Origin of the sequence: Maribacter stanieri, assembly GCF_900112245.1 — a bacterium.
GTDB lineage: Bacteria > Bacteroidota > Bacteroidia > Flavobacteriales > Flavobacteriaceae > Maribacter > Maribacter stanieri.
Genome location: NZ_FOYX01000001.1, coordinates 115,343 through 173,013 on the forward strand (window position 1 = coordinate 115,343; position 57,671 = coordinate 173,013).

Annotated in this window: 55 protein-coding genes and 1 tRNA gene (2 of these 56 running past the window's edge); 38 read left to right on the plus strand and 18 right to left on the minus strand. The window is 35.2% G+C overall.

The window, feature by feature from the left end; translation table 11 throughout:
• Together BM296_RS00475 and BM296_RS00480 are read left to right on the plus strand one after the other, a co-directional pair.
• Positions 1–409, plus strand: the end of a protein-coding gene (locus BM296_RS00475) for an MFS transporter (protein WP_027066120.1). Its footprint begins 869 nt before the window's first position; only the last 409 of its 1,278 coding nucleotides appear in the window; its start codon lies off the left edge, out of view; it ends in the stop codon at positions 407–409.
• 13 nt (positions 410–422) lie between these two features.
• Entirely contained in the window at positions 423–1,184 is a 762-nt protein-coding gene (locus tag BM296_RS00480) for an SDR family NAD(P)-dependent oxidoreductase (protein ID WP_027066119.1), read from the plus strand.
• Between the two features lie 58 nt (positions 1,185–1,242).
• Here the strand turns inward: BM296_RS00480 and BM296_RS00485 are convergent, their stop codons facing one another.
• The gene (locus BM296_RS00485) at positions 1,243–2,259 is read right to left on the minus strand and encodes a LacI family DNA-binding transcriptional regulator (protein ID WP_091900594.1); all 1,017 of its coding nucleotides are present in this window, start codon (positions 2,257–2,259) and stop codon (positions 1,243–1,245) included.
• Between the two features lie 149 nt (positions 2,260–2,408).
• Between BM296_RS00485 and BM296_RS00490 the strand changes: the two genes are divergently transcribed.
• The 8 genes from BM296_RS00490 (at position 2,409) to madM (ending at position 11,050) form a co-directional block, all read left to right on the plus strand.
• Entirely contained in the window at positions 2,409–3,455 is a 1,047-nt protein-coding gene (locus BM296_RS00490; RefSeq protein ID WP_091900596.1) for a sugar kinase, read from the plus strand.
• Between the two features lie 44 nt (positions 3,456–3,499).
• Positions 3,500–4,720, plus strand: coding sequence for a 6-phosphofructokinase (locus BM296_RS00495; protein WP_091900598.1), 1,221 nt, complete (start codon positions 3,500–3,502; stop codon positions 4,718–4,720).
• 8 nt (positions 4,721–4,728) lie between these two features.
• Positions 4,729–5,397, plus strand: coding sequence for a bifunctional 4-hydroxy-2-oxoglutarate aldolase/2-dehydro-3-deoxy-phosphogluconate aldolase (locus tag BM296_RS00500; protein WP_027066115.1), 669 nt, complete (start codon positions 4,729–4,731; stop codon positions 5,395–5,397).
• Positions 5,398–5,688: 291 nt separating this feature from the next.
• On the plus strand, positions 5,689–7,353 hold the full coding sequence (locus tag BM296_RS00505; protein WP_091900600.1) for a tetratricopeptide repeat-containing sensor histidine kinase: 1,665 nt from the start codon (positions 5,689–5,691) through the stop codon (positions 7,351–7,353).
• Positions 7,354–7,356: 3 nt separating this feature from the next.
• On the plus strand, positions 7,357–8,022 hold the full coding sequence (locus tag BM296_RS00510) for a response regulator (protein ID WP_091900602.1): 666 nt from the start codon (positions 7,357–7,359) through the stop codon (positions 8,020–8,022).
• Between the two features lie 414 nt (positions 8,023–8,436).
• Positions 8,437–9,915: an acyl-CoA synthetase gene (locus BM296_RS00515; protein ID WP_091900605.1), complete on the plus strand. Its 1,479-nt coding sequence runs from the start codon at positions 8,437–8,439 to the stop codon at positions 9,913–9,915.
• A gap of 11 nt (positions 9,916–9,926) precedes the next feature.
• On the plus strand, positions 9,927–10,301 hold the full coding sequence (gene madL, locus BM296_RS00520; RefSeq protein WP_091900607.1) for a malonate transporter subunit MadL: 375 nt from the start codon (positions 9,927–9,929) through the stop codon (positions 10,299–10,301).
• Between the two features lie 2 nt (positions 10,302–10,303).
• Entirely contained in the window at positions 10,304–11,050 is a 747-nt protein-coding gene (gene madM, locus BM296_RS00525) for a malonate transporter subunit MadM (RefSeq protein ID WP_091900609.1), read from the plus strand.
• A 32-nt stretch (positions 11,051–11,082) separates the two neighbouring features.
• Here the strand turns inward: madM and BM296_RS00530 are convergent, their stop codons facing one another.
• From BM296_RS00530 to BM296_RS00540, 3 genes are read right to left on the minus strand one after another with little or no spacing between them, the layout of a single operon-like run.
• A complete protein-coding gene (locus tag BM296_RS00530) occupies positions 11,083–11,970 on the minus strand; it encodes a transglutaminase family protein (RefSeq protein ID WP_091900611.1) in 888 nt (295 codons plus the stop codon).
• Between the two features lie 2 nt (positions 11,971–11,972).
• The gene (locus BM296_RS00535) at positions 11,973–14,534 is read right to left on the minus strand and encodes a circularly permuted type 2 ATP-grasp protein (protein ID WP_091900613.1); all 2,562 of its coding nucleotides are present in this window, start codon (positions 14,532–14,534) and stop codon (positions 11,973–11,975) included.
• Positions 14,534–17,860, minus strand: coding sequence for a transglutaminase family protein (locus tag BM296_RS00540; protein WP_091900615.1), 3,327 nt, complete (start codon positions 17,858–17,860; stop codon positions 14,534–14,536). Before BM296_RS00540 ends, BM296_RS00535 begins: the two co-directional genes overlap by 1 nt.
• A 240-nt stretch (positions 17,861–18,100) precedes the next feature.
• On the opposite strand from BM296_RS00540, the gene BM296_RS00545 reads away from it, so the two are divergent.
• From BM296_RS00545 to BM296_RS00560, 4 genes are all read left to right on the plus strand, one after another.
• Entirely contained in the window at positions 18,101–18,502 is a 402-nt protein-coding gene (locus tag BM296_RS00545; RefSeq protein WP_091900617.1) for an OsmC family protein, read from the plus strand.
• A 111-nt stretch (positions 18,503–18,613) separates the two neighbouring features.
• A complete protein-coding gene (locus tag BM296_RS00550) occupies positions 18,614–19,156 on the plus strand; it encodes a DUF4287 domain-containing protein (RefSeq protein WP_091900620.1) in 543 nt (180 codons plus the stop codon).
• Positions 19,157–19,235: 79 nt separating this feature from the next.
• The gene (locus BM296_RS00555) at positions 19,236–20,126 is read left to right on the plus strand and encodes a cation diffusion facilitator family transporter (RefSeq protein WP_091900622.1); all 891 of its coding nucleotides are present in this window, start codon (positions 19,236–19,238) and stop codon (positions 20,124–20,126) included.
• Between the two features lie 202 nt (positions 20,127–20,328).
• A complete protein-coding gene (locus BM296_RS00560; protein WP_091900624.1) occupies positions 20,329–20,802 on the plus strand; it encodes a DUF305 domain-containing protein in 474 nt (157 codons plus the stop codon).
• Positions 20,803–20,831: 29 nt separating this feature from the next.
• Here BM296_RS00560 and BM296_RS00565 read toward each other — a convergent pair whose 3' ends face one another.
• From BM296_RS00565 to BM296_RS00585, 5 genes are all read right to left on the minus strand, one after another.
• A complete protein-coding gene (locus BM296_RS00565) occupies positions 20,832–21,722 on the minus strand; it encodes a flavin reductase family protein (RefSeq protein ID WP_091900626.1) in 891 nt (296 codons plus the stop codon).
• A 31-nt stretch (positions 21,723–21,753) separates the two neighbouring features.
• Positions 21,754–22,989 (minus strand): fumarylacetoacetase, encoded by a 1,236-nt coding sequence (gene fahA / locus BM296_RS00570; protein WP_091902911.1) that lies wholly within the window; start codon positions 22,987–22,989, stop codon positions 21,754–21,756.
• 17 nt (positions 22,990–23,006) lie between these two features.
• A complete protein-coding gene (locus tag BM296_RS00575) occupies positions 23,007–24,161 on the minus strand; it encodes a homogentisate 1,2-dioxygenase (RefSeq protein WP_091900628.1) in 1,155 nt (384 codons plus the stop codon).
• A 162-nt stretch (positions 24,162–24,323) separates the two neighbouring features.
• Positions 24,324–25,454 carry a 4-hydroxyphenylpyruvate dioxygenase gene (gene hppD / locus BM296_RS00580; protein WP_091900630.1) on the minus strand — a complete coding sequence of 377 codons (1,131 nt, stop codon included), beginning with the start codon at positions 25,452–25,454 and terminating at the stop codon, positions 24,324–24,326.
• 62 nt (positions 25,455–25,516) lie between these two features.
• Entirely contained in the window at positions 25,517–26,623 is a 1,107-nt protein-coding gene (locus BM296_RS00585; protein ID WP_091900632.1) for a pyridoxal phosphate-dependent aminotransferase, read from the minus strand.
• A 119-nt stretch (positions 26,624–26,742) separates the two neighbouring features.
• Here BM296_RS00585 and BM296_RS00590 point away from each other — a divergent pair, with 119 nt between their 5' ends.
• From BM296_RS00590 to BM296_RS00600, 3 genes are all read left to right on the plus strand, one after another.
• Positions 26,743–27,189 (plus strand): MarR family winged helix-turn-helix transcriptional regulator, encoded by a 447-nt coding sequence (locus BM296_RS00590; RefSeq protein ID WP_027066097.1) that lies wholly within the window; start codon positions 26,743–26,745, stop codon positions 27,187–27,189.
• Between the two features lie 104 nt (positions 27,190–27,293).
• Positions 27,294–27,367, plus strand: a tRNA-Arg gene (locus tag BM296_RS00595).
• 136 nt (positions 27,368–27,503) lie between these two features.
• Positions 27,504–27,935: a BLUF domain-containing protein gene (locus tag BM296_RS00600; RefSeq protein WP_051638226.1), complete on the plus strand. Its 432-nt coding sequence runs from the start codon at positions 27,504–27,506 to the stop codon at positions 27,933–27,935.
• Between the two features lie 34 nt (positions 27,936–27,969).
• Here the strand turns inward: BM296_RS00600 and BM296_RS00605 are convergent, their stop codons facing one another.
• Positions 27,970–28,506: a hypothetical protein gene (locus BM296_RS00605; protein ID WP_036146020.1), complete on the minus strand. Its 537-nt coding sequence runs from the start codon at positions 28,504–28,506 to the stop codon at positions 27,970–27,972.
• Positions 28,507–28,550: 44 nt separating this feature from the next.
• On the minus strand, positions 28,551–29,000 hold the full coding sequence (locus BM296_RS00610; protein ID WP_091900634.1) for a DUF6789 family protein: 450 nt from the start codon (positions 28,998–29,000) through the stop codon (positions 28,551–28,553).
• Between the two features lie 220 nt (positions 29,001–29,220).
• Here BM296_RS00610 and BM296_RS00615 point away from each other — a divergent pair, with 220 nt between their 5' ends.
• From BM296_RS00615 to BM296_RS00640, 5 genes are all read left to right on the plus strand, one after another.
• Positions 29,221–29,475, plus strand: a complete 255-nt coding sequence (locus BM296_RS00615) for an SWEET family sugar transporter (protein WP_027066094.1) — start codon at positions 29,221–29,223, stop codon at positions 29,473–29,475.
• A gap of 131 nt (positions 29,476–29,606) precedes the next feature.
• Positions 29,607–30,128 carry a DUF421 domain-containing protein gene (locus BM296_RS00620; RefSeq protein ID WP_027066093.1) on the plus strand — a complete coding sequence of 174 codons (522 nt, stop codon included), beginning with the start codon at positions 29,607–29,609 and terminating at the stop codon, positions 30,126–30,128.
• 522 nt (positions 30,129–30,650) lie between these two features.
• Positions 30,651–31,508 (plus strand): SDR family oxidoreductase, encoded by an 858-nt coding sequence (locus tag BM296_RS00630; protein ID WP_091900636.1) that lies wholly within the window; start codon positions 30,651–30,653, stop codon positions 31,506–31,508.
• Positions 31,509–31,524: 16 nt separating this feature from the next.
• On the plus strand, positions 31,525–31,965 hold the full coding sequence (locus BM296_RS00635) for a response regulator (protein WP_091900638.1): 441 nt from the start codon (positions 31,525–31,527) through the stop codon (positions 31,963–31,965).
• 220 nt (positions 31,966–32,185) lie between these two features.
• Positions 32,186–32,629: a response regulator gene (locus BM296_RS00640; protein ID WP_091900640.1), complete on the plus strand. Its 444-nt coding sequence runs from the start codon at positions 32,186–32,188 to the stop codon at positions 32,627–32,629.
• Positions 32,630–32,904: 275 nt separating this feature from the next.
• Here the strand turns inward: BM296_RS00640 and BM296_RS00645 are convergent, their stop codons facing one another.
• The 7 genes from BM296_RS00645 to BM296_RS00670 form a co-directional block, all read right to left on the minus strand.
• Positions 32,905–33,900: a helix-turn-helix transcriptional regulator gene (locus BM296_RS00645; RefSeq protein ID WP_091900642.1), complete on the minus strand. Its 996-nt coding sequence runs from the start codon at positions 33,898–33,900 to the stop codon at positions 32,905–32,907.
• A complete protein-coding gene (locus BM296_RS19345; RefSeq protein WP_177214900.1) occupies positions 33,891–34,052 on the minus strand; it encodes a hypothetical protein in 162 nt (53 codons plus the stop codon). The genes BM296_RS00645 and BM296_RS19345 overlap by 10 nt, the downstream gene beginning before the upstream one ends.
• Positions 34,053–34,176: 124 nt before the next feature.
• Entirely contained in the window at positions 34,177–36,108 is a 1,932-nt protein-coding gene (locus BM296_RS00650; protein ID WP_091900644.1) for a sensor histidine kinase, read from the minus strand.
• 135 nt (positions 36,109–36,243) lie between these two features.
• Positions 36,244–36,684 carry a response regulator gene (locus tag BM296_RS00655; RefSeq protein WP_091900646.1) on the minus strand — a complete coding sequence of 147 codons (441 nt, stop codon included), beginning with the start codon at positions 36,682–36,684 and terminating at the stop codon, positions 36,244–36,246.
• A 37-nt stretch (positions 36,685–36,721) separates the two neighbouring features.
• A complete protein-coding gene (locus BM296_RS00660) occupies positions 36,722–37,255 on the minus strand; it encodes a helix-turn-helix domain-containing protein (RefSeq protein ID WP_051638222.1) in 534 nt (177 codons plus the stop codon).
• Positions 37,256–37,434: 179 nt separating this feature from the next.
• Positions 37,435–39,231, minus strand: a complete 1,797-nt coding sequence (locus BM296_RS00665; protein ID WP_091900648.1) for an alpha-amylase family glycosyl hydrolase — start codon at positions 39,229–39,231, stop codon at positions 37,435–37,437.
• Between the two features lie 210 nt (positions 39,232–39,441).
• Positions 39,442–41,094: a PAS domain-containing sensor histidine kinase gene (locus BM296_RS00670; RefSeq protein WP_091900650.1), complete on the minus strand. Its 1,653-nt coding sequence runs from the start codon at positions 41,092–41,094 to the stop codon at positions 39,442–39,444.
• A 341-nt stretch (positions 41,095–41,435) separates the two neighbouring features.
• Between BM296_RS00670 and BM296_RS00675 the strand changes: the two genes are divergently transcribed.
• The 16 genes from BM296_RS00675 to BM296_RS00750 form a co-directional block, all read left to right on the plus strand.
• On the plus strand, positions 41,436–42,296 hold the full coding sequence (locus tag BM296_RS00675; protein ID WP_091900652.1) for a sigma-70 family RNA polymerase sigma factor: 861 nt from the start codon (positions 41,436–41,438) through the stop codon (positions 42,294–42,296).
• A 140-nt stretch (positions 42,297–42,436) separates the two neighbouring features.
• Complete coding sequence (locus BM296_RS00680) at positions 42,437–42,628, plus strand: hypothetical protein (protein ID WP_091900654.1); 192 nt, start codon at positions 42,437–42,439, stop codon at positions 42,626–42,628.
• Between the two features lie 44 nt (positions 42,629–42,672).
• The gene (gene proC, locus BM296_RS00685; protein ID WP_091900656.1) at positions 42,673–43,488 is read left to right on the plus strand and encodes a pyrroline-5-carboxylate reductase; all 816 of its coding nucleotides are present in this window, start codon (positions 42,673–42,675) and stop codon (positions 43,486–43,488) included.
• The gene (proB, locus tag BM296_RS00690; protein WP_091900658.1) at positions 43,481–44,272 is read left to right on the plus strand and encodes a glutamate 5-kinase; all 792 of its coding nucleotides are present in this window, start codon (positions 43,481–43,483) and stop codon (positions 44,270–44,272) included. Before proC ends, proB begins: the two co-directional genes overlap by 8 nt.
• Complete coding sequence (locus BM296_RS00695) at positions 44,269–45,468, plus strand: glutamate-5-semialdehyde dehydrogenase (RefSeq protein WP_091900660.1); 1,200 nt, start codon at positions 44,269–44,271, stop codon at positions 45,466–45,468. The genes proB and BM296_RS00695 overlap by 4 nt, the downstream gene beginning before the upstream one ends.
• Before the next feature lie 33 nt (positions 45,469–45,501).
• Positions 45,502–46,356 carry a putative beta-lysine N-acetyltransferase gene (gene ablB / locus BM296_RS00700; RefSeq protein WP_091900662.1) on the plus strand — a complete coding sequence of 285 codons (855 nt, stop codon included), beginning with the start codon at positions 45,502–45,504 and terminating at the stop codon, positions 46,354–46,356.
• 167 nt (positions 46,357–46,523) lie between these two features.
• The gene (locus tag BM296_RS00705; protein ID WP_027066080.1) at positions 46,524–47,222 is read left to right on the plus strand and encodes an NUDIX hydrolase; all 699 of its coding nucleotides are present in this window, start codon (positions 46,524–46,526) and stop codon (positions 47,220–47,222) included.
• Positions 47,223–47,259: 37 nt separating this feature from the next.
• Positions 47,260–48,138, plus strand: a complete 879-nt coding sequence (locus BM296_RS00710; RefSeq protein WP_091900663.1) for a sugar phosphate isomerase/epimerase family protein — start codon at positions 47,260–47,262, stop codon at positions 48,136–48,138.
• A 24-nt stretch (positions 48,139–48,162) separates the two neighbouring features.
• Entirely contained in the window at positions 48,163–49,779 is a 1,617-nt protein-coding gene (locus BM296_RS00715; RefSeq protein WP_091900665.1) for a carboxylesterase/lipase family protein, read from the plus strand.
• Between the two features lie 134 nt (positions 49,780–49,913).
• On the plus strand, positions 49,914–52,208 hold the full coding sequence (locus tag BM296_RS00720) for a glycoside hydrolase family 3 protein (protein WP_091900667.1): 2,295 nt from the start codon (positions 49,914–49,916) through the stop codon (positions 52,206–52,208).
• 207 nt (positions 52,209–52,415) lie between these two features.
• Positions 52,416–52,922, plus strand: coding sequence for a hypothetical protein (locus tag BM296_RS00725; protein WP_245786947.1), 507 nt, complete (start codon positions 52,416–52,418; stop codon positions 52,920–52,922).
• A gap of 288 nt (positions 52,923–53,210) precedes the next feature.
• Positions 53,211–54,017, plus strand: coding sequence for a class I SAM-dependent methyltransferase (locus BM296_RS00730; RefSeq protein WP_091900671.1), 807 nt, complete (start codon positions 53,211–53,213; stop codon positions 54,015–54,017).
• Positions 54,018–54,032: 15 nt separating this feature from the next.
• The gene (locus tag BM296_RS00735; protein WP_091900673.1) at positions 54,033–54,842 is read left to right on the plus strand and encodes a DUF6090 family protein; all 810 of its coding nucleotides are present in this window, start codon (positions 54,033–54,035) and stop codon (positions 54,840–54,842) included.
• A 32-nt stretch (positions 54,843–54,874) separates the two neighbouring features.
• The gene (locus BM296_RS00740) at positions 54,875–55,729 is read left to right on the plus strand and encodes a CE1 family esterase (protein ID WP_091900675.1); all 855 of its coding nucleotides are present in this window, start codon (positions 54,875–54,877) and stop codon (positions 55,727–55,729) included.
• A gap of 72 nt (positions 55,730–55,801) precedes the next feature.
• Complete coding sequence (locus tag BM296_RS00745) at positions 55,802–56,482, plus strand: NAD(P)H-binding protein (protein ID WP_091900677.1); 681 nt, start codon at positions 55,802–55,804, stop codon at positions 56,480–56,482.
• Between the two features lie 318 nt (positions 56,483–56,800).
• Positions 56,801–57,671 carry the 5' portion of a metal-dependent hydrolase family protein gene (locus tag BM296_RS00750; RefSeq protein ID WP_091900678.1) on the plus strand. The gene runs 404 nt beyond the window's last position, so 871 of the gene's 1,275 nt are visible here — the first part of the coding sequence; its start codon is at positions 56,801–56,803; its stop codon lies off the right edge, out of view.

Genomic DNA, 57,671 nt, shown 5'->3' on the forward strand with positions numbered 1-57,671 from the left:
ATTAATGGAAACCAAATCTGTAGATGCCGCTAGAAAAATTACTATAACTATTGGCGGTGTCTTAATATTCCTAGGTCTACTCGGAATCATTTTCTTAGTTAATGAAAATAACCCAATGACATTTATTTATATAGTTGCTGTTGTTCTTTTTGGCTTTCAATTTGCCATTGGTAACATACAAACTATATCAAGTGACCTCTTTAGAGGCCCATCTGTAGGAACCCTTGCAGGTTTAGCAGGCACGGTTGCCGCTGTATCGGTAATCATTATGAACTCTTTAATTCCAATGATTGCGCAGGTATCGTACACTCCGGCATTTATTGTAATAGCAGTATTAGCCCCAATGGCTGTGCTGTCCATTTATGTATTGATTAAAAAAATTAGACCAGTAGAAGTTGAATCAGAATAACAATTAAATAATTATGAGTACAGAAGGAAAAGTAGCAGTAATTACAGGAGCAACTGGAGGAATCGGTTTTGAAGTTGCTAAAAGATTAGGACAAGACGGTTTTACAGTTATCTTAAATGGTATAGATGACGAAGCTGGCGCCAAAAGAGTAAAAGAATTGACCGCAGAAGGTATTACTGCAGAATATTTAGGTTTTGACGTTACTAATGAAGAAGCTGTAACCAAAAACATCAAAGCAATTGGTGATAAATACGGTAAAATTGATACGCTAGTGAACAATGCTGGTGGATTAGGAGGTAGATCAAGATTCGAAGAGATGACTACTGAATTTTACAGATCGGTAATGGCATTAAACCTTGATTCTACATTCTTTGCATCAAGAGCAGCGATCCCTTACCTTAAAAAAGGTGAACACCCATCTATAATCAATTATACATCTAATGCAGCATGGACCGCAGGTGGACCAGGTGCAGGTATATATGGTACATCTAAAGCAGGTGTTAATGCTATAACTAGAGCTTTAGCTAAAGATCTTGCAGAATATGGTATTAGAGTTAATGCAGTATCTCCTGGTACAATTGATACTCCATTCCATGCACAGATTAAAGCTACTAAACCAGAAGTTTTCGCTTCTTGGGCAAATAACATTATGTTAGGTAGATTAGGACAACCTAGTGATGTTGCTGGTGTTGTTTCTTTTCTTGCAGGTAAAGATGCTGCTTTCATTACAGCAGAAACTATCCAAATTGGTGGTGGTCAAGCTTTAGGAATCTAGATTAAATTCTTTATATACATACTAAAAAAGCGTTATTGTAATTACAATAACGCTTTTTTTATTCAGATGAACTTCTAACTATTAATTCTGAATCTAGTATTATTTTATTCAAAGATTGTACAACAACATCCCTTTCTAAATAACCCAAAAAAGTTTCAGCGGCCAGCTTACCTATTTGCTCACTATGTTGATTAATACTAGTAATTGAAGGAGTAACTAAAGAAGTGAACGGCTCATTTCCAAACCCCACCAATTTTATTTCTTCGGGTACTTTTATTCCTTTTTCCTTTAAAACCTGTAGAGAACCCAAAGCGGCATAATCACTTGCTACATAAACCGCATCTGGTCTATTTTTTAACGCCAACAATTTTTCTATTTGTTGCCTTCCATCTTCTAAAGTCAAACTACTTTCTATCAATAACTCATCATCATGTGGCAAGTCGTGCTTTTTTATCGCATCGATATAACCCCGTATTCTGTTATTAAAAATTCGCGTTCTTCTATATCCGCCAATATGTGCTATACGCTTACAACCTTGTGATACTAGATGATCAACAATCATATGACTACTCTTATAATCATCGATACCAACATAATCCACATTTAAATCATTCTCCCCCCTATCAAAAAGAATTAGCGGAATTCCATAAGATTTTATTTTTTCATAATAAGATAAATCGACCGTCTCATTCGCCATAGATGCAATAATTCCATCTACCTGAGTATACAATAGGGCATCAATATTCTTACATTCCTTTTCAAAAGATTCGTTAGATTGTGTTATAATAATATTATACCCGGCTTTATTGAGTACCTCCTCCATGTTTTCAACCACCGATGAGAAAAAACTACTATTAGTCCTAGGCACTATTACCCCTACTAAATTGCTTTTTCCTTTCCTAAGAGCACTTGCTAAATGATTAGGTTGATAATTTAATTCTTTGGCTACTTGCTTAACTGCTTTTTTGGTTTTTACGCTAATGCGCGCATCATCGTTTAAAGCTTTGGAAACAGCTGCGGTAGAAATACTTAAAACATTAGCAATGTCTTTTAAAGTTGTTCTTTTTTTATTCAACTTCTTTATATATATTTGTTTAATCGATTAACCAAAAGTAAGACTTTAATTAACTTAATCAAAAAATGTCTTTTTTGGTTATTTTTTACCCTAATTGGTTAATCGATTAAACAAGCAATAAATTATTACATATTTAACTAATAGTCAACATGAAAAAAGTAGTAACATTCGGGGAGATAATGCTTCGCTTAGCACCTCAAGGATTTTTAAGATTTTCACAAGCCAATAATTTTGATGTCGTATACGGTGGTGGAGAATCTAACGTAGCGGTTTCTTTAGCTAATTATGGTGTTCCTGTAGATTTCGTAACACGTTTGCCAAAGAATGATATTGGTGAATGTGCGATGATGGAAATGCGTAAAAGAGGTGTTGGAGTAGATAAAATCGTTTATGGTGGTGACCGTTTAGGTATCTATTTCTTAGAAACCGGAGCAGTATCTAGAGGTAGTAAAGTAGTTTATGACAGAGCACATTCGGCAATTGCAGAAATTGAATCAGGAATGATCGATTGGGACGCTGTTTTTGAAGGTGTTGAATGGTTTCATTGGACAGGTATTACACCAGCAATATCTCAAGGAGCCGCTGATGTTTGTTTAGAAGCTGTTAAAGCTGCAAGTGCAAAAGGAATTACAATCTCTACAGATTTAAATTATAGAGCTAAACTTTGGACATACTGTGACGATGCTCACAGAGAAAAAGTAATGGCTGGTTTAACTGAGTATTGCGATATTATTTTAGGGAACGAAGAAGATGCTGAAAAGCATTTTGGAATTCACCCAGAAGGATTGGATGTTCATAAAGATGGTGCCGATGTTAAAGCGGAAGCTTTCTTATCTGTATGTAAGCAAATGATGAAGAAATTCCCTAAAGCTAAAAAGGTAATTACTACTTTAAGAGGTTCTATCTCTGCATCGCACAACACATGGGCAGGTGTATTATGGGACGGTTCTAAAATGTACGAAACACGCCAATACCAAATTACAGATATCGTTGATAGAGTTGGTGGTGGAGATTCTTTCATGGGAGGTTTGATCTACGGATTATTAAAATACCCAGAAGATGACCAAAATGCATTGGACTTCGCAGTTGCTGCATCATGTTTAAAGCATACAATTAAAGGAGATGCCAACCTAGTAACAGTTTCTGAAGTAGAGAAACTAATGGGTGGTGATGCTTCTGGTAGAGTTGCTAGATAATTCAACTCAATTATAACACTTAAAATATCCTTTAAAATCTAAATATGTCTAAAAAATCTGTTTTAATTCTTTGCGGTGGCGGACCTGCACCAGGTATAAATACCGTTATCAGTACCGTTGCAAAAGCATTTTTAAAAGATGACTACAGAGTATTAGGACTTCATGAAGGTTTTAAAGGAATATTCGATAAAAATCCTAAAATCAAGGAGTTTGATTTTTTCCATGCAGATAGGATTTTTAGCAGGGGTGGCTCAACATTAATTATGAGCCGTTTTAAACCTAAAAACGAAAAACTAAACACTAACCTGTTTATTGATAATAACGTAAAACTGTTGGTAAGTATAGGTGGTGACGACACAGCTTCTACTGCCAACAGAATTACTGGTTTTTTAAAGAAAGAAGGAATAGCTATTGCTAATATTCACGTACCCAAAACCATTGATAACGATTTACCCTTACCAGATAGAAACCCAACATTCGGTTTTCACTCAGCAAAGGATGAAGGTGTACGTATTGGCAATACAACTTATGAAGATGCACGTACCAGCCAAAACTGGTTTGTAATGTCTACTATGGGGCGTTCCGCAGGGCATTTGGCATTTGGAATTGCAGCAAGTTGCCACTTTCCAATGATGATTATTCCTGAAATGTTCAACCGTACTTCTATCACTTTTGATAAAGTGGTACGTATGGTAATTTCTTCCATGATCAAACGTAAAATTGAAGACATCCATTATGGTGTAGCTCTAATTAGTGAAGGAGTTTTTCATAATATGCCTGAATCTGAATTGGATAAATGTGGTATTAGTTTTACCTATGATGATCACGGACATCCAGAATTAGGGAATGTTAGTAAAGCGCATATTTTTAATATGCTAGTTCAAAAAAAATTAAAGGAGTTAGGTATTGATATTAAAAGTAGACCGGTTGAACTGGGCTACGAATTACGCTGTTGCAGGCCCATAGGTTTTGACCTTACACTATGTACGGTTTTAGGTCTAGGCGTAAAAAAATTATTTGACGAAGGTAAAAGTGGCTGTATGGTCACCGCTAATTCTAGAGGGGAAATAACGCCCCTATTCTTATCGGATATTCAAGATGAGAATGGCAAAATTGCACCTCGTTTGGTAGATATTAATTCAGAATTAGCTGAGTTATGTTTCCAAAACCTATTCTATGTAAACGAAGGTGATTACAAGGATGCAAAAAAATATGTACCCAACCCTTCAGAATACGATTTCAACAAAATTTTAACCGAGAAATAAAAATACAAATGGCACAATATTCAAGAATAGAAGTAGCAAATGTAATGAAGGAATCTGGTATGGTCCCTTTGTTCTACCACCCAGATATAGAGTTAGGTAAAAAAATATTACAAGCTTGTTATGATGGTGGTGCAAGATTAATGGAATTTACCGCTCGTGGCGATTTCGCTTTTGAAGTGTTTTCTGAATTAAACAAATACGCAATTAAAAATCTTCCAGGTATGATTATGGGTGTAGGATCAATTACAGATGCTGCAGCTGCTTCATACTATATGTCTATTGGCGCAAATTTTATTGTAACACCTTCTTTAAGAGAAGATATAGCAATTGTTTGTAACCGTAGAAAAGTATTATGGTCTCCTGGCTGTGGTTCTTTAACGGAAATAAACAAAGCCGAAGAAATGGGCTGTGAAATTGTAAAATTATTCCCTGGAGACCTTTACGGACCTGGTTTTGTAAAAGGAATTAAAGGACCTCAACCTTGGACAAGCATAATGCCAACAGGTGGTGTAAGTACAGATGAAGCCAACCTTAAAGCTTGGTTCGATTCTGGAGTTACTTGCGTTGGTATGGGATCTAAACTTATCAGTAAAGATATTTTAGCAAATAAAGATTACGCAGGATTAGAAGCTTTGGTTAAAGATACCTTAGCCAAAATCAAAAAAATGCGGTCATAAAGCATAAAGGCATCTATAAATGAATTAAACACTCATTCTCTGTAGCCTTATAAAAGTGCATATTTAAGTTGTTAGTTGGAAAAGAGCATTAAAATCTATGGCATTACGCCAGATTTTGTGCTCTTTTTGTTTTTATATTACCAAAACAGAATACTGCCGTTCAAAATTAAAACTACCTAATTATTTAACTATCAGACAGATAAACTTTATGCCTTTAATTAATGTAAATTTTACACGATACATTACTTAAATCAGAAATGTAAATACACAAATTGTTTTTACTTTAGAGGAATGGAATACAAAAAAGTGCCATCTCCCAACCATATATTTTTCCTCTTTATTTGGATTTTACTACTACCTTTTTATTCCATAGCACAAATATCAAATGACACCATTCGCTATTACCATAATGCCATTACAAACCCATCTGTACCACTAGATCTTCCTTCTGGAATTCAATTCTTCACCAAAAAAAAACAGATTGATTTAAAAACAAACGACACCTTAAGCGCCATATATGATTTAAGGTTATTATCTATTGCTGAATTCAAAATTGGAAACAATTTTAATAGTGAAAACCACATTGTTGAAGCGCTAGACCTTATACAATCGATGACTTCAGGAGATACGCTGATTAATGCAAAAGTTGGTCTTTACAATCAACTTGGTAGAATTTATAGAGCTTCTGATAACTTTTCGGAAGCCATAAAAACTTATGACAAAGCTTTAGCCATTGCCCACAAGCTAAATGATAGTGTTGTTATTCTCAACAATAAAGCAAACATATACAAAGACCTAACAGAATTTAATAATGCCTTAGGCATTTATACATTACTAAATGATAAACATTCGCAATTAAATAACGACAACCAAAAATCTTTGATAATTGATAACCTTGGGTATATACAATCTAAACTTAATTTACCAGAGGCTTTTGAAAATCTGCAGAGTGCTTTAGCGCTACGAGAAAAAAATAGTGATCTTATTGGTCTTCATGCTAGTAATACCCACTTATCTGAGTATTATTTAGACAAAAAAGATACTACCAATGCTATTATTTATGCAGAAAAAGCGCTGTCTTTATCTAACAAAATCAATAGTAATTCCTTTAAACTTGAATCCATTTCTAAACTTATGGATATGAATAAAAATCCACTTATTCATGAATATAGAAAATTGACCGATAGTATTGCAAAAGCCAAACAAGTTGCGGAAAACAAAAATGCTTTTCTAAAATATAATGTAGCTGAAGAACAGAAAAAAACACAAGCCAGTAAATTACTTCAAGAAATTGAATCTCGTAAAAGACTAGCATACCAATCGCTAGCCTTTGTCATTTTTCTAATTTTAATTGGCTCCTACTTTATTTATCGTAATAGATATAGAAAAGCGAAGATTGAAGAAATCTATAAGACAGAAACCAGAATTGCCAAAAAAGTACATGATGAAGTTGCAAATGATGTGTATAAACTAATGGCTTCTCTTGAGAATAATTCAAATATCGATAACAAGTTGATAGATGAAATGGAGAAAATTTATACTAAAACAAGAGATATTTCGAGAGAAAATAGCGCAATTGACCTTAATCAAGATTTTGGCATTCAATTAAATGATTTGCTGTTAGGTTATAAAAACGGTAATGTAAATGTAATAACCCGTAACCTGTCTAAAATACCTTGGAACACTATACATGAACTAAATAAAACTGCTATTTACAGGGTATTACAAGAGTTAATGACAAATATGCGTAAACATAGTCAAGCGACTTTTGTAACCTTGGTCTTTAAAAAAGTGGGATCAAAAATTCATATAAATTACCGTGATAACGGAGTGGGATGTGATCTTTCTAAAAAAAATGGACTTCAACATACGGAATCCCGTATCGCTTCTTTAAAAGGAACTATTATTTTTGAATCTAAGCAAGGTGATGGCTTTAAGGTATCAATAATAATTTAGCGCATGTTCAAAAAAGTTTTAATCGCAGAGGATATGGAAGACATCAATAAAGGTGTACATACCCTACTGACAGAGTTAGGAGTTTCACATATTGATCAGGTTCAATATTGCGATGACGCGTATTTAAAAATCAAAAGAGCTGATCTTGATCAAGAACCTTATGATTTGGTCGTCTCTGATTTGTCTTTCAAAGTAGATCATAGATTACAAACGTACACTTCTGGACACGCTTTGGTGGAGAAGTTAAAGGAAGAATTCCCCGACCTTAAGGTAATCGTTTACTCTGTAGAGGATAGACTGCAAGCCGTTAGAACCCTTTTCAATCAACATAATATAGATGCCTATGTTTGTAAAAGTAGAAACGGACTTAAAAACTTAAGTCTTGCCATTAGCGAAATAGCTGTGGGTAAAACTTTCTTATCTCCTGAAGTGTCCAATGCTTTTAGCAGCGCAAACGAATTAGAAATTGATGACTATGATATCTCCCTGTTAGACAATCTAAGTAAAGGATTATCACAAGATGAAATAAGTGCTTTGTATAGAAAAGAGAATATTTCACCTGCCAGCCTAAGCTCTATAGAAAAACGACTTAATAAATTACGTATCCAGTTCAATGCCAACAATGCCATACATCTTGTGGCAATCGTAAAAGATTTAGGTCTAATATAAAATTAGAATTTTTACATCACTCTTACGGAAAACCGTAACTCCGTTTTACAAAATGCGCTTAGTTTTGAAATCGTATAACTAGAAATTTAAACACTAAACATAAACTATAACTTTTAATACTATGGCCATCCTGCTGAAGAGGTATTTCGGGGGAACTAACCAATTTGGCAGGTATGGCTTTTATCTAATATTCAAAGAGACTAAATACTTATCTGCCGAGGTTGTTTTTCTAAATTACATCAATTCTTTTTTAATAAAAAAATACAACTACATCATTAATCTCATCAAAATTTCACCCCTAGTTTATCAATATCACATTAAACTCTTGAATGTGTAAATATCCTTTCAATTTTGGCGTTTTCAGAATTGGTGCTTACCTTGTTTGGCAGTCTATTTTTTAAGCAACCATAAACCATGATAACATTAATTGAAAGAGCCAATTCGTTCAGCGAACGAATTGCCATTAAAAGTGATGGCCAAAATTATACATACAATCGATTATTAGAGCAGTCAGCATCCGTTGCCGCTTATCTTCTACAAGACCAAAAAGATTTAAACGAAGCTAGAATTGCATTTCTAGTTCCTGCTAGTTTTTCATATGCCGCCGTTCAATGGGGAATTTGGAGAGCTGGTGGTATTGCAGTTCCTTTATGCGAAAAGCATCCCTTACCATCAATTCAATATGTACTAGAAGACACTAAAGCAACTACAGTCATCTATACCGAAGCATTCGAAGAATTGCTTTCGCCTCTTTTTAAAAGCACCAATATTCAATTTCTAAAATATGCAGATATTACTCCTAAAAAATGTGAGTTACCCACAATAACCTTAGACCGAAGAGCACTTATCTTATATACAAGTGGCACTACTGGGCTACCTAAAGGTGTGGTAACCACTCATGCCAATATTGAAGCACAAATTACGGCGCTAACAACGTCTTGGGAGTGGAACAAAAATGACCATGTGCTGAATGTTTTACCACTGCACCACGTACACGGTATCATAAATATGTTGAGTTGTGCCTTATGGAGTGGTGCCTGTTGTGAGTTCTTACCAAAATTTAGCCCGAAAGCTATATTTGATATTTTCTCGAAAGACGCGCTTAATATATTCATGGCAGTACCCACCATTTATTTTAAATTAATCACCTACTTCAACGAACTTCCCCAAAATGAACAATTAGCAATTTCCGACCATTTGTCCAAATTTAGGCTCATGGTATCAGGATCTGCTGCATTGCCGGTTAGTGTTTTAGAAGAATGGAAAGATATAAGCGGACATACATTATTGGAACGTTATGGAATGACAGAAATGGGCATGGCAATTAGTAACCCATACAACGGCACACGTAGACCAGGTCATATTGGCCAACCATTACACGGGGTATCTATTCGACTTGCAGATGAAAATAACAATGCTGTTGCTGTTGGTGAACAAGGAGAAATTCAAATTAAAGGGCCTAATGTATTTAAAGAATATTGGGGGAAACCAGATGCCACGGCAGAGACATTTACGCAAGACGGATGGTTTAAATCTGGCGATATAGCCATTTTCGATATTGATAGCTATCAGATTTTAGGTAGAAACTCTGTAGACATTATTAAATCTGGGGGTTATAAAATCTCGGCATTGGAAATTGAAGAAGTACTGCGCACACATCCGAATATTAAGGATTGTGGCGTAGTTGGTATTCCAGATTTAGAATGGGGTGAAATTATTGGTGCAAGTATCATCTTAAAATTCGGAGAGTTATCTACCGATGATTTAACCTCGTGGATTCAAGAAAAATTACCAGCTTACAAAACTCCTAGAAGGTTTGTTTTTCAAGATGACTTACCTAGAAATGTTATGGGTAAGGTTACCAAAAACGAAATTAAAAAACTGTTTATTTAAAAAATCATCCAATGAAAATTTACGGGGTAGCACTATTGGCAGCATGTTTTTTAGTTGGAAAACTATTAGGGAATCTCTTAGGAAAACTGATTAACATTAATAGCGATATTGGAGGTGTTGGCTTTGCGATGATTCTATTGATCGCATCTAGTATTTACCTTCGAAAAAAAGGATGGTTAGTTCCTGAGACAGAGAAAGGCATCTTGTTTTGGAGTTCCATGTATATTCCGATTATTGTTGCAATGGCCGCAACATTGAATGTAAAAGCAGCCGTCTCTGGTGGCTTCGTTGCTGTCGTTGCCGGCATTGTAACCACTTTTGCATGTATGATGCTTCTACCCGTACTTTCCAAAATCGGTAAAAATGATACTAGCCCTAAAAACTAAGCATGGAAATCATTGATAAAGTCATTGCTAAAAACGGACTCATATTTGCCTTTCTCTTTGTTGGTTTTGTAATGCTGTTTTCATTTTTAATTTCTAAAAAGCTCTTACGTAATAAAATACCTGGTGTTGCCATTGCCATTCTCATTGGTTTGGCGCTCGCATTTACAGGTAATAAAAAAGGTATGGCCGATATTCCACTTTTTGCTGGCATGGCAATTTTAGGCGGTTCCATGTTTCGAGATTTTGCTGTTGTAGCTACAGCCATGAGTGCCGATATTTCAAAAATTAAGCAGGCCGGACTTGCAGGTATTATTTCGCTATTTATTGGGGTAACCGTGACCTTTTCTTTAGGTGCAACCATTGCTTATTTCATGGGGTACACCGATGCTGTAAGCATGACCACCATTGCTGCGGGCGCAGGCACCTACATTGTAGGACCTGTAACCGGTACAGCATTAGGAGCCAGTTCAGATGTGATTGCTATAAGTGTAGCAACGGGTGTTATTAAAACAATTTTTACAACTATCATCACACCTGTAATCGCAAAAAGAATAAAATTGGATAATCCGCATGCGGCAGTTGTATTCGGCGGTCTTATAGGTACTACGAGTGGTGTAGTAGCCGGTTTGGCCGCAACTGACGAGAAGCTTGTGCCTTATGGAGCTTTAACAGCTACATTTTATACTGGGGTTGGATGTTTGTTATACCCTTCAGTTTTTTATCTGATCTTAAAATTCTTCGGGTTTTAGTTTTACAGTTAATAAACTAGCTATATAATTTATCATACGGAAGCTATATCAACTGATACATGCAATTTACTCTGTCCACTGCCGTACACTACTCCTTTTAAAGGCGGTACATCATAATAATCTCTACCCCACCCCACTACAATATGCTGGTCTTTGGGTATTTGGTTATTGGTAGGATCAAAATCTACCCAACCAAAACCTGGTATAAAAACAGCGAACCATGCATGCGATGCATCGGCACCTACCAACTTCTTTTTACCCGGTGCAGGTAATGTTTCTATATACCCACTTATATACCTCGCCGGTAAACCAACCGAACGTATGCAGGCAATGGCAATTTGGGCAAAATCTTGACAGACACCCTTCTTCTCTTTCATTACCTCTTCTATAGGAGTAGATATTGTGGAGAATTCTGAATCAAAATCAAAATCTGTATAAATACGTTGCATCAATTCATAAGCGGCTTCAAATACAGACCTTTCCCCTTTAAAAGAAACCTCAGCATAATCACGTATTGCCTTATCTGTTCTTCTTATAAAAATAGATTCTAATATGTATTGCTTAGCCTCTAGAATTTCTGGGTGCATGCCATTTAATGCTGCCAATGCATCGTTCATCGTTATACTCTTACAGGCATCACTCTTGAACGATTCGTGAAACTTGGCATACTCTCTTTTAATTTTACTCCGAGTAGTAACCTTTAAGGTTTTATGTTCTGTCTGTATAGAAAAACGGGTAATATAATTACCGAAGAAATCTACTCGCTCACTTATCTCTGCCGGCTCTGGCGAAATATCAATACTGTATTCTAATAACTCTTGCCCTTTAGATTCTCTTGGGCGTAGCGTGGCTATATTATGACAATAGCTTACAGGAGCATTATAATCGTACTTAGTAATATGTGTAACGTTAAATATCATAATCAAATAGGAAAAGACTGCGTAAACAATTGGGTCTGCTTGTCTGTATGATTGAAATAGGTATTGGAAATGGACTGCGATGCCTTATACAACAAATCTGAAAGCTCCTCTAAAAGCGTATCTAATTCTTCTCGTTTAAAATCTGTTTCTGATTTTGTCATTGCCAACTTTGTAGACTCTGCCAACCTCAACTTAGAAAATGCCTCGAAAATATACTTTTGATAATTATTTAATTGATGGTCATGTTTAGAATGTGGCAAACGTGCAATATCTTTTTGAATTCTATTAATCATAAAGGTCAACGAACGTGCATAATCCAAATCTAACACTACCAAATCTAACACATGTGCCAACTCTATATGAGAGCGATAACTGTATCTATAAATATTTAAGCTTTCATGACTGGTCAATAAATATTCTAGCAGATCATACTCAACCTGCTCATCATACTTTATTGTCAACAAGGCTCTGCATTTGGTAATATTTAAAGTGCTTTGCTCTAATTGTAAGCCTATAAAGTATAATAACAAACCTTGTTGTACCATAATGCTTTCTTCAATCAATCCCATAAATGCAATTAAGCGGGTAATTAATTGATTCAACACTTTTAAAATTTTATTGATTGAATGGTCTTCACCTTCTACCAAGGCATTCCATAGTTTCTGAATATTCTCAAACACGCGCCACATGTCTGATGACCAAAGATTACGAATGGAGTAATAGGAATTACTGAACATACTAATGGTATGTGCCAAACTACCTATTCTATTTTTATCTAAAATAACGGATAGCATCTCTTCATACGGATTGTCCATTGCCAGATTACCGTTCTTATCCTTTTCTATAAAACCTGGGTATGTACCCGTTAACTGAGTAACTGCTTTAAACAGTACTTTAAGCTTCTCAGAATCTGGCTTTTCATCTCTGTTCTGCACTATTGCCATTTGGCGCATTACCGTACGCAGAAATCGTGCATTGACCAATGTACGACCTACATAACGACCTGCCCAATATAAATTCTCTGCTGTTAAGCTTGGTAGATCATCAAGACCAGAAATAGCTATCGATGATTTCTTTTGCCAATGCCTGTTTTTGTCTTCTTTTATTTCTGCATCATCCAAAATCCAAAAATCTTTACTTGTACCGCCTCTTTGGTTTGAAACTCTTACGGTTTCACCATCGGGTGCTACTCGTACCAAACCGCCAGGCATAACAGAATATTCACCTTTTGATGCGATACAAAATGATCTAGCGACCACATTTCTAGGTTCTAGTTTATCTTTGGAAAGATTAGGTGCGGTTGAAAAATTAATTCGCTCTTGCGCAACAAAACGATAAGGGCGCTCTATAATAACTTTTTTAAGCTCTTCTAATTCTTTAGCGCTCATTTGCTCACAAAAGTATATACTCTCTCTATTGGTGCGATCTATTCTCTTTATTACCAATTCAGATATATGCTCTAGCACATAGTTTCTTTCTTTCACTTGCCCACACCACCACGACGCAATCTGAGGTAATTTTAATTCTTCCTCCAAAAAATACTTTGCAATTGCAGGCATAAAAGGAATCAATCCTGGATTTTCAATTACTCCGCTACCAATAGGGTTAATGACAGCTACATTTTTTCTTCGTACTACATCTAGCAATCCGGCAACGCCCAAATGGGAATCTTCACGCAATTCTAACGGATCTGTAAACGCATCGTCTACCCTACGTAAAACCACATCTATCTGCTTTAAACCTTGCAATGATTTCATCCACAGAAAACCATCTCGCACTACCAAATCATTACCCTGAACTAACGGGTAGCCTAAGAACGAAGCCATATAGGCATGCTCAAAATACGTTTCGTTGTGCGAACCGGGAGTTAATATTACAATTGTTGGATTCTCTTTTTTACCTGGTGCCGCATCAATAAGCATTTGATTGAATTCTTGAAAGAAGCCAGACAATCGATTTACCTTCATTTCGGCGTACATATCTGACAGAATTCTACTTGTAGTAGATCTATTCTCCAATGCATACCCCATACCTGAAGGTGCTTCTGTACGATCATTTACTACCCACAATCGCCCATCTGTACCACGGCAAAGATCTGCTGCATAAATGGATAGATACTGTTCTAATTTAAGTTCCATACCAGAACATTGCCTTAGAAAACCACGGTGACCATAAATAACTTCATAGGGCACAATGCCATTTTTTATCAGCTTTCGTTCGCCATAGACATCTTTAAGAACCAAATTGAGCAGTTCTGCCCTTTGCTTTAAGCCTACCTCTACTTTTGTCCACTCATCTTGGTGCAACATAAAAGGAACCACGTTCAGATTCCAAGGTCTGTGCATCCCTTTTGGGTCATTATATACATTATAGGTGACACCGTTCTCTGATAACAACCAGTCAATATCTTTTTGACGGGCGGTCAATCCTGTTATTCCTAAAGTGTCAAATTCGGTTAATAATTTATTCCAATAGGGCTTCATTCCACTGTTCAATGAATACATTTCATCATTGCCCTTTTGGGTATCATAATTATTAAACCCGCTGGTTTTCGTTGTTGGCATTACTTTTTTCGTAAATCGGTTACATGTGGATATTCAGGATTGACTGGCATTTCCTTATACACAAATGTATTTGAACCTGACTTAGGTTTTACCATTCTACCTTTAAAATTTGTTGTAGCGACCAATTCTTTCGGTGTTTCTTCATCTTGGGTCAAGCCAATATCCCAAAACCTATTTATTCTTCGTGATTCCGCCTCAAGACTGTTTATAGGGTAATTATCATAGGAAAGTCCGCCAGGGTGTGCCACAAAATAAGTACATCCTCCAATAGACTTTTGATTCCAATCATCTACAATATCAAATACCAATGGGGTATCTACACCAATAGTTGGATGTAACGCCGACCAAGGGTCCCAAGCTTTAAAGCGCACACCTGCCACATATTCACCTTTTGTTCCGGTCGGACTAAGGTCTACTTTAATTCCGTTACAGGTCAGCGAATACCTTTCTAAAATGAAATTGTTAAGTTTTACCTGAATGCGTTCTAATGAAGAATCTACATAACGCGAAGTACCTCGCCCAGTCATTTCCTCACCCAATACATTCCAAGGTTCTATGGCCATACGAAGTTCTAATTGCATCGCATTTATTTCTACCATGCCATATAATGGAAAACGGAATTCGAAAAACGGGTCGAACCAATCTAACTTAAACGGATAACCCGCATCGTTTAATTGCCCAACAATATCTTTTATATCTTCTTTTACGTAATGCTCTAACAAAAATTTATCATGTAGTTCAGAACCCCAACGCACCAACTTATGCTTATAGGGCTTTTTCCAAAACCAAGATACCAATGTACGCACCAACAACATTTGCATTAAGCTCATTTGTGCGTGTGGCGGCATATCGAATGCTCGAAGTTCTAATATTCCCAACCTACCTGAAGAAGAATCTGGGGAATATAATTTATCGATACAAAATTCGGCCCTATGTGTGTTTCCTGTAATATCGGTCAGTAAATGACGAAACAACCTATCGGTCAACCAAAATGGCACTTCTTTATCGTCGGGTATTTGCGAAAATGCAATCTCTAACTCATACAAGTTTTCTAATCTAGTCTCGTCGACTCGTGGCGCTTGACTAGTTGGCCCTATAAATGCTCCTGAAAATAAATACGATAACCCAGGGTGATGCTGCCAAAAGGTCAATAAACTTCGCAGTAATTGTGGATTACGCAATAGCGGACTGTCTGCAGGAGAAACCCCGCCCAAGGTTACGTGATTTCCACCTCCTGTACCGGTATGCTTACCATCTAGCATAAATTTCTCAGTACCTAAACGTGCTTTTTTAGCTTCGGCATAAAGCGTCAATGTATTGTCGGTTAGCTCTTGCCAGTTGTTTGCCGGATGAACATTTATTTCAATAACCCCAGGGTCAGGTGTAACTTTCAATACTTCTAATCGATTATCGCGTGGCGGCTCGTACCCCTCTAAAATAACTGGGGTCTTCAGTTTTTTAGCAGTTGCCTCGATACTCGCAACCAAATCTAAAAAGTCTTCTGCGCTATCTAAAGGAGGCAGGTACAAGTATAATTTATCTTCTCGAACCTCTGCACAAATCGCCGTACGTACAAAAGGTTGATTTTTGAGATTTCTTGTTGCATTTTTCCTTCTTCTTCTTCGCTTTAAATCGATGCCATAGGCTGGTAAATCAGGTCGTTTCTCAAAAAGTTCTGGCTCGGCAGTAGGTTCAGAAGGAATTTCAGGATTTTTTGGTAAAGAGTCTAATGGTAATCGAAGCCCTATAGATGAATTACCAGGGGTCAACAATAAATGTTTACCTCTAAACTTCCATTGATTGGTAATCCATTTGCCTTCTTTTTTCACTAAAGGAAATACATGACCTACAGCTTTGCCAATACCTTGCTCTAAAATATCACCCAACTTACGACGCAGGTGCGTATCGTTCTTATTATATTTTTTTGGATCTACATCAATAGGCAATTTACCTTCTTCCCATAAAAAGTAAAAAGCATCTTCGTAAGCAGGTATGACAGATTCATTATCTGCTCCTAAAAATTTAGCCAATGTATTCAAGAACGCTTCTGTAATATTTACAGGTAGTTTATATTTTTCTGCAAAGGATGCCAATAATTTCGGTTCTCTCCAAATTGGTTCTCCATCCTTACGCCAATGAATTCCTATCAACCAACGGGGTAATGGTTCACCAGGGTACCATTTTCCTTGGGCATGATGCAAGACTCCACCTTTACCGAACACATCCATTAATTGTAAAGACAATTTACTTGCCAACTTACGTTTGTGCTCACCATCGGCCTCGGTGTTCCACTCACCCGACTCCATATCGTCTACAGAAACAAATGTTGGTTCACCACCCATGGTTAATCGTACATCATTTGCCTGTAATTCATCTTCTACCACAAAGCCTAAATCATAAATGGCTTTCCATTGCTCTTCAGTATATGGTTTGGTAACCCGTGGAGATTCGAATATACGGGTAACGGAATTTTCAAATTCAAAAGTAGTTTCGGCAAAATCAGAAAATCCACTTACAGGCGCTGCACTTTCATAAGAGGGTGTACATGCTAAAGGTATGTGACCTTCACCCGCCAAAAGACCAGATGTTGCGTCTAAACCGATCCAGCCTGCTCCTGGCAAATACACTTCTGCCCACGCATGTAAATCAGTGAAATCTTCTTCAGGACCTGATGGACCATCTAATGATTTTTCGTCGGACTTCAATTGTACTAAATATCCAGAAACAAAACGTGAAGCCAAACCTAAATGACGCAGTGTCTGCACCAACAACCATGCATAATCTCTACATGAGCCTAATTTACTACTTAAGGTTTCTTCACAGGTCTGTACCCCTGGATCCATGCGTAAGGTATAGTTCAAAAAATTGTATAAATCGCTGTTCAAACCAATTAAAAAATCTATACTACGCTTAGGTGTCATATCAATTTTACCCAACCACTCTTTTAAAAGCGGACCACTTTCAACCTTCTCTAAATAGGGTAGTAATTCCTTTTTTAATTCTTCGGAATACGTAAAAGGAAATTCTTCAACAGCTTCTTCAACAAAGAAATCAAACGGATTAATCGTTTTTAGATCAGCAATGATCTCAACATCTACCGAAAGTTCTGTAGTCTTTTCTGGAAATACGATTCGTGCCAAATAATTTCCGAAAGGATCTTGTTGCCAATTAAAGAAATGATTCTCTGGTTTTATCTTTATTGAATACGATTCTATCGGAGTTCTACTATGTGGCGCAGGCCTCAATCTAAATATGTGTGGAGATAGGTTTATGCTTCTATCATAAATATATTTTGTCTTATGCTTAATTGCAACTTTTAACGCCATAGGTCGGTCTTATTTATGTCTTACCTAATATAAGCACTTATAATCATAAGTATGCTTTGTAAGAAGCTAATCATCAAATTTTTGTCCATAAAATAATTGATGTGCCATAAATTGATAGATTGATAATGTTTTACCCGATTATAATATTTTTATACAGTTCTGATCATACCATTTAAGAAAGAATTCATTCGTTCTTTTTTAGAAATATGGTAACTTGATAGTCAATCATAAAATATACCAATGAAGTATTCCATTTCCGCAAGTTCGACTTCAAAACAAAATGCCGCCCTCCATATTAAACAATCTGATATTGCTTTTGGAACTATTGCTGAATCATCGGATACGTTACCAAATCCAGCAGAATTATTTTTAGGTTCACTTGCTGCTTGTATTCTTAAAAATGTAGAGCGTTTCTCTGACTTTATGAATTTTGAATACACATCTGCTGAAATAAAAATAAGCGCTACTAGATTGGAAAAACCTCCAAGAATGGATGAAATCAATTATGAATTAATAATTAATAGTCAAGACAAAAGTATAAACCTGAACTTACTCAAAAAAAACATTGAAAAATTCGGAACTATTTTCAATACCGTATTAACCTCTTGCACTATTAATGGAAAAATTGAGATAGTATCCTGATTTAAAAATTGAGGTCTAAATCTGTTGAACATCAATTTCTGAAAAAGTTTTTATGGTTGAGAATAAATTTTAAAAATCGTAACTTATTTATCCGAATTTAAATGGACTAATATGGAAAAGGCACTGCAAACCATGATTGATAATATGCCCGAGAAAACCGGCAAGTCTTTAAATGAATGGAAATCTATTCTCAAAACAAAAACATTCGCTAAGCATTCTGAAGCTGTCAATTATCTTAAAAAAGAACATAATGTCACCCATGGTTTTGCGAATACCATAGTCACCTTGTCCAAAGAGAAAAACAATTCACCGGCTGATTTGGTCGACCAACAATATAAAGGCAAGGAAAACCTAATACCAATTTACGAAGCACTTTTAAACGTAGTAAAAAGTTTAGGTGGTGATGTTACTATTACTCCTAAAAAAACAACAGTAAGTATTATTCGCAAAAAACAATTTGCACTAATAAAACCTGCTACCAAAACCAGAATCGACCTCGGACTAAAAATTAAAGACAAGCCTACCACTGACCGACTAGAATCATCTGGACCGTTTGGTTCTATGTGTACCCACAGGGTTCAATTGATAGATGCGACCCAAGTTGATGCCGAGCTTAAAACCTGGCTCACTGAAGCATATAAAAAGGCAACATAAATTCGATTACCCTATCCAAAATATTCAATAAATACAGCTTATCACATATATTCACTTTCTGGTGTAGTACCTTTGCTTCATGAGCATTGAACAGACCGCAATTAAAACCACTTATTTCAGCATTATAGGGAATATATGCTTGGCTTTAATTAAAGGATTTGCTGGCTTTTTTGGCAATTCTTACGCCCTTATAGCAGATGCTATTGAATCTACTACAGATATATTTGCTTCCGTTTTAGTACTCTTAGGTTTTAAATATGCGGAAAGACCTGCAGATGAAAATCACCCATACGGACATGGAAAAATCGAACCTATTATCACATTTCTAGTTGTTGCTTTTTTGGTGATTTCCGCCACGGTAATCGCTTATGAGAGTATCGAAAATATTCAAATACCACATAAAGTTCCTAAACCATGGACATTGATTGTTTTAGGAATCATTATTCTATGGAAAGAAATCTCATACCGTGTAGTCATCAAAAAAAGCGAAGAAACCAACAGCACCTCTTTAAAAGCAGATGCGTGGCACCATAGAAGTGATGCGATTACCTCGATCATGGCTTTTATAGGAATTTCGATTGCTGTTATATTTGGTGAAGGTTATGAAACAGCAGATGATTGGGCCGCACTTATGGCATCGGGCTTTATTCTGTACAATAGCTACTTAATTCTAAGACCTGCTTTAGGAGAAATAATGGATGAACAACGGTATGATGACCTCTTAGAAGAAATACGTATTAAATCATTAGAAGTACCGGGTATTACAGGCACCGAAAAATGTTTTATTCGTAAAGCGGGAATGAAGTTTCATGTTGACTTGCACGCCATGGTAGACGGTAATATCTCGGTTACCAAAGGGCATGATATTGCACACCTATTACAAGACCATCTCAATAAAGAGATTCCTAACCTAGAACATGTGTTAATTCATATTGAACCTGATGATGCTACACATCAAGATTATTTTTAGCCTCCATACTACCAAATAGATTAGTCCATTAGAAAAATTTTGATGCTTTCCATAGAATTTCTAACACAAAGGATATCATTGTTTTTAATTGTTTGTCTCATTTTTTAAATTAAGGCATTGAAGAAACTCCTTTGGTTCACCCTTATGTATATGTCTTCTAAACCCGTATCACTTTTAAACGATAATAATTAACCAGAAATTTATGGAACATCCTGAAAAAAATGAAAACCAGAAATATACCACGTTTTTATTAATGTGTATTTGTTCTGGACTTTCCATGTATATAACCATGTATTTCAATACATATGAAATTAGCCATATTTATTTTAGCTGGACACGTTTATACATGACCCTAATTGGCGTTTCTGGCATGGCCATTATTATGTTCCTATTTATGCGTAAAATGTATACCAATAAAATAAAGAATATGACCATTGTAGGTGTAAGTTTATTAATAATAGGACTATCTACATTCTTGGTCAGAAATCAATTACCAATAAACGACATTGCATGGATGAAAGCAATGATTCCACATCATTCTATTGCAATACTTACAAGTACCAACGCCAATATCAATGACCCAGAGGTTCAAAAGCTGGCCGATGATATCATAAAAGCTCAAGAGCGCGAAATTATGCAAATGAAAGAAATGATCAAGAGGCTAGAGAATCAATAAACAAAATGTAAGCTACATTAAATGCCAGTTTATAGATGCAACAATGCTAAAGCATCTTCAGTTTTACCATCTGCTAACCACCGTTGCGCTAATTTGTGTATTTCTAAAACATCTTCAGCTCCATTTAAAATAGATTTTACCTCAGCGTGTTCTGTAATCTTGGCGATAGCTTCTTTAGTAGGCAATTCTTCTAAATTCCCTAATCTACCTAAATTATTGCCTGTTAGCACAACGCTATTTCGAACAGCTTCCGGTAGCATATCTACTCCTATTCCTTGGGTACGTATTGGTTTAGGTATTTCAAATAATGCATCACCATTTGCTCTGCAATACCAATTACCCCCCATGCGGGCAACTAAGTCTAATTTTGGAGTATCTAGATTTCCGTCAGCATCCAAAAACGCTTTCTTTACATGTATCTGTACCACTTTAGCTAGCACCAAGTTTCCTGCTCCGGGTCCGTCACCCAATGCTATTACTTGATCTACCACACACTCAAATGCTACAGGCGCCTCTCCAACTCTTGGCGGTTTTACCTTATCACTTGGCACTTGAGTCAATCCGGCTTTTACAAATTCGTTTACACCATCGCCATATTCGGTACTTGACAATGACATTTGCTCTACCATATCATAATTCACGATATTGATAACCGTTTCTTTTACCTCCAACACATTCTCTAATGTATGCTTCGTAGTATTGTCACGACCTCTTCTAGAAGGGGAGAAAATCATGATTGGCGGATTTACACTAAACAGGTTAAAATAACTGAACGGACTCAAATTTACATTGCCATCTTTATCAATCGTACTTGCAAAACAAATAGGTCTTGGCGCTACGGCAGATAATAAATACCCGTGTAATTCTTGTTGAGAAATACTGTTTGGATCTATAGAATTGATTTCCTCGTTCTTTGACATGTGTTATTCTTCTATTTTGTAAAGTATTCTTTTATTTACTTGGCAATATTGTTCCGGTTACTTGGCCAAAACCCACTCTCTTTCCGTCTTTTTCTGCAAAACCTCGCATAGTTACGGTATCATTATCTTCTATAAAAGTACGTTTGCTACCATCTTTTAATTCAAATGGTTTTTTACCGCCCCAAGAAATTTCTAATAATGATCCGTATGAACTTTCGTCTTTGCCAGATATAGTACCCGATGCCATTACATCGCCTACATTCAAATTACATCCGTTTACGGTATGGTGCGCCAACTGCTGCATCATATTCCAATACATGTATTTGAAGTTAGATCTACTAATGGTTGTTTCGCTACTCGATTCCGAAGACATCCCCACTTCTAACTGTATATCGTAATTATGCTCTCCTTCGTATTTTAAATAAGATAGCACCTCTGGTTGTTGTTCAGGACCTTGAACTTTGAATGGTTCTAAGGCTTCTAAAGTAACAATCCATGGAGACATAGATGATGCAAAGCTTTTCCCTAAAAACGGACCTAAAGGCACATATTCCCACTTCTGAATATCTCTAGCAGACCAGTCATTGAACAGTACTAATCCGAAAATATGTTCAGCAGCTTGTTTTGTAGAAACTCGTTCGCCTAGTTCGGTACTTTTACCTACTACAAAACCCATTTCCAATTCAAAATCTAAATTGCCTGAAGTTTTGAAAACCGGCACTTCCATATCATTGGTTTTCACTTGCCCCATCGGTCTGTGAATATCAGTACCGCTCACTACAATTGATGATGCACGACCATGATACCCTACCGGAATATGCCTCCAATTTGACAACAAAGCGTTTTCTGGATCACGAAACATTTTACCCACATTGGTAGCATGCTCTATACTTGAATAGAAATCGGTATAATCACCCACATGAACTGGCAAATGCATTTTTGCATCTTTTTGACTAACAAAAACTTCTGAATGATTTTTTAATGGTGAGTTTTCAATGGTCAATAATCGTTGCACATCTAAACGGACTTTATTTGTGATTTTCTTTCCTAGGGAAATAAATTCATTTAAAGTTTTTTGTTTAAAATATGATGCATCAACAGAGATTAAACCCAACTCTGAAATTGCCTCTAAATCAACAATCAGCTCCCCAATAGCTATGCCTGCTTTTGGGGCATCACCATTAACAGAGAATATTCCAAAAGGAAGATTATAAATTGAAAAATCTGAATTATGGGGTACAGTGACCCATGTTTTTAGTGTTGTCAAGTGCTTACTTATTTCTGTTACAACCAAGATTGATAATAATCTCCATCATCTAATTTCATTGCATTTTCCGTAACCATTAAAGGTTTAAAAGTATCTATCATTACAGCTAGTTCTTCAGACCCTTTTTGCCCTATACTACGCTCAGCCGCACCTGGGTGTGGACCATGAGGTATACCTGCCGGATGCAAAGAAATATTACCTGGCTGCACTCCATTCCTACTCATAAAATCTCCATCAACATAATACAGCATTTCATCAGAATCTATGTTCGAATGATTATAAGGTGCCGGTATCGACAGTGGATGATAGTCATACAACCTTGGGACAAAAGAGCAAATCACAAAAGCATTTGTCTCAAATGTTTGATGTACTGGTGGCGGTTGGTGAATTTTACCGGTAATAGGTTCAAAGTTGTGAATGGAAAATCCGTACGGAAAATTATAACCATCCCAACCTACTACATCAAAAGGATGCCCAATGTAGACCATTTCATGCATGACACCTTGCTTCTTCACTTTTATCAAGTGCTCATCGGTATCGGTAAACGTTTCTAAATCTTGCGGCAGTTTATAATCGCGCTCACAAAACGGAGAATGCTCTAATAACTGTCCGAACCAATTGCGGTATCTTTTAGGAGTGTAAATAGGAGAAAACGATTCTGCGTATAGAATGCGATTGTCTTCAGTATCAAAATCTATCTGATAAATAGTACCTCTGGGAATTATTAAATAATCGCCATACTCAAACGGAATCTGACCAAAAATAGTTCTTAGTATACCTGTACCTTTATGAATGAACAACATTTCATCGGCATCGGTATTCTTATAGAAATACTCGCGTAACGATTTTCTAGGGGCAGCTACGCCAATAATAATATCGCTATTCACCAAAAGTGGTTCTCTAGCTTCTAAAAAATCATCTTTTGCCGGAGCATTAAAACTCACTAATTTCAACGAACGTATATTCTTCTCCAAAGCAATTTTAGGAGAAACATCTGTACTCTTTAATATCTCCTTGACCATTGTTGGTCTATTATGGTGATATAATAAAGAGGACATACCATCAAAGCCAATAGTACCGAACAATTGTTCTGAATACAACTCTCCATCTGGTTTTCTAAACTGCGTATGTCGCTTAGGCGGCAACGCTCCTTGTTTATGATATATAGGCATATGAGTTCGTTTTAGTTGATGATCGAGATTATATACTTCGAGGTTTGCATCGAAATATCAAAAATACTTGGTAATAAGTACCTCGAGAACTAGCCTCGAGGTATTTATGATTACTTACTTTAAAAATAATCTATTTTAAGATTCTCAAGAAATCTGTTGAACTTATAAAGTTCCTCTTAATTCTTGCTCACGTTCAATAGCTTCAAATAATGCCTTGAAATTTCCTTTTCCAAAAGAAGTAGCTCCCTTTCTCTGAATAATTTCAAAAAACATAGTTGGTCTTGCTTGTACCGTTTTTGTAAAAATTTGCAATAAATATCCTTCATCATCACGATCAACCAAAATACCTAGCTTTCTTAATGATTCAATATCCTCATCAATTTCACCTACCCTTTCGGTCAATACATCATAATACGTAGTTGGTATGTTTAAGAACTCAACTCCTCTACTTTTAAGATCTGAAACCGTCTTTACAATATCGTCTGTTGCAACGGCAATATGCTGTACCCCTTCACCTTCGTAAAATTCTAAATACTCATCTACTTGAGATTTTTTCATACCTGGTGCCGGCTCGTTAATTGGGAACTTAATACGACCGTTACCGTTACTCATTACCTTACTCATTAATGCCGTAAAATCTGTAGAGATATCCTTATCGTCAAAAGACATAATTTGCTTAAAGCCCATAACATTGGCATAGAAATCTACCCAATAGTTCATTTTACCCTCGTGTACATTACCTACCATATGATCCACAAATTTCAAACCTGTAGATGTTGGTTGGTAATCACATTCCCATTTTTGGTATCCTGGTAAAAATGTACCATTATAATCTTTACGCTCAACAAAAATATGAACTACCTCACCGTAAGAGTAGATACCAGAAGTAACCACCTTACCATGTTCATCTTTCTCCGTCTTAGGCTCCATATAACTTTTGGCTCCTCTTTTCATAGCCTCTTCATAAGCATATGTAGCATCATCTACCCAAAGTGCAGTAACTTTTACTCCGTCACCATGTTTATCAATATGTCTACCTACATCAGTACCACTTTTAAGCGGAGATGTCAATACCAATCTTATCTTATCTTGCTCTATCACATAAGATTCAAATTCTCTACTACCAGTCTCTAAACCTTTATACGCTAAAGATTTAAACCCGAAAGCTGTCTTATAATAATGTGCTGCTTGTTTAGAGTTACTTACGTACAATTCTAAATAATCTGTACCATTGATAGGCATAAAATCTTGTGCCTCTTTGTGTTTGTTCTCTGCTTTTGTTGCTGTTGACATAGTGTTGAGTTTTATTTTTGTTTTATTAATTGTTGCTTCTGCAACATATATTGTAAAAAAAATTATACTGTTGTCGTTTGGGTTTTCATTAAAACTTCTAAAGCAGCTAACAATGCTTTATTAGCTTCTCTGATTCCAAATGAGATACGTACTTTACCTGGAGCTCCAAAATTACCTACAGGGCGTACCATAATACCACGCTGCTCTAAGAATGAGGTAAATTCCATATCATTGATTGGCGGATCTATTAGTACGAAATTACCTTGTGCAGGCCAGTATTTAATATTCAAAGCATCAAGTCCGTTCAAAACAAAGGTTCTTTCTTCTTTTACCAATGCAACGGTCTTGTTTACAAAATCTACATCTTCCAATGCTGCAATTGCCCCTTCCAATGCCAATGAAGACAACAAAAATGGCTTACAGATTCTTCTCATATAATTACTGATCTCTAATGGAGCATAGCAATACCCTACGCGTAAACCTGCCAAACCATAGGTCTTTGAAAAACTATTTATAGCAATTACATTTTTGCCTTCTACCACAAACGGCAAACCTGATGTGTAATCTTCTGCATCAGCAAAATGTCTATACACTTCATCTAACACTAAAATTACATGCTCTGGTAACTTTTCAATGAAGCTTCGCAACTCTGCCATAGGAATGTAATTTCCTGAAGGATTATTTGGAGAAGCAAGAAATACCAATTTCGTTTTATCGGTAATTGCGGCTAGAATACCATCTAAATTATAATCATAATTTTCGGTCATTGGCACATTAATTGCCTTTGCCCCCATCCAACGCGTAAAAGCTGTATAAGGAAGAAAACATGGCTGACTCACAATTACCTCATCGTTTTCGTTCAAAAATGCCTTCGAAATCATATCAATAATTTCTGAACCACTATTTGCCGTAATGAAATTATCTGCAGTCAACACTCCGTCAAAATCCTTTACTAATGCTTCTCGCAATCTGATATCTGTGTTATCCGGATAAAAACTTAAATCATCTAGTGCTTTTGCTAATGCTTTTTTCACTTTTGGAGAATACCCTAGCGGATTCTCATTAGACGAAAGCTTGTGTACCGTAACGCCATCGGGCATTACAATTTTCTTACCACCACCTTTGTAAGTGCTATCTTCTAATATATATTTCTTGAAACTTAGTTGCATATATTTCTACTTTAGACCATTTTACCCTATGTAAAAATACAATTATTTTTTAATATTGTTGCATTAACAACAATATTAACGATAAACTCCTTTACTTTTGGAAGAATAACATATGATGTATGGACAGGACCGAAGGATTTGGAGTATATATAGACCGTACTCTTAAAAAAGTACAGAGCACCTTTTTACAAGTGTTTGCCGAAAACAATATTGATTTAACTATTGAACAATGGGTCATATTACAACGTGTACATTTAGAAGGCAAAGATGCTTCACAGGCAGATATTGCCAAATCTAATTTTAGAAATAGGGCAACAACATCTAGGGTTATTAGCGGACTTTGCAAAAAAGGACTGTTAAGAAAGTCTAGATTTAGGGATGATCAAAAAAGATATAAGTTGGTAATCACCGAAGAGGGATCTGCACTCATCAAGCAGGTGATGCCATTTATTAAAGACTTAAGAAGAGTTAGTACGCTGGGAATCACCGAAGAAGAATTTGAAATATTCTACAAAGTACTTGATCAGCTATGGGAAAATTTCGATCAATACGAGGGGCGTTCATAGCCGTAAATTGGCATATTAAAGAAATAATTAAATTTTTGTTGATTTTGGTTTTACCAGTCTATAAAAATCACTAAGTTTGCACCCACATTTGAAAAAATGGTGTCGGTCGCATAGCTCAGCTGGATAGAGCATCTGCCTTCTAAGCAGACGGTCGGAGGTTCGAATCCTCCTGCGATCACTCTGAAGCCCCTTTTAGGGGCTTTTTTGTTTTTAGTACTTTCCTCTTACATTCATTTTCTTCACTTATCTGCCTATCTATAGAGTTACTTTAACATTTTTATTATTTTTACCAATTAAGAAAAAATTCATTTTAGATGTATACTTTGACTTATGAATCTGTCGCTACTGAAACACTTAAAAGCTTTGAAATGGAAGAGCTTCTTGAGAAGGCGCGTGAGAACAATATGCGTGATGATATTACAGGTTGTCTAATCTATTACAAAGGTGGATTTGTACAGTTGCTTGAGGGCGATAAAGAAAAGATTGAAGCTCTCTACGCTAAAATTGAGATAGATCCACGCCATAAGAATGTCACAATTTTCTCAGAGGATGAAATAAGTAAGCGAACTTTCCCAAACTGGGGCATGGCCTACTACCCAATTAATGAGAATAATACCAACCAATATGAGTACGAACAGTTTAAAAGAAATCTAATTCTTTTATCTGATCTAGTTGAACCTACCAATATTACCTCAAAACAATTCTGGAAAAAAATTAAAACCATGATTGCGGAGCCACCAATGTAAAGATTGGTATTTAACGACATTTGGTTTTATAATATTACTCGTCATTATCATCATCATCTTGTTGAATTAATGGGTGATCAGTTTTGCCCAACCCTATAATTTTAATAATATTAATTATGGTATTGTAAAGCATTAGCACTACCACTATTAATGCAGAACTCAATATTGCACTTACCGCTATAGTTACATAGTAGATGAAATCAAACCAATTCTCTGGAATGTTTTCACTCTCTGTAACAGGTAAATTGAATACCAAAAAGAAAAGTAACGATGCAATAAAAATAGCCGTATCCAACTTTGCTATTTGCATAATATGCATGTAATGATCATTTTTTAATGTTGAATTAGTTCCTGAACTAACACCTAACAAGGTCAACATTAAAGCTAGAATAGTAGCCGAAGCTAATACGATGGTATTACACAAGGTGTTTAAACCTGTTAAACTAGACTTGATCAGAACTTTTGCCTCATAACCACTTAAATTGCCTAACATAAAAGTACCCAACCCTATAAATCCTAAAGAAATAATTCCTCCTATTATTGCCCTCTTTGTGTATCCTGATATTTTCATGATTAATTATTATTAATGGTTGATTGAAAATCGACTATTACCTACTAATTCTTGAATATGAATCTGATAAACACCCAGGTTACCACTACCCCAAAAACTACATGAGCTACTACTAACTGAACAAAAAAGGAATACCAATTAATTTCAGGTGGTTTAGAATGGCAATTCTTCATAATTAACCATCCTGCTATACCAATTATTCCCAAAACAAATCCAAGAACTATTCCTAACCATAGACTTATATAATTAGAGATATACATGTAATAGAAGTAGAGCATTGCAGCCATACAAATGCCAATAGTAAAATGGAATATCCATCCCAAAAAATTATTCTTCTGAATATTTGAATTTGAAAACTTAGAACGATCTAAAAGACCATTCAACAAATGGGCTTCATTAAACTTTGATCCAGTCAATAATTCTAAAATATGACTAAAAACAGTCATCATAAACGTACCTAAAATTCCCGAAAAAAATATCTTCAAAACTTCCATAGTACATATTAAATTAAACAGTTATAGTTATGAAAATTAGTGAATTAACTACTTAATTCATCGAACAATATTTATTGCGCAAACAATTCATTTGAATGGATTATTTTTTGAATGAACCTAACGCTTTTTACATCTCATTAGTTTTTATTTTGCAGTAGGCATGAAGTATTGTCCGCAACTATTTAACAACTACAAAAACCAATTACTAATTAAAATTTTTATGGAAGAACTAATAGGAACTTTAGCAGGAATATTTACTACGGTAGCCGCTGTACCGCAAATATTCAAAGCATGGAAAACTAAAAAAGTAGATGATGTTTCTCCCAAAATGTTTTTAGTATTAACACTAGGCGTTGCACTGTGGACAGTTTATGGCATCTTAAAAGCAGATACCCCCATTATTATAACAAACGGAATTTCAACTATATTGAATAGCACTATGTTATTTCTAATTCTAAAATTTCGAAATACTTAAAAATTGCATTATTAGCTATTCTCGCCTATATCAGGTGGGTTAAACATTGCATTATATGGACAAATGGAAGTGGTCAATATTCTCAAACTTTGCAAAGTGAACAATTTTTCTCACTTAAAACTATCAAAAAAATGAAAGAACTATTCAACACCTCTTGGGAAACAGCAATGCTAATTATACTTAGCACTCTAGGTATTTATACTGCGGTTATATTATTTACCAGAATAAGTGGCAAACGTAGTTTTTCAAAGATGTCAAGCTTTGATTTTGCGATGACAGTTGCCATAGGCTCCATAGTTGCCTCAACGATTTTATCCTCTTCGGTAAAATTGATCGAAGGTGTTTTAGGTTTGGGTGTGGTTTATTTAATACAATCTATTATTGCGTTTGCGCGTAGAAATAAGACCGTTCAAAAAATAGTTGACAACTCTCCATTATTATTAATGGACGGTAATGAAATTATCTCTTCCAATTTAATAAAGGCAAAAGTGACTGAAGGCGATTTACGTTCAAAATTAAGAGAAGCGAATGTAACCGAGCTTAGCCAAATAAAAGCAGTAATTTTTGAAACTACCGGTGATATTTCTGTACTACACAAAGAGGACAATAATCCTATTGACCTTTGGTTAATGAAAGATGTAAAAAGAAATTAATGTCTATAGAAAATTCTTTAAAACAAATCAATATTTATTTTTAAAATCTCAACTTCTCAATACTTCTAGCTCTTTTGCTTTTACGTTCATCTTCTAATTAAAAGAGCAAATCAATTGTGTTTTCAAATTATAATTTCATGGTTCAAAACATAGAACTAAAAATTAAAATTATGATTTCTAAATATCAAAATTGTATAGACGCGTGCCAACAGTGCTTTATTGATTGTCAAAACTGTATTGTAAATATGGTTGGTAAAAGTAGTATGAACGATTGTCCTAATTGCTGTATTGAATGTGTTGATATTTGTTTATCCACTATTAAACTTTTAATTGCCGATAGCAAATTCGCTACTAAACAGGCCGAGTTATGTGCAGAAATATGCGAATGGTGTGCTCAACAATGTCAAGAGCACGACCATGAACACTGTAAAATTTGCGCAGAGTCATGTCTTACATGTGCAGCAGAATGTAGAAAATTGGCAGCCTAATTGAATACTAAGAATCCCGTATAAATCTATAGAAATGAAAGATATCCAAATTAAAAAAAGTGAGGAACAATCTTCCCAACCTGGACAAGAAAATAAAATGACACCAGAACCAATTTCCATTCGCGATAATTATAATGGAAGTGATAAATTAAAAGACAAAGTAGTTCTTTTAACCGGTGGTGATAGCGGCATAGGCAAAAGTATTGCTTTACACTTTGCAAGAGAAGGAGCCCACTTAGCAATTATTTATCTAAGTGAAGATGACGACGCTAGACAAACCATGGCTGAAATTGAAAATGAAGGCACAAGATGTTTATTACTTAAAGGCGATATTAAAGATGAGGAATTTTGTAAAAAGGCGGTCAATGAAACCATTTCACATTATGGCAGCTTAAACTGCGTTATAAACAATGCTGCAATGCAATTCCCAGCAGAACATATAGAAGAGATAACCTCAGCAAACCTACACACTACTTTTGAAACGAATATCTATCCTTATTTCTATATCGTAAAGGCAGCCATTGGTTTTTTAAATGAAAACGATACTATCATAAACACAACATCTGTAACCGCATATAGAGGATCTGAGCATTTAATAGATTATGCCAGCACCAAAGGGGCCATTGTTTCCTTTACGAGAAGCCTGTCTAAATCATTAGCTAAAAAAGGTATACGGGTCAATGCAGTTGCTCCTGGTCCTATTTGGACACCACTAATACCAGCAACATTTAATGGTGAGGATTTAGAAAACTTTGGAAAAGATGTGCCTTTAGGCAGACCGGGACAACCAGCTGAAGTAGCTCCTGCTTACGTATACCTAGCAAGTCAAGATAGTAGTTATATGACAGGACAGGTTTTACATGTTAATGGCGGAGAAATAATTGGTGGATAATTTATAATGGGATAAGATGAAAGCGAATGAAACCTTTTGCATTTACATGGCTGAAGACGATATGGATGATCAACAAATATTCAAGGACGCCATTTCAAGTATAGATAAGGATTTAAAACTTACCATATTCTCTGACGGCGTAGCTTTACTAGAGGCTCTTAACAATAAGAAACATAAACCAAATGTTATCTTTTTAGATTTGTATATGCCCAAAATGAATGGCGAAGAAACACTATTAAAAATAAGGCAAAATTCAATTTTAGATAGAATTCCCGTAGTCATATTCTCAAATGAATATAATATAGACCACATATCCGATTTGTTTGAATATGGTGCAAATAGATACTTACACAAACCTAATTCGTTTCAAACATTAACAACAGCACTTAATAGAACTATTGAATCTATAAAAAATAACACTTTAGGAGGCACTGCAATAATTAAATACGCAGAATAAACATTTGCCAATCAAATTTAGAATGGTCGTTAATATAATTCAGGGTGTAATATTGAACTCTTGAATACGTTAATCTATTAGTGATTGAGCTATTTTTAAAACCAATCGCATTACAGTTAAGGCACATTTACCTATACCTTGCAGTTAGATTTTAACATATTTTTTTAAATATTTTATTTTAAAGATTACTTATTTTTAATGTTTAATTCATTTTTTTGACATGAACAAAACTATACTAAATGTCTTCCTGGCTGATGATGATAGCGACGACAGAACTTTCTTTTCTGATGCATTGCGGGAAATTCCCATACAGACTAAAATATCTGAATTTAATAATGGTGTAGATTTAATGGCAGAATTGCTTTCGGGCAATGCAAACAAACCAGATGTAATATTTCTAGATTTAAAAATGCCAATGATGGACGGTTTTGAATGTCTTGCAGATATACGTGATTTAGACCAATACACTGATACACCTGTTATTATTTATTCTACTTCTTTTCACCCTAAAGAAATTACACGATTAAGCGAAATGGGCGCTTCGCTATATCTACAAAAACCATCTTCTTACAATCAACTAAAAACACTTCTACATAAATGTCTACGATATGTAAACAATACAGAAGGAACTAAAATTGACAAAGAGTTCGTTATCTCCATTTAAAGAATACCACCTACAGCATCTCCTTATATTTTAATATAATTCTATAAAAGAGTACTTACCAAAACCATAATTAATATCTAGAATTATCTACTTCTAGAATTACCTCTCCACATTATTAGTTTTACTTTCTACTACCCTTTATCCAAAAAGTAATTATCTCTCCTTAATGCTCTTTAAAAACAATATATAAACATTCTTTTAACTGATTAATGAAACAATTAGAAACAAAAAAGCCAACTCAATTGAGCCGGCTTCTTCATTTTCTGTTTTATTTATTAAGCTGAAAGTGATACGTTTCTAATATTCATTAAATACGCTTTAGGTGTACATTTAAATTTATTTCTAAATATTTTAGAAAAATAACTTCTGCTTGTAAATCCTATTGAATAAACAATCTCTGAGATATTCATATCAGAAGTTTGTATCAACTCTTCTGCTAAGATCAATCTTTCGTTTCTAATGAAATTTGTTACCGTAGTACCTTCCATTACTTTAAATCCTTCTTGAAGCTTTGTTGGTGAAAGACCATATTCTTTACTTAAGTCTGTTACTGTGTATGGAAACTCTGGCTTTCTTTTAATCGCATTAACTGCTTCTTCAATTCTTAAAAGCTCTTTTTTCGTTAACATCGTAGAAACTTGACCGCTGTTCTCAATATCTTGCTTACAGTGTAAAATTTCTAATGCCAATGTGAAGTTTACAATACCTTCTATAAGAAGTTTTCTAACCAACCCAACTTGAGTAATTGCTCTAATCTGTAATAACTGTTCTTTTATCTTAAGATTAAAAGTACCTATATGTGGTTGACCATCCTCATTTGAAAACGAAGCGAACAACTGCTCATATAGCTCTGTATTATTTATATTCTTACTTAAAGCTTCTCCATCTTGGGTTACTTTAATTATAGATATGTTAGACTTTGTAGCCTCTCTTAATTTTATATTGATTGTTTCGTTTGACCCACCTACAACTACTGTTTGTAATGCTTCAACCTTATTCGTTTCTTTTCCTTTTGAAAAACTGAAATTACCTTCTAAACAGTAGATAAAATATAAACTACGGTTTTCATCCAATTTTAAATCAAAATTGAAATTTTCTTTAAGATCCATATCATATTCCGTATAAGAAATTCCAGAACCTAAAGAAACTGTTTGTATTCTACCTGTTCCTTTCTCGTTATCATATTGAAGTATACGATCTCCTTGAAAACTAGAAATACTACCTCCTAAAACACTATTGAAATAACTTAATTGATTATGGACTACTTGCATGATATATTATTTAGATGGTTATTGTTATTTGCAGCTTCTTGCGCTTTAAAAGCACCTGAAAAATTAGAACTAACTTGTTGCTCGTTTAAATTTTGGTCATAAGAACCTTTGGGTCTTACATTACCAACTCTAGCATATTGAAGATTTTTCATAAAGCCTACATTTCTTGTTGATACAAAGATGCAGGGTATGCAAGGTAAATCTGTTACATCATTTCAAGAAGCTGTTACACAATTTTAAGAAGGATGTAATTTTAGATTGTAAATTTCAATCTAATTATAACAATGTGGGAAGATAAATAGTAAACTCGGCACCCTTGTTTAGCTCACCTTTTGCCAGTATAGCACCATTGTGAGATTGTACTATTTTTTTACATATAGATAAACCTAATCCTGTTCCGGAAAATTCGGTTTTTCCATGAAGTCTTTGAAATATCTCGAATATTTTTTCTTGATACTTTTCTTCGAACCCTATTCCGTTATCTATAAATTGTAGTTTAACATAATTGATATTAGGCAGTAAAGCATCTACTGAAGACGTATTACCATTAACCACACTACTTAAAATTTTAATTTGTGGCTGCACACCTTCTTGTACATATTTAAGGGAATTACCTATAAGGTTGGCAAATAACTGCTCTAACTGAAATTGTATTCCGTTTACTACAGGTAAGCTCACAGAATCTACTGTAGCGTTTAAATCATTAATACGCTCACCCAAATCTTCAAGTACATTATTTAGAACGTCGTTTAAATCTACACGTCTTGGCTGCTCAGTAACCTCATCTACTTTTGAATATGATAGTAGATTGTTGATTAGATTACGCATTCTGTCGGATGAAGATTTAATTTTATCCAAATACTGCTGAGACCTAATACTTAAATGCCCCTGTTCCTCTTCATCTAAGCGACTAACGAACATTTGAATCTTACGCAAGGGTTCTTGTAAATCATGACTGGCAACACGGTTAAAGGCTTCTAAATCTGCGTTTGTCCTCTTAAGTTCTGAGTTTTTGATCTGCAGTACAGATTCTGATTCTATCTGCTTGGTTACATCTCTAATTACACCTACCATATACCAATTACCTTCTTTTTGGTAACATTCGCCAATGGTATTCATATACCGTAATTCACTAGATTTTGTATAAACCCTAAATACCAAATCTAACTTTGCTTTGTTTATTCTAGCTTCTTTAAAACTCGCCTTTACTTTTTCCAAATCATTAGGATGTAAAAAAGTCAATAAACGGTCGTATTTATTGTCAAACTCATTAGGCTCAAAACCAAACAATCGGTAAACATTATCCGAATATTTAATTTCTTCTTTTCCTAAATTCCATCTAAAACTGCCAATATTAGCTACATGCTCTGCTTCAGACAATAATCTATTCTGAATAAAAAGTTGCGCTTCATATTTCTTTTCTTGAGTAACATCTTTAGAAAAAAGAACTAATCCATCATTCATTTTAACAGCACGCGTACTGAGCCATATCGAGACATCATTAAAAATAAATTCTCTAGTATATTCTTTATTTTCCCCTGTATTATAACACTCGGCAAGTATACCTAATACTCCATTTTCTAAATTTTTAGGGTAATATTCTAGAATAGTCTGTCCTGCAATTAATTCTGTTTCTTCATTAGCAATTTCTCCCATTCGATTATTTATATAATCAATGAGGAAATCCTTAATCTCATTCTTTTGATCGAGAATAGGTTTTAAATAACAGATTATACTATCATTACTATCTAAAACTCTTACACCAAAAAGGTTTGATATTTCAAGTTCGCGTGTTCTGGCTTGAATATTTCCTAAAGGTAATTTTGATTCTTTGTCTAATAAATATTCAAGTTGTAACTCCGTAATAGTAATTAAAACACCGTCATAAAACGATTCTATTTTTACATTGTAATTGATAGTATCGGTATCCTCTATTCTTGAAATATTAAAAACTTCAGACTCTTGGTTTTCTAAAACCTTATTTGCCAATAAGATAATTTCACCACCATTATTAAATTGAATTAGAGGAAGACCTTTTATACTCTCTGAAGAATTTGTAAAAAATTTATTAGCCTTATGGTTTGCATATTTTACTATAAACTCTCTAGTCTTTAAAGAACCTTCAACTGATGTGGCTATATACAATAGAGCAGCATTGGCATCATCTACTATTTTCTTAAAAAAATCATCTGCCATACCGTCTAACATTCTTTATCACTTTTTAAATAATCTTTTTATTAAGATACTACAAAATAAGAGGTTCTATTGCGTTTTCACTAGTGCTAAAACAAAAAAAGTTGTTCCTAATGAAACAACTTTTGTACTACTTATTATACCTAAAAATTAAATCTTCAATAAAAAATTCTCTTTCTTAAAATCATTTAAATGATATGCCCAGTTCATTTTCACTACTTGCTTTAATGATTTTTTAAGCTCAGTAAAACTAGATGGTTTTTTAATGTAAATATTCGCTCCTTTTTCAAAGGTTTCTTCAATATCTCTTTCAGCAGAAGATGTTGAATAAATAGCAACTAATAAATCTTTTAAATGAGGAGTACGTCTAATAGCTTCTAAACATTCAAACCCATTCATTATTGGCATATTCAAATCTAGAAACACCAAATCTGGAGTATTCTCTGGATCGCCCAATAAATATTCCATACAGCTTTTACCATTCTCTAATTGGCATAATTCTGTATTAAGTTCAATTCCTTCCAATGCATCTGCAAAAAATTGTCTGTCGTCTTCGTCATCGTCAACGAGAAGTATTTTTAATTTATCCATTTTCACTTTTCATGTATTGAAAGAAGAAATATTCTTCTCATTTTTTTCTAAACTTCAAATACTGAGTAATGGTTAACCCAGTAACTTTTTTGAACTGATTTGATAAATGAGGTACGCTACTAAAATTTAAATCATGAGCAATCTCACTTAAACTTGTATTATCTAATAGCACCAACTCCTTCACTTTTTCAATGCGCACTAATATATAAAAATTCTCTATTGAGGTGAACGTTTTACTAGAAAATAGATTAGAAAGATATGGATAACTAAAACCCAACTGATTAGATAGCGATTCTGATATTTTTACATTTCTAATATCGCCTTCATAAACCATTTTCTTTATGTAAATCTTAATCTCCTCAACGATATCTCGATTCTCTTTCGTTTGAATCTTTATACCAAAACCTTCTAGCTCTTCTGAAATTGACTTAAGTTTTTCATCACTTAAATTTTCAGGCAACTTAATGGTTCCATCTTGCAAAATTTCAAAATCAACCCCAGCAGCGACCATTGTTTTTTGAAATACTTCATTAACCAATTTTTCAGGGTTATATATGAAACTATATTCCATTCAATAAATCACAATTAATTCGCAACATAAAAGTTTGTAAAATTATTATTTTAGAAAAACATTATATAACAAAATACGATAAATTATTACCACTTTTAGACCCTAGACAAAAAATCATATACAATGTAAGATTTAAGCTACAAAATTTAAGTTGTAAGTAATAAACTACAGGAAAATCATTAAGCTTTGGTAAAAATTAAAGAAGCGTATGCCGGAATATTAATCTTCCCAGTCCAATTTTTTGCATCTGTATTCTCTTCTACCACCTCAACACTATCCACTGGCAACTCAGAAAAAGCTTCATCATAAATTTTACTGGCCGCATTTATCTTTAATTCAAAAGGCTCATTTGCTTTTAAACCAATACCATAATTTTCATATTCTTGGTTACTAAAATTCAATACTACGAGTACTGGTTCTGTGGGGTCATTAGCATCAAATCTGTTATAAGCCAATATCTTAGTATCATGATTAACGTGCAAGATTTCAATATGCTGACTTCGCAATCCTTTAGCACCTACAGATTCTCCTGTTCTCAATTTTATAATATCTCCAATCAATTTCTCTATACCCCTGTGTTTCTTTTCCTTTTCCCAATCCAAGCCTTCGGTATCTTGAAAATATTCGTCCTCAATAAATTCTTGCCCTTGAAATAACATGGGTATGCCAGGCGCGGTCAATGTAAGTACAATACCTAAAATGGCTCTTTTTTTAGCAAAATCACTTTCTGCATCACCAGGCTGAATCTCTTCTGGTACTCTTGCCTTACCATTAGCTACCTCATCATGAGATTCTGTATACACAATACGACTAAAGGCATCATTACTATACCTAAATTCTAAGGCATCTACTACTTTCTGTAAATCTCTGCTGTCATCATGTGTATCTTCAATTACTTCTCTTACCGGATGTACAAAATTCATATCCCACTGAGAGCCATAAGCCAGTCCATTTTCCTCTATAGAATCCGTTACCCTACTATCACCTTTTAAATCTTCTGCAATAGTAAGTACATGTGGATACTTCTCTCGAATTTCTGAATTGATATCGCGCATAAGAATATTACCTTCTTCAATTTCAGTATCATATCCAAGACCACCAGCCTCATAACGTATGTAAGATGTAGCATCCATTCTAAGACCATCACAATGATATTTTTCAATCCACATTAATGCATTGTCCCTCAAATATTGCCTTACCTCTTCCCTACCATAATCTGGTCTAGTATCTCCCCAAGGTGTATCGCTTCTATGGTCATTGTAGAAATAAATTCCACCTTTATCATTCTCGCTCCATCCATCAAAATGCCATAAATCTACATCAGACGGACCAAAGTGGTTGTAAACCACATCCATGATTACGGCAATTCCTATTTTGTGCGCTTCGTTTACCAATTTGGCAAATCCATCAGGACCACCATAATCTTGCTCAATAGCAAATGGGTGTGCAGGATTATATCCCCAAGATATGCCACCGGCAAATTCTGCAACAGGTAGTAATTCAATGCAATTAATACCTAATTTCTTTAAGTAAGGTAGTTTGGTAATTACATCTTCAAACGTGCCAACAGCCTCTGGAGCAGAACGGTTAAATGTACCTACATGTAGTTCATAAATAACAAGCTCGTTCCAACTTGGCATTTTAAAATCGGCATCGTCCCATGAAAAATCTAGTCTTCTAATAATAGAATTACCATCGCTATTGGTTACTTCAAAAGCATATGGATCATTTCTAGATAACAGTTTACCGTTATATTCAATAAAGAATTTATACTCATCTCCTTCAGAAGCTGCATCGGTACTTACTGCCCAATAGCCATTTTCTTCTGCTTCTAGAGCAATTTCTTTTTTATTCCAATCATTAAAGCTACCACCTACGAAAACCTTCTTCGCATTCGGAGCCCACACTCTAAAGGTTACAGCACCATCATTTATGACAGCACCCATACCTGCCGATTTTGTTATTGTAGTATTCATGTGTCAAAAGTAGACTGCATGAAATGCAAATAGTATCCTTAAAAGAAGATGCTTTAACTCTAAAACTATTTTACACTAAATTTTTATTAAAATGGTATCGCTGCCTGTAGTTTACTGATGATTAGGGGAATATTAAAAATATGACCTCGCTAACCAAACAAAGCAAATGACTATAAATGAATTGAAAAAGCGATACTCCAGACCAAAAAACTATTGATTTTTAGGTACCAATATTTTAAACACAGAACCTTCGCCTGGAATGCCTTCTGCACTAATACTTCCTAAATGATTTTGAACAATCTTTTTTACAATAGCCAATCCAATACCTGTACCAACATACTCTTGCTTAGAATGTAGTCGTTGAAATACTTCAAATATTTTTTTAGAAAATTGCTCTTCAAATCCAATTCCATTATCGGTAATGGTGATTTGAACATATTCTTTATTATTTAATAAATTCTCATCTATAGATTTAGCATTTGTAATTATCTCTGTTTCTACTGTAACTACTGGCGCTACATCGCTTCTAGAATACTTAATGGAGTTCGATAAAAGATTGTACATCAATTGGCGAAATTGGAATTTTACCACTTCAATTTCAATTGAATTTTTTAGCGTAATTGTACCACCCTTTTTACTTAATTCTTCTCCTAAATCATTTTTAACATCGTCTACGAGATTTTTTAAATCGATTGTTTCAAATATCCTTTTTTCGGTATCTGTACGAGAGTATGATAAAAGATCATTTATTAATGATTGCATTCTGTATGCAGCAGACTGTATTTTTTCAAACTTGGTCTTTCCTGAAGATGATAGTTTATCATATTCTTTCTCCATCAACACCTCAGAAAACATTTGAATTTTACGTAGCGGTTCTTGTAAGTCATGACTGGAAATATAAGCAAAGGATTGAAGTTCTTTATTCATTTCCTCTAGCTTTAAATTACTATCTGCCAGTTGTTTTGTTCTACTACTTACTTCTTCCCTTAATTGATCAGCAAATGATTTTTGCTTGTCTATATTCATGGCAGTACCAATAAAACCTACCATTTTACCTTCCTCAAATTTAGGAACGCCCAATACTTTAAACCATTCAAATTTACTAGTAGCATGATTTATAACCCTATATTCTAAGGCAAAACCTGTCTGTTGTTCTAATGCTTTTCCAAAACCGGCATATACTACAGCCAAATCATCGGGGTGCACCACATCTATCCACACTTGTCCTGTAAATTCTGACTCTTTTTCTACACCTACATAATCTAATAATGCCCTGTTGGCATATTCAATATTAATATCGTTATCGGTAATCCAAATCCAAACCGGGGAAAGATTCGCTAGTTCCCTAAACCTACGTTCACTTTCTCTCAATCGTCGCTCTGCCAATACAGCCTCGGTAGTTTCGGTAACTATAACCAAAACCCCAGAAATACGACCAGACTCATCTTTTACAGGACTGTAGCTAAAGGTCCAATAAACATCTTCCATTTGACCATTTCTAAAAATAGGAATCATTAGGTTCTCCCGCCAAATAGATTCTCCTTGATCAGTAACTACTTTAAGCATTGGCTCAATATCTTCCCAAATCTCAGCCCAAGATTCCTTAGCATTTAAACCTAATATATTTGGATGTTTACCATCAACACCTAAAATTGGTCTATAAGCATCATTATAAAAACTTTTTAAAGTGTCTCCCCAAAACAAAAACATGGGAAATGGAGAGTTCAATAAGATATTAAGCGTAGTTCTAAGACTCTGCGGCCAACCTTCAGGTTTTCCTAGTGGTGTTAAAGACCAGTCTTTCTCTCTCATTAACCTACCCATCTCACCACCATCATCGAGAAAATGAAATTTTTTATTCATAAGAATGCTAAATTGAAGTATCCATATTACTATTAACGGTCAAAATTCTAAACATGCCAAAGCCAATTGCGCTACAAGAATAACACAATTTTCAACAAATCGTTTTAAACAGTATATGCAAATAAAGCAAATTGAAAGGATAATCTTAACTCAATAAAATTGAATTTCGTTTTTTTTGAAAATCAATAAACCACATTTTTTAAAAATTATCAAAAAACTCTCGTTTTCACCCAAAAACAAGCAAAAAACCATTGAAAATAGTCAAATAAATCACAAAACGTGCAAATTTCTTGCATTTTAACTATTTTTTACTATGTTATAGATTAACCCAATTATATTCTATGCGACAATTAAAGATTACCAAACAAATTACGAACAGAGATGCCAAATCATTAGAAAAATATTTCCAAGAAATCAGTAAAATAGATTTAATTACTGCAGATGAAGAGGTAGAACTGGCACAGAAAATTCGTGATGGTGATCAGAAAGCACTAGACCAACTAGTGAGCGCAAATTTAAGGTTCGTGGTGTCTGCCGCTAAGCAGTACCAAGGTAGAGGTCTGCGCCTAACCGACCTTATCAATGAAGGCAATTTAGGGTTGGTCAAGGCAGCTAAACGCTTTGATGAAACCAGAGGATTTAAATTTATTTCTTACGCCGTTTGGTGGATTCGCCAATCTATTCTACAAGCGCTATCCAACAAATCTAGGATGATACGCATACCTCAGAATAAAATAGCCGTAAACACTAAAATCTATCAAGTATATTCCACTTTAGAGCAAGCCAATGAACGACCGCCAAGTGCCGGTGAAATTGCCACGGAACTAGATATAAATGTGTCAAAAGTTAAAAGTTCAATTAAGAATTCAGGTAAATCTATTTCTTTGGATGCCCCTTTTAAAGAGGGCGAATCTTCATCTTTATACAACGTGCTAGAGTCTACCACAATGAGCAGTCCAGATAAAGGAATGATTGCAGAATCTTTGGAGACCGACATTAATCAGGTACTGAAAAAAATACCAGAGCGCCAAGGAGATGTCTTGCGCCTTTTCTTTGGCTTAGGCAACCAACCCGCCATGAGCCTGGTTGAAATTGGTGAAGTTTTTGATGTAACCAGAGAACGTGTGCGTCAAATAAAAGACAAAGGTTTAAAATCGTTACGCCGCACAAATAATACAGAAATCTTACGCGCTTATTTATAAAAACAAGCTAAACACACTAGCTAAAATTCTCATTTAGAGCTTATTATTAACATCTGTAAGCAATAGTATAACACAAGCTTAACACCTCTAATTTGGAGTTGGCAAGGCATATGTTATGTTACTGCTTTAAATATTATTACATGAAATTTATTTACATCAAAAGAGAAAGTCATATCAAAGAATTATACAGAACACGCACCGGACTTAAAAAAGCGAAAGTGACGTCTATTGCAAAATACTTTATGGGCATTCGCATAAAAACATTACACACTTATAAGCAAATTTACCTTGGGCGTAAAAATAATGCCATTGAAAAAATGCTTTTTATCTAAAAAAACAATCACACATATATTATCCAATAATTTAAATTGAATTCATGAAAATACTAGTAATAGGAGCCGGAAACATGGGATTGACGTATGCAGAAGGCATGTCCAAATCAAAATTACTGAAGAAAAGAAATATAATGGTACTTGATACTTCTGAAGATAAATTAGAAGAATTAAGAGAAAATCCACAATTTGATGCTTTTGATGATTTAAAGAAATGTGCCCCACAGGCAGATATCATTTTTATAGCCGTAAAACCCTATCATGCAGAGAGTGTTTTTCTAAAATTAAATCCGTTAGTAAAACCTGGTCAAATCGTTATTTCGATAATGGCTGGTGTTACTATAGAAACCATACAAAACTTAACGGGACTCACAAAAATAGTGCGTGCCATGCCTAATTTACCAGCATCAATAGGCAGAGGGTTAACCTCTTTTGTTGCTTCTGAAGAAGTAACCAGAATTGAACTGCTGACTATTGAAAGTTTGCTGGACACTACAGGGAAGTCTATTCAAGTAAGTAATGAAAATTTCATAGATGCTTCTACCGGAATATCTGGTAGTGGTCCTGCTTATGTATTTTACTTTATGCAAAGCATGATGGAAGCTGCATTGAAAATGGGCTTTACACCTAATGTATCTAAGGTATTAGTAGCACAAACATTTACGGGAGCTATTGAACTTTTTAATCAAAATGAATTGTCACCAAATTCTTGGATGGACAAAGTTGCCAGTAAAGGCGGTACCACACGTGCCGCTCTTGATTCTATGGAAAATAATAATGTAGGAGAATTAATTAAAGAAGCTGCGTTCGCCGCATTTGAACGTGCCGTTGAACTTGGAAAAGAAAAGGTAAATGTATAAACAGAAAATAGTAATTAAGGTAGGCACCAACGTAATGACCAATAAGGACAATCGTATTGTGAGACCGGTATTGCGAAATTTGGTACAACAAATTGCTGAATTATATGAAAGAGATATAATAACCGTACTAGTTTCTTCAGGCTCCGTTATTGCGGGGCGTGAAGTATTAGGTGCTTCATCTATTGAAGACGATACACAACGCAGGCAAGTATACTCAGCCATTGGGCAACCGCGTATGATGCGTTTGTATTACAATATATTTAATGATTACGGAATGAAATGTGCACAGGTACTGCCTACAAAGCGAGATTTTACACCAGGTGTGCATAGACAGAATATGATTGATTGTGTCGAAGGATTATTATCTGAAGGTGTAATTCCTATTGCAAATGAAGATGATGCCGTTTCGGTAACCATGAGCATGTTCTCAGATAATGATGAGCTAGCCAGTTTAATTGCACAGCTTATTGATGCCGATAAGATGATTATTCTAACTGATATTGACGGACTATACACAGGTCACCCAAATTTAGACAGTAGTGATCTTATTGAACATGTAAATCCTGATGAAAATCTTGATGAATTTATAAAAGACAGTAATAAAAAAGCCGGTGAAGGTCGTGGTGGCATGGGGTCTAAATTAGATTATGCCCAACAAGCAGCTGCCAACAACATACCTACCTACATTGCAAACGGTAAAAAAGACCGAACCATAATTGATATTATAGACGGAAAAAATGTGGGTACAAAAGTGACCCTAGAAGAAAAAGCAGAAGCGTTATGAAAATAATTTCAACAGATATAAAGAATAAGGTTTTAAGTAGTATGATGCAACTTTTGGATAGTAACCGAAATAGCATTCTTACTGCTAACAAAAAAGATTTAGAACTATTTAATCTAGAAGACCAAGCGATGTACGACCGGTTAATTGTTACCGATGGCAAGATTGATGGTATGATCGCATCTATTAAAGAAGTTAGGTCACAAGAAGATCCAGTGAGCAAGACTATTTCTACAAAGTTATTGGAGAACGGATTAGAAATAAATAATAGAACCTCTCCATTTGGCACTATTTTAATTATTTATGAATCTAGACCAGATGTTACCATTGAAGCGGCTGTATTAGCATTTAAAGCTAACAACAAGATTTTTCTAAAAGGTGGTAAAGAGGCATTACATAGCAACACCGTTCTTGTTGAACTTTGGCACCAGGCATTAGAGGAAAATGGTTTATCAAAGAATTTCATTCAACAATTGATTTTAAACCGAGAAGAAACCCAAATGTTCTTGAAAAATCCGCCAGAGAAGTTAGATTTGATTGTACCACGTGGTGGCGAGCGTCTTATAAACTTTGTAAAGCAACATGCCACATGCGCCGTGTTAGTTAGTGGCCGCGGTAATAATTTTCTATATATAGATGAAGATGCCAATTGGGAGAAAAGTGTAAAGGTTATTCTTAATGCAAAAACCGCTAAAATATCTGCGTGCAATGCATTGGATAAAATATTAATTAGCTCACAAATTGAAAATTATGAGGATAAGCTAAAGGACCTTTACAACTTACTAACTATAAATGGTGTAGAAACTTTGGTAGACTCAGATGTCAGTTCCTTAATTAAAGTAGCTAATCGCATAGAAAATCCATCCGTTTGGAAAGAAGAATTTCTAGCCATGAAATGTTGTTTGGGTTCTGTGGAATCTCTTGAAGAAGCAGTTGAGAAAATCAACGATAATTCTGGAGGACATTCTGCCACTATAATGACCACCAATAAAAATTCGGCCATGCAATTTATGGAAGAAGTAGATTGTGCTGCCGTGTATCAAAATGCATCTACTAGATTTACAGATGGCGGGCAAATGGGTGTTGGCGCAGAATTAGCCATTAGTACAGATAAGCTTCACCATAGGGGGCCACTTGGTCTCAAGCAATTGGTCACCAATAAATACTATGTATTTGGAGATGGTCAAGTTCGAGAATAGCTAACGGAATAATTTACTAGAAAATCGAAATTTATGTTTGAAACAATTGAAAACATAGACGGTGCATTAGTCTATCATGGCAATATGCACAATCGTATTTATTTAACCGAAGCAGATCATGTTGATTTAGACAGCCTACTTCCTAAAATGAAACAACTTGCAAAAGAAAAGCAATATGAAAAAATTCTTGGCAAGGCCTCTGAGAAAGGGGTGAATACTTTTAAGTCTAAAGGGTTTATGATAGAAGCTAAAATCCCCGGACTTTATAATGGTACTATAGATGGTTATTTTCTTGCCGATTATACCAATCAAAAACGTCTTTTGAATGATGAAAAAAACAATAAGACAATTGCCACTGTAAAAACCATTGCGAAGGCAGCCAATAAACCAAATACAGATTCACATTTTGAGTTGCCATTGAATCTCGACATTAAAGAGCTTTCTTCTAGTGATTTTAGTACATTAGAAGATTTGCACAAGAAAGCTTACAAATATCATCCTCATCAAATTAAAGATGTTTCTTATTTCGCCCAACTAGAGCAATTGGACCATCAATTTTATGGCCTGTATAAAAACGGAGAATTATTAGTCTCTGCCATTTTAGACGTGAATACCAATGAGGCAAATGTTGAAATTGTTGATTTTGTAACTCATCCAGATTATAGAGGTCAAAATTTATCTTATTTCTTGGTACAAGAGATTAAAAAACAAATGGATAAACTTTGCTGCAAAACCATATACACAATGGTTAGGGCCACTTCTTACGGATTAAATATTACTTTTAGTAAACACGGTTTTATTTTGGCAGGAACGCTCATTAACAATTGTATTGTTAGAGATTCTTTAGAAAGTATGAACGTATGGTATTACAAAGGTATTAACGCATAAGTCTTTTAGACATATCATTAGCTATAAATATGCTGATTAAGAATGCTAGCCCATTCTTAATCAGCATATTTTGTCTATTGTCTCACTTTATGACAATAATTCTTTGATTCCATATATTTTTGTGCTTTATTTGATATATTACAACTAATATATTATCAAATTCACTAATGAAAGGTTCAGATAATACGAATTTCATACCCAACCTTTCCTATGATTGTGTCATTTTCGGCTTTAATGGGAAAACACTAAAAATACTTATTCTTGAATATCAGAATACTGGTTTTTTTGCACTTCCTGGCGGATTTATCAGAAAAAACCAAAGCTTAAAAGAGGCGGTAGACCAAGGGGTAGAAGAACGTACCGGCTTAAAAAATGTGTTTTTAGATCAGTTTCAAGTTTTTGGATCTCTTGACAGATCTGATTCTTTTGCAATGCGTAAAATATTAGAAGCAAATAATAAAGATATAGAAGAAAATAAATGGATGATGAACCGCTTTATAACCGTAGGTCATTATGCGTTAATAAATTACGAAGACGTAGACCCAAAACCTGATCACCTTTCAGATAGTATTGGCTGGTATGCAATTGAAGATGTTCCAAGATTAATGATGGACCATAATGATATTGTTGACAAAGCACTTGAGGTTCTTCGCAATAACATTAGCGAGAAAATAATTGGCATGAACCTGCTACCTCAGAAATTTACCATGAAGCAATTACAACAAGTCTTTGAGGCTATTTTAGACCAAAAATTAAGACGTACAAGTTTTCAGCGTAAAATGCTATCCTTAGACATATTAGAACGGCACGAAAAACTCTTTGAAGGCAAGGCTCACAAAGCTCCGTACTTATACAGCTTTACATAAAAAATTAATTCTAAATCAAATTATTAAAACAACAACAATGAAAAACTCAACACTCAACAACTTTTTAAAATGTTTCGTTCTCGCCATTTTCATGAGCGCTACATTAACGACCTATGCCCAAAAGAAATTTGGCGGTCTTGCACTTTATACGGTAAGAGATGACATGGGCACAGATGCTAAGGCAACTCTACAAGCCGTTTCAGATGCCGGTTATAAGAACATAGAAGCAGCTGGTTATGAAGATGGCAAGTATTACGGCATGACACCTACTGATTTTAAAGACCTATTGAAATCTTTAAAATTAAAACCAATAAGTACGCACCAAAGTGCGGTTACTCTTGACAATGCAGATAAAATGATGGCAGATGCAAAGGCTGCAGGTTTCAAATATTTTGTAGTTCCAATTCCACCGATGGGTATGTTTACTTTTAACCAAGAAAACAGAACAATGGGCATGACCGGTACAGTTGAAGATTTGGCTAAAATTTTAACTACACTTGGCGAGAAAGCGAACAAGGCAGGATTGAAATTATTATACCATAATCATGATTTTGAGTTCAAGAAAAATACTGACGGTATCGTACCTATAGATTACCTATTAGAAAATGTAGATCCTAAATTATTGAATTTTCAAATGGATTTATTTTGGGTAACAAAAGCTGAAGCAAACCCAATTGCTTACTTCAACAAATACCCAGGTCGTTTTAAAATATGGCATGTTAAGGATATGGATGAACAAGGTAGATTTGCACCAGTAGGTACAGGTTCTATAGGTTTCAAAAATATTCTTGATAACAAAGAACTTTCTGGCATGAAATACTACATGGTAGAGCAAGACATGACTTTTGAAGGTCTTAAGCCTTTAGATGCCATTAAAATTAGTCATGACGGACTTAAAGAAATAGGGTTTAAATAAGCAGTTAAAACTACAAGAAACATTATGAAAAATCTTATTCAATTAACGACTATACTAGTCGTTACGATATTCTGTACTTCTATTTCTGCGCAAGATGTGGTACTTACGGGATCACAGGTTCCTGCTACAAATACTAAATTCGGACAAATACGGGGTTATATCCATAATGATATTACTACGTTTAAAGGTATACCCTATGCACAGGCAAAAAGATTTGAAGCTGCCGTAAACCCTACAAAATGGGAAGGTATTAAAAGCACGACCATGTATGGTCCGGTTGCTCCTTTATTGAATCCTACTACTGCTATTCAAGATGAATCTGAATTCGTTTTTGATCATGATTGGGGATTTCCAAATGAAGATTGCCTTAGTTTAAATGTGTGGACACCTCAAGCAACTACCGCTAAAAAAAGACCGGTATTATTTTGGATTCACGGTGGCGGATTCACAACCGGCTCTAGTCACGAATTACCATCATATGACGGAGAGAACTTAGCTAAAAAGGGTGATGTAGTGGTCGTTTCCATCAATCACCGGTTAAATGTTCTTGGTTTTTTAGATTTATCCGCTCATGGCGAAAAATATAAGCACTCTGCCAACAACAGTATTCTAGATATGGTAAAGGCGCTAGAATGGGTAAAGAACAATATCGAAAACTTTGGTGGCGACCCTAATAATGTTACCATTTTTGGTCAATCTGGTGGTGGAGCCAAAGTAACTACCCTTATGGCGATGCCTAAAGCTAAAGGACTTTTTCATAAAGCTATAAATCAAAGTGGCTCTTTTAGAACGGCCATGTTAGAGAAAGAAGATACGCAAGCAATTGCCACAGAAACATTAAAGATTCTCGGTTTAAACACAACGAATGTTGACAGTATTCAAAATATACCTTTTGAAGTTTTAGCAGAAGCAAGTGGCAAAGCACTTAAAGTTGTAGGCGCACAAATGAAAGCGGCAGGCAAACCTGTTATTGGTTTCGGATTAAATTGGGGGCCTAGTAGAGATGGCACGGATCTTCCATATCAATTAAGCTCTAAAGAAGCGTTAGCAGTTTCTAAGGATATTCCTTTTTTAATTGGTACCGCAAAAAACGAGTTCGCCCCTTTTGCTAATATGCGTTTTGTTGGAGCTTCTGATGAAACCATCATGAAGCACATTAAAGATACCTACAAAGACAAAGCTGATGCCTATGTAAAAGCCGTTAAAAAAGCCTATCCAAACGATACAGAAGCAAAAGACCTTCTAGATGTAGACACCATGTTTAGACCTGGCGCCGTACAAGAAGCCAATGACAAATCTGGGTTAAATGGAGCACCCGTATATATGTATTTATTTACATGGCAATCTCCAGTTTTCGATGGTAAATATAAGGCACTGCATTGTATGGAACTTCCGTTTGTTTTTGACAATATAGACCTTGCCAATAAAATGACCGGTGGCGGTGAAGAAGCTCATCAACTTGCTGATAAAATGAGTAGCGCATGGCTAAATTTTGCAAAAACCGGTAATCCTAATCATGCTGGCTTACCAGAGTGGCCAGCGTATAACAGTAACAATACCGCAACGATGCATTTTGATGTTACGTGTGAAGTAAAGCCACAGCTGGATAAAGAATTATTCAGTATTGTTTTAGGCAATTAAATAGTTGATCCTATTTATTACGAATAAAAAAGCCCTGTCGTTCAGATAGTTAAAATGGTCGTTGGCAGCATTTCATTCTTTAAATAAACCCTCAACATTTAATTTCCTAGAATATCAATTTAACAAATAAATCAATGAAAAAAATAACTTTCAAATTTAGCGCAACTACCTTCATCATACTTTCTATGATGGCAAGTTGTAGTGAAAAATATACTTCTGAAGTTAAAGAAGGTATTACTATAGTTACAAATGAAGATGGTGCTACTTTAGGATATTCAACCGAATCTGGCGTTGCCATTATTGCGCAAGATAGATATGCGTTTAAAGATTTGAATAAAAACGGAAGCCTAGATAGTTATGAAGATTGGCGATTACCTGTAACGGAAAGAGCCAAGGATTTGGCAAGTAAGATGAGTCTTGAAGATATTGCGGGACTTATGTTATACAGCTCACACCAATCAATACCATCTGGTAGCCGTGGATATGGCTCTTCGGTATATAACGGAAAACCATTTGACGAAAGTGGCGCTGCTTCTAGTGATTTATCTGACGGGCAAAAGAAATTTTTAACAGACGATCATTTACGCCATGTATTGATTACTTCAGTTGAAAGTCCGGTAGTAGCTGCACAATGGAACAATAATGCCCAAGCATTCGCTGAGAGTTTGTATTTGGGTATACCGGTAAATACCAGTTCAGACCCAAGACATGGCAGTGATTCTTATGCAGAATTCAATGCCGGTGCAGGTGGCGCAATTTCTATGTGGCCCGGCACTTTAGGCATTGCCGCATCTTTTGATCCAGAATTAATGAAGCAATTTGGGGAAATTGGCTCTGTAGAGTATAGGGCTTTGGGTATTACAACTGCCTTATCTCCTCAGATAGACTTGGCTACGGAACCACGTTGGAGCCGTTTTGATGGTACTATGGGTGAAGATCCAGATTTGACTACAGATTTGGCACGTGCCTATGTAGATGGCTTTCAGTCATCAGATGGTGGCGATTGGGGAACACAAAGTGTCAATGCCATGATAAAACACTGGCCAGGTGGTGGTCCAGAAGAAGGTGGTCGTGATGGTCACTTTGGTTATGGTGCTTATGCTGTTTACCCAGGAAAAAATATAAAAGATCATTTACAGCCTTTTACGGAAGGGGCATTTAAGTTAAACGGACCTACTAAAATGGCTTCTGCCGTTATGCCTTATTATACCATTTCAGACGGTGAGGGTGAAGCGGTTGGTAACGGATTCAACAAATACCTTTTAACAGATGTACTTCGTGGAGAATACGGTTACGACGGTGTAATCTGTACCGATTGGGGCATTACAAACGATGTTAAGGCGGTTGACAAATTTGAAGGTAAAAGTTGGGGCGTAGAGACTATGACCATTGCAGAGCGTCATTATAAGGCAATTGCTGCAGGTGTAGATCAATTTGGCGGAAACAATGATATGGGACCGGTAATAGAAGCCTATAATATGGGCGTTGCCGAACATGGGGCAGAAGCTATGCGTACCCGTTTTGAAGCCTCGGCCGTTCGTTTACTGACCAATATTTTCAGAGTCGGACTATTTGAAAATCCTTATTTAGATGTTACCGAAACTTCTAAGATCGTAGGTAATAGCGAATTCATGAAAGCTGGTTTCAACGCACAATTGAAATCAATAGTGATGCTTAAAAATCAAAAAAACACTTTACCAATTAAAGATAAAAAGAAGGTGTACATACCACAACGATATGTTGCACCAAGTACCAATTGGTGGGGTATGACATCTGAAGAAAAAATGGTTGACCCTTACAATCTAGAGGTGGTAGCCAAATACTTTGACGTGGTATCTACACCAGAAGAGGCAGATTTTGCCCTAGTTGGTATTTATAGTCCAGATGGCGGTGTTGGTTATAACCGTAACGATCTAGAAAAAGGGGGCAATGGTTACGTTCCTATTAATTTACAGTATGGAGATTATACTGCAACTACTGCTCGTGAAGTTAGTTTAGCCGGTGGTAGTCCATTAGAAGATTTTACGAATAGATCTTATAAAGGAAAATCTGTTAAAACTATTAATACAACAGATATGCAATTGGTCAACGAGACGAAGAAAAAAATGGGCAACAAACCCGTTATCGTTTCCGTAAAAGTTTCTAAACCAATGGTTTTTTCTGAAATCGAGAAAAGTGCTTCTTCCATATTAATTCACATGGGCGTTCAAGACCAAGCCTTAATGGAAATTATTACAGGAGCTGCAGAACCTTCTGCACTACTCCCCTTTCAAATGCCTGCCGATATGTTAACCGTAGAGGCTCAATTTGAAGATGTACCAAGAGATATGCAGCCGTATATAGATTCTGAAGGTAATTCATATGATTTTGCATATGGATTGAACTGGAACGGAGTTATAGCCGATGAACGTGTAAAGGCATATAAATAATTACAATTACCAAACAACGGAGATTGCCCTAAGGAGATTTTTCTTCTTGGGGCTTTTTTTTAATGAAATAGTTTATCCATTCTAATTATCCTTTCAAATGTATAAGACATATTAAACCTTTCGATAAAAACAATGTCTAATTCCATTAGTATAGATGTTTCTATTTTTGCAGACAGAACAACAACCATTAAGAATTAAAAAATGAGAATGACTACAGGATTACGCATGAGAATTATTCACCGCTACTTAGGTTTCTTCCTAGCTGGTATTATGGCTATGTACGCCATTAGCGGAATTATCATGATTTTTAGAACTACCGATTTTTTAAAGAGCGAAAAAATAACGGAAAGACAATTGGACCCAAACTTGTCTGCCGGTGAACTTAGTGGTGCTCTTCGCATCAAAGGCGGCGTAAAACCTGAAAAAACAGAAGGAGATATCGTTTATTTTAAACAAGGCCAATACAATTCAAAAACAGGTATGGCCACGGTAAAAAAAATGGAGCTTCCTTTTATCTTGGATAAAATGGAGCACTTACATAAAGCGACCACCAATAGCCCTGTTTATTTTCTAAACATATTTTTCGGCTTGTCATTACTCTTTTTTGTAATTTCTTCCTTTTGGATGTTTATGCCCAAAACTACTGTGTTTAAAAAAGGTGTTTATTTTACTTTGGGCGGTATGGTATTGACTATTATTCTGCTCTTTGTGTAAATAATATGCAATAAATTATAGTTTAAAAGCCTCTATTTAAGGAAACTTAAATAGAGGCTTTTTCATTTTTTAACCACTACTACACTATAAAAGTAATTCAATCTTAGTATCTTGAAGATTATAAGTTAAAAATTACTTCCCCTACCACTTTTACCCAAACAGTTAAATAACAGCTACATACATAAAGCTGTCAGCTATCTATTTTCATATACACCAATATTTGTGTTGGTAAATGCTTTTAAAAGGTTCCCAAAAAATTTAAGTCAATAAATTTCTAAAACCATTACTATGAGTAAACCAAATAACAATGAAGTTCGTGAATATGAACTGGAAACATGGACAAGATGCGCTACCAGTTATAATGATACTTGGGCTACCTTAACCAATGAAACTTTACCATTATTAATAAGAAAAACGGATATTAAACCTACTAGTTCTGTATTGGATATTGGCTGTGGCGCAGGTAACTCTACTAAGAAAATTAGTGATTCTGGAGCTGACGTAATTGGAATAGATTTTTCCGAAAAAATGGTAGCGGAAGCAAGTAGTACGCATCAAAATATCACCTTTAAACAATCTGATGCAGAGAACATTCCAGTTGAAGACAACTCAAAAGATGTGGTGATTTCCAATTTTGTAGTGCATCATTTCGCAGAACCAAGTAAGGTTTTTAAAGAAATAAGTAGAGTTCTTAAACCAAATGGAAAATTTGCCTTCGCTGTTTGGGGAGCAAATGAAGAACAAAGTTCGTTAGGTGCTTTTTTTCAAGCCTTCTCTAATCATCACGAATTATCAGCACTGCCTCACGGTCCGTTATTCGGAGTTACAGATTTTGGAACTTATGACCAACTTGCAACTCAGGCGAATCTGAAAAATTTTAAACTAGAAAAGCTAGATACACAGTGGAAGATGGATTCGCTAGACCCACTTATAAATGGCTGTTGGGATTGGGGCAACCTGCATTTATTTCCTAAAGAGAAACAACAAGCCATTAAAGCTGATTTTATTAAAAATTGCGAGCCTTTTAGAAAAGAGAATGGATACTCATTTCCGCACTCAGCAATGATCGGGTATGCAGAAAAATATAGTTCTTAGCTTAAAAATATACCTATGATAAAATTCTTTCGGAAAATTCGTCTACAACTTATCTCTGAAAACAATCCTTCCTCTTCGACAGGTAGATTCAGTAAGTACTTACTATACGCCGTAGGGGAAATTATTCTAGTGGTTGTTGGAATATTGATTGCCTTGGCTATTAACAACTCCAATGAAAATCGAAAAAGTTTAGCGCAAGAACAGGTAATTCTAAAACAGTTAGCAACAGATTATAAAGCGAACCTTATTCAATTAGAAAATAAAATTGAAATGAGGCGTAGACTAATCGCTGAAAGCTTAAATGTTCTGGACATTACCGCAAAAGACAAAACTATAAGTGAAGATTCACTTTCTGTAATTTTCGCTACTTTTTTTATGGATCCAACTTTTGACCCCATAGAAAATGATGTGATGAATTCTGGCAATATTAAATTGATACAAAATGACTCACTGAAACAAGCTTTGTCTCACTGGACATCGGACGTTAAAGCCTATTCAGAATCTGAACATATACAACATGACCATTACATTTCCGAAATAATACCTTTTATGAAAGAAGTAGGTATTATGCGTAATGCAAACCACGTTTTTTGGAGGGCACAAGAACTTAGAATGGGATTTTTGGATAAGGGTAAAAACGACAAAATTTCAACCATCGGTAAAAGCCAAAAACCAATAGCTGTGGATGCTATTTTAAAAGACCCAAGATTAGAAGGTCTAGTCACCTTCATTTTTACATTTTCTCAAGTTTGTAATTTAGAGGGACAAACACTTAAAGAAAAAATGGAAAAAATTATTGAAATTCTTGAAAGTGAGATTGAATAGATAAGCACATTTGTCATAAAAAAACTTTGGTAATGAAGCACCTACTTAAAATCATATTGACCTTAATCATGTGTCCACTACTCTATTATTCTTGTAATAAACGACTCTACACCTCAACGTTTCATCACAACAAAATAGACCGTGAATATTTCCTTTATATTCCTGAAAAATTACCAGAAAATGCACCGTTAGTTTTTGTGCTACATAGTTATGGGCGTTACGCAAAAGACCATATGCAGAGCCTTCAATTAGATAGTCTTGCCGAAGTACACAAGTTTGCTGTCTGCTACCCACAAGGCACTTTAGATGTTAATACAGGCCAGCCCTATTGGTCTGGCGGGCTAGGTTCTACATCTATTGATGATGTTGGCTATTTAACTGCACTGGCAAAAGAGCTACAAACCACTTATAAACTAGATACAGATAGAACTTTTACGTGTGGCATTTCTAATGGCGGTTTTATGAGCTATATTTTGGCTGCAGAAGCTCCAGAGGTATTTAAAGCTGCAGCTTCTGTAACGGGAACTATGACAGGGCGCGTTTGGGACACCAGAAAAACAATCTCCAAACCTATACCTATTTTACAGATTTCCGGAGTAAAGGATAGCGTTGTTCCTATCGACGGCAGCATGTCTACTGAATACGGATGGGGAGGTGCTCCACATATGGATTTGGTAATGAACTTTTGGAGTACATTTAATCATTGTACTAAAATTGACACTTTGACTATTTCAAATACTATTGATGCCTATCACTACAAAACGTGTATAAACGACAATGAAGTCTGGTATTATAAGTTGAAAGAATTTGGACACGATTTACCTACTTTAGAAAATTCGGGCATTAATGCCAATGAACTGTTATGGGAGTTCTTCAGTAAGTACTAAATTCAATCTGTCTTTGAAAATTGGTTAAGAGCGCTATAAATTATCGACTTTAGCCTAAGATAAAAATAGACCATGACTTTAGAATCCAATCAAGTATCAGTTGTTATGTTAGGGGCAAGTGGTGCAGTAGGTACAGAAGCCTTACATACACTTCTTCAGTTAAAGAATATTAAGCAAATTACCTTGTTGGGCAGAAGTCCTATTTCGAATATTACTGCAAGCAACGTGCAACAGCATAAAATAGATATTGGTGATGCTAGTTCTTACCAGAACTTTGTACAAAATAATACCATTGCAATTTGTACACTTGGGGTTGGTCAGCCTTCAAAAATCAGTAAAGAAGATTTTATAAAAATCGATAAAACCGCAGTATTGGATTTTGCGACGGAATGTAAAAAAGCCGGAGTGAAACATTTTGAATTATTGGCATCGGTAGGTATTAGTTCTACCTCATCATCTTTTTACCTCCGTACTAAAGGCGAGTTGGTAGAAGAGCTAAAAGCTTTGAATTTTGACCGACTAAGTATTTTTCAACCTTCTATGATATTAACGCCCAACAATCGCTACGGTATTGGGCAAGCAATTACCTTGAAAGTATGGCCATTGTTAAAACCGGTATTACTTGGAGGTTTAAGAAAGTACAGAGGTGTTCCCGTGAGCATTTTAGGGCAAGCCATGGCAAAGAATATCTTGAGAGATGGTAAAGGGCATGAAACCCTTCAATGGGACGATTTTTATGCTATCAGTACATAAATCAGCAAAAATCATATCTTAAACCAAAACACCATTTAGAACTTAATTATGGTATTAAATTTATAAACCTAATATTAAATTAAAACGCTCTTTTCTGAATTTCAATATCATAAGAAAAATACCATCAAACTTCTGTATCTTGCAGTAGACCAAGCTAAGTACACTCCCCTACCACTTTAGCACAATTAATAAATAAAAATTCTGAAACTATTATTCGCAATCCTTTTGGGAAGAAGTGAATGCTTGTTAGTTTTCATATTCAAAATATTTAGTATTAACCTAGCCCAATAAAAGGCTACAAGAACCAAACTACCATTTATGAAACATTTTTTACTGTTATTCCTATTTGTAACCACATCCATCTCAATTCATGCACAATCTAAACTGATAAAAGCAGATTCGTACTTAGATGTCAGAACCGGAAAATTAATTTCTCCTGCTAATCTTCTTATCGAAAACGGACGTATTAAAGCCATTAACCCAAAGGCACTTCCCGAAGGTATTGAAACAGTCGATTTAACAGGCAAAATATTATTGCCAGGTCTTATGGATATGCATGTGCATTTAGACGGTGACTTTACTGGTAGCTGGGATTATGTGTATAAAGAAAGTGCTAGCCAAGGTACCGTTAGGGCTGTGGTCAACGCAGAAAAAACATTAATGGCCGGTTTCACTACCATAAGAAGTATAGGGCAATTACACATTACACCCGAGCTTATCGATGTTGCCGTTTCCGAGGCTTCTGATAAAGGGATGATCGCTGCACCTAGAATTATTCCTTCGGGACATATGATTTCTATTAGTGGCGGACACGGAGATATTTCTCTTGGTCTTGCCGAGGGATTAGTGACTGTTGGTCCTAATGACGGAATCATCAACGGAAAATATGATGCCATCGAAGCGGTACGCTATCAAATTAAGCACGGAGCAAAATTCATTAAAATGCATGCCACGGCAGGTGTACTTTCTATGGAAGATGCCATTGGCGCACAACAATTAAGTAATGAAGAAATGAAAACCGTTGTAGACGAAGCTGCAAGACATCACATTAAAGTAGCTGCCCATGCACATGGTACCAAAGGTATTAAAGAAGCTATTAGAGCTGGCGTGTATTCTATTGAGCACGGTTCTATAATAGATGATGAAGGCATCCGGTTAATGAAAGAAAACGGTGTTTACCTAGTACCGA

Excerpts from the sequence above, each read along its gene's own strand:
- BM296_RS00655 (WP_091900646.1), bottom strand. The coding sequence starts at position 36,684 with ATGGATAAATTAAAAATACTTCTCGTTGACGATGACGAAGACGACAGA.
- BM296_RS00600 (WP_051638226.1), top strand. The coding sequence starts at position 27,504 with ATGTATACTTTGACTTATGAATCTGTCGCTACTGAAACACTTAAAAGC.
- BM296_RS00645 (WP_091900642.1), bottom strand. The coding sequence starts at position 33,900 with ATGCAAGTAGTCCATAATCAATTAAGTTATTTCAATAGTGTTTTAGGA.
- BM296_RS00500 (WP_027066115.1), top strand. The coding sequence starts at position 4,729 with ATGGCACAATATTCAAGAATAGAAGTAGCAAATGTAATGAAGGAATCT.
- BM296_RS00590 (WP_027066097.1), top strand. The coding sequence starts at position 26,743 with ATGGACAGGACCGAAGGATTTGGAGTATATATAGACCGTACTCTTAAA.
- BM296_RS00745 (WP_091900677.1), top strand. The coding sequence starts at position 55,802 with ATGACTTTAGAATCCAATCAAGTATCAGTTGTTATGTTAGGGGCAAGT.
- BM296_RS00635 (WP_091900638.1), top strand. The coding sequence starts at position 31,525 with ATGAAAGCGAATGAAACCTTTTGCATTTACATGGCTGAAGACGATATG.
- BM296_RS00710 (WP_091900663.1), top strand. The coding sequence starts at position 47,260 with ATGAAAAACTCAACACTCAACAACTTTTTAAAATGTTTCGTTCTCGCC.
- BM296_RS00665 (WP_091900648.1), bottom strand. The coding sequence starts at position 39,231 with ATGAATACTACAATAACAAAATCGGCAGGTATGGGTGCTGTCATAAAT.
- BM296_RS00575 (WP_091900628.1), bottom strand. The coding sequence starts at position 24,161 with ATGCCTATATATCATAAACAAGGAGCGTTGCCGCCTAAGCGACATACG.
- BM296_RS00705 (WP_027066080.1), top strand. The coding sequence starts at position 46,524 with ATGAAAGGTTCAGATAATACGAATTTCATACCCAACCTTTCCTATGAT.
- proC (WP_091900656.1), top strand. The coding sequence starts at position 42,673 with ATGAAAATACTAGTAATAGGAGCCGGAAACATGGGATTGACGTATGCA.
- BM296_RS00680 (WP_091900654.1), top strand. The coding sequence starts at position 42,437 with ATGAAATTTATTTACATCAAAAGAGAAAGTCATATCAAAGAATTATAC.
- BM296_RS00540 (WP_091900615.1), bottom strand. The coding sequence starts at position 17,860 with ATGGCGTTAAAAGTTGCAATTAAGCATAAGACAAAATATATTTATGAT.
- BM296_RS00585 (WP_091900632.1), bottom strand. The coding sequence starts at position 26,623 with ATGCAACTAAGTTTCAAGAAATATATATTAGAAGATAGCACTTACAAA.
- ablB (WP_091900662.1), top strand. The coding sequence starts at position 45,502 with ATGTTTGAAACAATTGAAAACATAGACGGTGCATTAGTCTATCATGGC.
- BM296_RS00565 (WP_091900626.1), bottom strand. The coding sequence starts at position 21,722 with ATGTCAAAGAACGAGGAAATCAATTCTATAGATCCAAACAGTATTTCT.
- proB (WP_091900658.1), top strand. The coding sequence starts at position 43,481 with ATGTATAAACAGAAAATAGTAATTAAGGTAGGCACCAACGTAATGACC.
- BM296_RS00720 (WP_091900667.1), top strand. The coding sequence starts at position 49,914 with ATGAAAAAAATAACTTTCAAATTTAGCGCAACTACCTTCATCATACTT.
- BM296_RS00725 (WP_245786947.1), top strand. The coding sequence starts at position 52,416 with ATGACTACAGGATTACGCATGAGAATTATTCACCGCTACTTAGGTTTC.
- BM296_RS00660 (WP_051638222.1), bottom strand. The coding sequence starts at position 37,255 with ATGGAATATAGTTTCATATATAACCCTGAAAAATTGGTTAATGAAGTA.
- BM296_RS00640 (WP_091900640.1), top strand. The coding sequence starts at position 32,186 with ATGAACAAAACTATACTAAATGTCTTCCTGGCTGATGATGATAGCGAC.
- madM (WP_091900609.1), top strand. The coding sequence starts at position 10,304 with ATGGAAATCATTGATAAAGTCATTGCTAAAAACGGACTCATATTTGCC.
- BM296_RS00730 (WP_091900671.1), top strand. The coding sequence starts at position 53,211 with ATGAGTAAACCAAATAACAATGAAGTTCGTGAATATGAACTGGAAACA.
- BM296_RS00650 (WP_091900644.1), bottom strand. The coding sequence starts at position 36,108 with ATGTTAGACGGTATGGCAGATGATTTTTTTAAGAAAATAGTAGATGAT.
- BM296_RS19345 (WP_177214900.1), bottom strand. The coding sequence starts at position 34,052 with ATGAAAAATCTTCAATATGCTAGAGTTGGTAATGTAAGACCCAAAGGT.
- BM296_RS00715 (WP_091900665.1), top strand. The coding sequence starts at position 48,163 with ATGAAAAATCTTATTCAATTAACGACTATACTAGTCGTTACGATATTC.
- BM296_RS00535 (WP_091900613.1), bottom strand. The coding sequence starts at position 14,534 with ATGCCAACAACGAAAACCAGCGGGTTTAATAATTATGATACCCAAAAG.
- BM296_RS00530 (WP_091900611.1), bottom strand. The coding sequence starts at position 11,970 with ATGATATTTAACGTTACACATATTACTAAGTACGATTATAATGCTCCT.
- BM296_RS00560 (WP_091900624.1), top strand. The coding sequence starts at position 20,329 with ATGGAACATCCTGAAAAAAATGAAAACCAGAAATATACCACGTTTTTA.
- BM296_RS00605 (WP_036146020.1), bottom strand. The coding sequence starts at position 28,506 with ATGAAAATATCAGGATACACAAAGAGGGCAATAATAGGAGGAATTATT.
- BM296_RS00515 (WP_091900605.1), top strand. The coding sequence starts at position 8,437 with ATGATAACATTAATTGAAAGAGCCAATTCGTTCAGCGAACGAATTGCC.
- BM296_RS00495 (WP_091900598.1), top strand. The coding sequence starts at position 3,500 with ATGTCTAAAAAATCTGTTTTAATTCTTTGCGGTGGCGGACCTGCACCA.
- BM296_RS00670 (WP_091900650.1), bottom strand. The coding sequence starts at position 41,094 with ATGAATAAAAAATTTCATTTTCTCGATGATGGTGGTGAGATGGGTAGG.
- hppD (WP_091900630.1), bottom strand. The coding sequence starts at position 25,454 with ATGTCAACAGCAACAAAAGCAGAGAACAAACACAAAGAGGCACAAGAT.
- BM296_RS00490 (WP_091900596.1), top strand. The coding sequence starts at position 2,409 with ATGAAAAAAGTAGTAACATTCGGGGAGATAATGCTTCGCTTAGCACCT.
- BM296_RS00675 (WP_091900652.1), top strand. The coding sequence starts at position 41,436 with ATGCGACAATTAAAGATTACCAAACAAATTACGAACAGAGATGCCAAA.
- BM296_RS00630 (WP_091900636.1), top strand. The coding sequence starts at position 30,651 with ATGAAAGATATCCAAATTAAAAAAAGTGAGGAACAATCTTCCCAACCT.
- BM296_RS00740 (WP_091900675.1), top strand. The coding sequence starts at position 54,875 with ATGAAGCACCTACTTAAAATCATATTGACCTTAATCATGTGTCCACTA.
- BM296_RS00510 (WP_091900602.1), top strand. The coding sequence starts at position 7,357 with ATGTTCAAAAAAGTTTTAATCGCAGAGGATATGGAAGACATCAATAAA.
- madL (WP_091900607.1), top strand. The coding sequence starts at position 9,927 with ATGAAAATTTACGGGGTAGCACTATTGGCAGCATGTTTTTTAGTTGGA.
- BM296_RS00550 (WP_091900620.1), top strand. The coding sequence starts at position 18,614 with ATGGAAAAGGCACTGCAAACCATGATTGATAATATGCCCGAGAAAACC.
- BM296_RS00555 (WP_091900622.1), top strand. The coding sequence starts at position 19,236 with ATGAGCATTGAACAGACCGCAATTAAAACCACTTATTTCAGCATTATA.
- BM296_RS00610 (WP_091900634.1), bottom strand. The coding sequence starts at position 29,000 with ATGGAAGTTTTGAAGATATTTTTTTCGGGAATTTTAGGTACGTTTATG.
- BM296_RS00545 (WP_091900617.1), top strand. The coding sequence starts at position 18,101 with ATGAAGTATTCCATTTCCGCAAGTTCGACTTCAAAACAAAATGCCGCC.
- BM296_RS00480 (WP_027066119.1), top strand. The coding sequence starts at position 423 with ATGAGTACAGAAGGAAAAGTAGCAGTAATTACAGGAGCAACTGGAGGA.
- BM296_RS00620 (WP_027066093.1), top strand. The coding sequence starts at position 29,607 with ATGAAAGAACTATTCAACACCTCTTGGGAAACAGCAATGCTAATTATA.
- BM296_RS00505 (WP_091900600.1), top strand. The coding sequence starts at position 5,689 with ATGGAATACAAAAAAGTGCCATCTCCCAACCATATATTTTTCCTCTTT.
- BM296_RS00735 (WP_091900673.1), top strand. The coding sequence starts at position 54,033 with ATGATAAAATTCTTTCGGAAAATTCGTCTACAACTTATCTCTGAAAAC.
- BM296_RS00615 (WP_027066094.1), top strand. The coding sequence starts at position 29,221 with ATGGAAGAACTAATAGGAACTTTAGCAGGAATATTTACTACGGTAGCC.
- BM296_RS00695 (WP_091900660.1), top strand. The coding sequence starts at position 44,269 with ATGAAAATAATTTCAACAGATATAAAGAATAAGGTTTTAAGTAGTATG.